At 41.6% G+C, this 57,671-nt stretch carries 42 protein-coding genes (2 of these 42 running past the window's edge); 16 read left to right on the top strand and 26 right to left on the bottom strand.

The window, feature by feature from the left end; genetic code table 11:
* The 7 genes from nuoL to ispG all read right to left on the bottom strand — a co-directional run.
* Positions 1–727, bottom strand: partial view of an NADH-quinone oxidoreductase subunit L gene (nuoL, locus tag ABD930_RS02075; RefSeq protein ID WP_345230026.1) — the 5' end (the start) only. 1,283 nt of this gene lie to the left of the window's left edge; 727 of the gene's 2,010 nt are visible here — the first part of the coding sequence; its start codon is at positions 725–727; its stop codon lies off the left edge, out of view.
* Positions 728–1,033, bottom strand: a complete 306-nt coding sequence (gene nuoK / locus ABD930_RS02070) for an NADH-quinone oxidoreductase subunit NuoK (protein ID WP_345230025.1) — start codon at positions 1,031–1,033, stop codon at positions 728–730. It lies immediately after the preceding gene.
* Entirely contained in the window at positions 1,030–1,581 is a 552-nt protein-coding gene (locus ABD930_RS02065) for an NADH-quinone oxidoreductase subunit J family protein (RefSeq protein ID WP_345230024.1), read from the bottom strand. The genes nuoK and ABD930_RS02065 overlap by 4 nt, the downstream gene beginning before the upstream one ends.
* On the bottom strand, positions 1,578–2,141 hold the full coding sequence (locus ABD930_RS02060; protein ID WP_345230023.1) for a 4Fe-4S binding protein: 564 nt from the start codon (positions 2,139–2,141) through the stop codon (positions 1,578–1,580). The genes ABD930_RS02065 and ABD930_RS02060 overlap by 4 nt, the downstream gene beginning before the upstream one ends.
* A gap of 79 nt (positions 2,142–2,220) precedes the next feature.
* Positions 2,221–3,294 (bottom strand): NADH-quinone oxidoreductase subunit NuoH, encoded by a 1,074-nt coding sequence (nuoH, locus tag ABD930_RS02055; protein ID WP_345230022.1) that lies wholly within the window; start codon positions 3,292–3,294, stop codon positions 2,221–2,223.
* Between the two features lie 201 nt (positions 3,295–3,495).
* A complete protein-coding gene (locus tag ABD930_RS02050) occupies positions 3,496–5,232 on the bottom strand; it encodes a thiamine pyrophosphate-dependent enzyme (protein WP_345230021.1) in 1,737 nt (578 codons plus the stop codon).
* Between the two features lie 674 nt (positions 5,233–5,906).
* On the bottom strand, positions 5,907–7,931 hold the full coding sequence (ispG, locus tag ABD930_RS02045; RefSeq protein WP_345230020.1) for a (E)-4-hydroxy-3-methylbut-2-enyl-diphosphate synthase: 2,025 nt from the start codon (positions 7,929–7,931) through the stop codon (positions 5,907–5,909).
* A gap of 123 nt (positions 7,932–8,054) precedes the next feature.
* Here ispG and ABD930_RS02040 point away from each other — a divergent pair, with 123 nt between their 5' ends.
* Positions 8,055–8,708 carry a YceH family protein gene (locus ABD930_RS02040; protein ID WP_345230019.1) on the top strand — a complete coding sequence of 218 codons (654 nt, stop codon included), beginning with the start codon at positions 8,055–8,057 and terminating at the stop codon, positions 8,706–8,708.
* Here the strand turns inward: ABD930_RS02040 and ABD930_RS02035 are convergent.
* From ABD930_RS02035 to gcvH, 5 genes are all read right to left on the bottom strand, one after another.
* Positions 8,692–9,312: a SprT-like domain-containing protein gene (locus ABD930_RS02035; protein ID WP_345230295.1), complete on the bottom strand. Its 621-nt coding sequence runs from the start codon at positions 9,310–9,312 to the stop codon at positions 8,692–8,694. The genes ABD930_RS02040 and ABD930_RS02035 overlap by 17 nt on opposite strands.
* Positions 9,313–9,377: 65 nt before the next feature.
* A complete protein-coding gene (feoB, locus tag ABD930_RS02030; RefSeq protein ID WP_345230018.1) occupies positions 9,378–11,480 on the bottom strand; it encodes a ferrous iron transport protein B in 2,103 nt (700 codons plus the stop codon).
* A gap of 15 nt (positions 11,481–11,495) precedes the next feature.
* Entirely contained in the window at positions 11,496–11,729 is a 234-nt protein-coding gene (locus tag ABD930_RS02025) for a FeoA family protein (protein WP_345230017.1), read from the bottom strand.
* Positions 11,730–11,812: 83 nt separating this feature from the next.
* Positions 11,813–12,205 (bottom strand): VanZ family protein, encoded by a 393-nt coding sequence (locus ABD930_RS02020; protein WP_345230016.1) that lies wholly within the window; start codon positions 12,203–12,205, stop codon positions 11,813–11,815.
* A 160-nt stretch (positions 12,206–12,365) separates the two neighbouring features.
* Positions 12,366–12,746 (bottom strand): glycine cleavage system protein GcvH, encoded by a 381-nt coding sequence (gene gcvH / locus ABD930_RS02015; protein ID WP_345230015.1) that lies wholly within the window; start codon positions 12,744–12,746, stop codon positions 12,366–12,368.
* Positions 12,747–13,212: 466 nt separating this feature from the next.
* Between gcvH and ABD930_RS02010 the strand changes: the two genes are divergently transcribed.
* On the top strand, positions 13,213–15,756 hold the full coding sequence (locus tag ABD930_RS02010; protein WP_345230014.1) for a hypothetical protein: 2,544 nt from the start codon (positions 13,213–13,215) through the stop codon (positions 15,754–15,756).
* Here the strand turns inward: ABD930_RS02010 and ruvA are convergent.
* The gene (gene ruvA, locus ABD930_RS02005; RefSeq protein ID WP_345230013.1) at positions 15,708–16,292 is read right to left on the bottom strand and encodes a Holliday junction branch migration protein RuvA; all 585 of its coding nucleotides are present in this window, start codon (positions 16,290–16,292) and stop codon (positions 15,708–15,710) included. The genes ABD930_RS02010 and ruvA overlap by 49 nt on opposite strands.
* Positions 16,293–16,301: 9 nt before the next feature.
* The gene (locus ABD930_RS02000; RefSeq protein ID WP_345230012.1) at positions 16,302–18,572 is read right to left on the bottom strand and encodes an NADP-dependent malic enzyme; all 2,271 of its coding nucleotides are present in this window, start codon (positions 18,570–18,572) and stop codon (positions 16,302–16,304) included.
* Positions 18,573–18,825: 253 nt separating this feature from the next.
* Here ABD930_RS02000 and ABD930_RS01995 point away from each other — a divergent pair, with 253 nt between their 5' ends.
* Positions 18,826–20,136, top strand: a complete 1,311-nt coding sequence (locus ABD930_RS01995) for a nicotinamide mononucleotide adenylyltransferase (protein WP_345230011.1) — start codon at positions 18,826–18,828, stop codon at positions 20,134–20,136.
* Between the two features lie 116 nt (positions 20,137–20,252).
* Here ABD930_RS01995 and gcvP read toward each other — a convergent pair whose 3' ends face one another.
* Both gcvP and ABD930_RS01985 read right to left on the bottom strand, forming a co-directional pair.
* Entirely contained in the window at positions 20,253–23,135 is a 2,883-nt protein-coding gene (gene gcvP / locus ABD930_RS01990; RefSeq protein ID WP_345230010.1) for an aminomethyl-transferring glycine dehydrogenase, read from the bottom strand.
* 193 nt (positions 23,136–23,328) lie between these two features.
* Positions 23,329–26,043 carry a carboxypeptidase regulatory-like domain-containing protein gene (locus tag ABD930_RS01985; RefSeq protein WP_345230009.1) on the bottom strand — a complete coding sequence of 905 codons (2,715 nt, stop codon included), beginning with the start codon at positions 26,041–26,043 and terminating at the stop codon, positions 23,329–23,331.
* A gap of 496 nt (positions 26,044–26,539) precedes the next feature.
* On the opposite strand from ABD930_RS01985, the gene ABD930_RS01980 reads away from it, so the two are divergent.
* Positions 26,540–27,082 carry an NUDIX hydrolase gene (locus ABD930_RS01980; protein ID WP_345230008.1) on the top strand — a complete coding sequence of 181 codons (543 nt, stop codon included), beginning with the start codon at positions 26,540–26,542 and terminating at the stop codon, positions 27,080–27,082.
* On the opposite strand, the gene rfbD is transcribed toward ABD930_RS01980, so the two are convergent.
* A complete protein-coding gene (gene rfbD / locus ABD930_RS01975; RefSeq protein ID WP_345230007.1) occupies positions 27,044–27,916 on the bottom strand; it encodes a dTDP-4-dehydrorhamnose reductase in 873 nt (290 codons plus the stop codon). The genes ABD930_RS01980 and rfbD overlap by 39 nt on opposite strands.
* A gap of 5 nt (positions 27,917–27,921) precedes the next feature.
* A complete protein-coding gene (locus tag ABD930_RS01970) occupies positions 27,922–28,902 on the bottom strand; it encodes a glycoside hydrolase family 43 protein (RefSeq protein WP_345230006.1) in 981 nt (326 codons plus the stop codon).
* Between the two features lie 348 nt (positions 28,903–29,250).
* On the opposite strand from ABD930_RS01970, the gene ABD930_RS01965 reads away from it, so the two are divergent.
* Positions 29,251–30,153, top strand: coding sequence for a magnesium transporter CorA family protein (locus ABD930_RS01965; protein WP_345230005.1), 903 nt, complete (start codon positions 29,251–29,253; stop codon positions 30,151–30,153).
* Here the strand turns inward: ABD930_RS01965 and ABD930_RS01960 are convergent.
* Complete coding sequence (locus ABD930_RS01960; protein WP_345230003.1) at positions 30,148–31,161, bottom strand: 3-oxoacyl-ACP synthase III family protein; 1,014 nt, start codon at positions 31,159–31,161, stop codon at positions 30,148–30,150. The genes ABD930_RS01965 and ABD930_RS01960 overlap by 6 nt on opposite strands.
* A gap of 147 nt (positions 31,162–31,308) precedes the next feature.
* A complete protein-coding gene (locus tag ABD930_RS01955) occupies positions 31,309–33,039 on the bottom strand; it encodes a sensor histidine kinase (RefSeq protein WP_345230002.1) in 1,731 nt (576 codons plus the stop codon).
* Between the two features lie 100 nt (positions 33,040–33,139).
* On the opposite strand from ABD930_RS01955, the gene ABD930_RS01950 reads away from it, so the two are divergent.
* The 3 genes from ABD930_RS01950 (at position 33,140) to ABD930_RS01940 (ending at position 35,923) form a co-directional block, all read left to right on the top strand.
* The gene (locus ABD930_RS01950; protein WP_345230001.1) at positions 33,140–33,340 is read left to right on the top strand and encodes a Sec-independent protein translocase subunit TatA/TatB; all 201 of its coding nucleotides are present in this window, start codon (positions 33,140–33,142) and stop codon (positions 33,338–33,340) included.
* Positions 33,341–33,486: 146 nt separating this feature from the next.
* Positions 33,487–34,695, top strand: coding sequence for a polysaccharide pyruvyl transferase family protein (locus ABD930_RS01945; protein WP_345230000.1), 1,209 nt, complete (start codon positions 33,487–33,489; stop codon positions 34,693–34,695).
* Position 34,696: 1 nt separating this feature from the next.
* On the top strand, positions 34,697–35,923 hold the full coding sequence (locus ABD930_RS01940; RefSeq protein WP_345229999.1) for a Coenzyme F420 hydrogenase/dehydrogenase, beta subunit C-terminal domain: 1,227 nt from the start codon (positions 34,697–34,699) through the stop codon (positions 35,921–35,923).
* A gap of 12 nt (positions 35,924–35,935) precedes the next feature.
* Here the strand turns inward: ABD930_RS01940 and ABD930_RS01935 are convergent, their stop codons facing one another.
* The 6 genes from ABD930_RS01935 to ABD930_RS01910 all read right to left on the bottom strand — a co-directional run bounded on the left by ABD930_RS01935 (position 35,936) and on the right by ABD930_RS01910 (position 45,428).
* Entirely contained in the window at positions 35,936–37,027 is a 1,092-nt protein-coding gene (locus ABD930_RS01935; RefSeq protein WP_345229998.1) for a hypothetical protein, read from the bottom strand.
* Between the two features lie 11 nt (positions 37,028–37,038).
* Positions 37,039–38,397 carry an FAD-dependent oxidoreductase gene (locus ABD930_RS01930; protein WP_345229997.1) on the bottom strand — a complete coding sequence of 453 codons (1,359 nt, stop codon included), beginning with the start codon at positions 38,395–38,397 and terminating at the stop codon, positions 37,039–37,041.
* A gap of 19 nt (positions 38,398–38,416) precedes the next feature.
* The gene (locus tag ABD930_RS01925; protein ID WP_345229996.1) at positions 38,417–39,904 is read right to left on the bottom strand and encodes a RagB/SusD family nutrient uptake outer membrane protein; all 1,488 of its coding nucleotides are present in this window, start codon (positions 39,902–39,904) and stop codon (positions 38,417–38,419) included.
* A gap of 19 nt (positions 39,905–39,923) precedes the next feature.
* Positions 39,924–43,157 carry a TonB-dependent receptor gene (locus tag ABD930_RS01920; protein WP_345229995.1) on the bottom strand — a complete coding sequence of 1,078 codons (3,234 nt, stop codon included), beginning with the start codon at positions 43,155–43,157 and terminating at the stop codon, positions 39,924–39,926.
* A 544-nt stretch (positions 43,158–43,701) separates the two neighbouring features.
* Entirely contained in the window at positions 43,702–44,850 is a 1,149-nt protein-coding gene (locus tag ABD930_RS01915) for a FecR family protein (protein ID WP_345229994.1), read from the bottom strand.
* Positions 44,851–44,882: 32 nt separating this feature from the next.
* Entirely contained in the window at positions 44,883–45,428 is a 546-nt protein-coding gene (locus tag ABD930_RS01910; RefSeq protein ID WP_345229993.1) for an RNA polymerase sigma factor, read from the bottom strand.
* A 149-nt stretch (positions 45,429–45,577) separates the two neighbouring features.
* On the opposite strand from ABD930_RS01910, the gene ABD930_RS01905 reads away from it, so the two are divergent.
* From ABD930_RS01905 to ABD930_RS01870, 8 genes are all read left to right on the top strand, one after another.
* Positions 45,578–46,156 carry an RNA polymerase sigma-70 factor gene (locus tag ABD930_RS01905; protein WP_345229992.1) on the top strand — a complete coding sequence of 193 codons (579 nt, stop codon included), beginning with the start codon at positions 45,578–45,580 and terminating at the stop codon, positions 46,154–46,156.
* Positions 46,157–46,324: 168 nt separating this feature from the next.
* The gene (locus ABD930_RS01900) at positions 46,325–47,479 is read left to right on the top strand and encodes a FecR family protein (RefSeq protein WP_345229991.1); all 1,155 of its coding nucleotides are present in this window, start codon (positions 46,325–46,327) and stop codon (positions 47,477–47,479) included.
* Positions 47,480–47,602: 123 nt separating this feature from the next.
* Positions 47,603–50,971: a TonB-dependent receptor gene (locus tag ABD930_RS01895; protein ID WP_345229990.1), complete on the top strand. Its 3,369-nt coding sequence runs from the start codon at positions 47,603–47,605 to the stop codon at positions 50,969–50,971.
* A gap of 39 nt (positions 50,972–51,010) precedes the next feature.
* The gene (locus ABD930_RS01890) at positions 51,011–52,498 is read left to right on the top strand and encodes a RagB/SusD family nutrient uptake outer membrane protein (RefSeq protein WP_345229989.1); all 1,488 of its coding nucleotides are present in this window, start codon (positions 51,011–51,013) and stop codon (positions 52,496–52,498) included.
* Positions 52,485–54,158, top strand: coding sequence for an FAD-dependent oxidoreductase (locus ABD930_RS01885; RefSeq protein ID WP_345229988.1), 1,674 nt, complete (start codon positions 52,485–52,487; stop codon positions 54,156–54,158). Before ABD930_RS01890 ends, ABD930_RS01885 begins: the two co-directional genes overlap by 14 nt.
* A 573-nt stretch (positions 54,159–54,731) precedes the next feature.
* Positions 54,732–55,679: a glycosyltransferase family 2 protein gene (locus ABD930_RS01880; protein ID WP_345229987.1), complete on the top strand. Its 948-nt coding sequence runs from the start codon at positions 54,732–54,734 to the stop codon at positions 55,677–55,679.
* A gap of 65 nt (positions 55,680–55,744) precedes the next feature.
* Complete coding sequence (locus ABD930_RS01875; protein WP_345229986.1) at positions 55,745–56,806, top strand: glycosyltransferase family 4 protein; 1,062 nt, start codon at positions 55,745–55,747, stop codon at positions 56,804–56,806.
* A 142-nt stretch (positions 56,807–56,948) separates the two neighbouring features.
* On the top strand, positions 56,949–57,671 hold the 5' portion of the coding sequence (locus ABD930_RS01870; RefSeq protein WP_345229985.1) for a glycosyltransferase family 4 protein. 465 nt of this gene lie beyond the right edge of the window; the window shows 723 of its 1,188 coding nt (coding positions 1–723); its start codon is at positions 56,949–56,951; the stop codon falls past the right edge of the window.

The following is a 57,671-nucleotide window of genomic DNA, read 5'->3' as shown; positions in this document are numbered from 1 at the left end:
ATACATGAAAAGGAAATTGGGCCGATTTGGCCATTGCACCTAGGAAAAATGCGATGCCTGCCCATGTTAACAAGACTGTTGGTGGTGCCTGTTTAACCAAACCTTGTTCGCCAAATAAAGTAATGATATCTAGTGTCTGGAATTGGGTATACAGGATGGCTATACCGATTAGAAAGCCGAGATCACCAATTCTATTAATTAGAAAAGCCTTTTTATTGGCCTTTATAGCAGCTTCTTTCGTAAACCAAAAACCGATTAATAGATAGGACGCAAATCCTACCAATTCCCAACACATATATAGGAGTAAAAGGCCATCGGCCACTACTAAACCGAGCATAGCAAAACAAAAAAGACTTAAATACATCCAATAACGATGTATTCCGGGATCCCCTTTCATGTATACGCGGGAATAGATAAATACAGGTAATGCGATAGCGCAAACCAAAACCAATAGTACAACCGAAAGATTATTTAGTATTAATCCTACGGCAAAGGGATGATTACCTATCTGGAACCACTGTATTTGTTGATGAATAGGTTCATTGTTCCAAATCTGACTAAAAACAAAAATAGCAGCTATTAAACTAATGACCATGGCTACGGTAGCCAGCCAGCCACTCCTCATACGTTTACCCAAAGCAGCCGAAAGTATAAAAGCAAATAAGGGTGCTAAAAGCACCACTAAGGTTGCCCATACTACAGCTGCTATTTGATTAAGGGAATCCATCTAGTCTCTTAAGTCCGTTACATCATCCGGATCAATGCTTTTATAATGTTTATAGACATTCAATATAATGGCCAATGCCACTGCTACAGCGGCCGCAGCTAATACGATTGCAAATAAAGCAAAAGTTTGTCCGCCATAAAACGCACGATCATACCTTCCGAAGGCCACTAAATTGAGTACGCCGGCATTAATCATAAACTCAATCCCAATCAGCATCAGTATGGCATTTTTCTTAGCCAAAACAGCATATATTCCAACAGCGAACAGGAAGGCACTAACGGTTAGCAAATGGAATAGTCCAATCACGATGATTGTTCCTCCTTTCTGGCTAAATGTGCCGCCCCCATAAGCGCCATCATTAAGAATACTGAAACCACTTCAAATGGCAATACATATCTTGTCATTAAATGAATACCTAGGTGATGTATGGTATTATCTTGAGGGAGAATAAACGTTTGGCGATTTTTAGCTTGTGTGATCCAATCCGGTTCATGATGGGCTATTTGGCTCACCACAGCTATTAAAAGTGCTAGAAATGCGATAGCAATTATTACGGCTTGCCACTTAGGTAAAGCAAAAATACCTTTTGCTCCTAACTGTATGTCGCCCAATAAGGTTCTATTGGAAAGCATGAACGCAAACAACATCAATACCAACACCCCTCCTACATAAACAATGACTTGCGTAACCGCAATAAAATCAGCAAGCGCAAAAACATACAGGCCAGCAATGGCAAATAAGGTTACAAAAAAGAGAAATAAGCTGCGTACTAAATTTTTAATAGATACAATAAGTAAAGCCGAACCAACGGCCGTTATAGCAAGTACATAAAACAACAAGAGGTCAACGGTCATGGTTTACGCTTTGCTGCCTCCTTTTCAGCTTGAAAGCGAGCAAGTTCAGCCCGTTTCTCTTCAATTTCTTTTTCCGTCATTTCCGAAAATTGGTACACCAAATCGGTCAAGGCAGGAAAGCTCCGGTCGTAATTATCGGTCATCGTAATGCATTCCGTCGGACATACCACTGTACATAAGCCGCAATACATACATTTAGCCATATCGATATCAAATTTTGCCGCATATAGGCGCTTTACACTTCCGTCAGACGTCTTTCCGATAGCTTCAGTCGCTTTAATCGCTTCAATATCGATGCAATCAACAGGACAGGCTTTCGCACAAAGGTCGCATACGATACAATCGTCTATGACGACATCCAATTGGTAACGGGCGACCTCCGGAATGGGAATAGCCTGTCTAGGGTATTGGATGGTGGTAACCCCCTCTTGCTTTTCAAAATAGTTTTCTTGTTTAATATCGAGTACTTCACGCGCCTTGCGAGCAGCAAAAAGGTGCCTAAAGGTTAGGTTTAACCCTTTCCAAGCAGTTGCAAAAGCATGTAACGTTTTTTTAAACATTTTTATAGTACTTAGTACCTAATATTAGTAGTAGATATAAGATGTGAGATACGTATAACTCGTAACACACAAACATCGCTTACACCATCACCAAAATTCGCCAGATTCCGGAGAGCACGATACACAGAAATGCCAAAGGTGTTAGTACTTTCCAACACAAACTCATCAGTTGATCTACCCGTAATCTTGGTAAGGTCCATCGAATTAAAATTTGCACACCTACAACAGCAAGCGTTTTCACCAGCACCCAAACAATTCCCCATGCTGTCCCCGTTGTCCACATGGCTAATTTCAATGATCCGATATTTGGTAAAGGTGTATTCCAGCCACCTAAGAACAAGATGACACCAATCATGGCAACCAGAAACATTAAACAATACTCGGCTAAAAAGAAAAACGCAAAGCGCAGTCCACCATATTCCGTATGGTATCCCGATACCAATTCAGATTCGGCCTCTGGGATATCGAAAGGAGCACGATTACATTCGGCAAGTGACGCAATAAAATAAATGATATACGCTAAAATCAAATGTGGAGCCTGAAAAATATTCCAAGCAAACAAGCCACCGACATGTTGTACTTCCCAAAGCCCCAAACACAAAAGACGCTCCTGTGATAAAACGCCCTGATTAATGGTTACCGTTTGCATGTCCAAGGTTTGGGTGATCATCACTGCGGCAATCAGCGACAAACCCGCAGGAATTTCATAAGAAACCAATTGAGCCACTGATCGTAGTGCACCGAGCAGTGCAAATTTATTATTAGATCCCCATCCGGCCATTAAAACACCAATAGCCTCTACGGAAATAATGGCTATCACATAAAAAAGACCTAAATTCAAGGCAGCAGGAGCAAGATTAGGAGCCCAAGGCATAGCTGCAAATCCCAAATACACCGCTACGAATACGATTACCGGTGCTGCGGCAAATAAAATTTTATCAGCACTTGCAGGCGAAATAAATTCCTTCTGCAATAATTTAAGAATATCAGCTATCGTTTGTAACGATCCAAATTTCCCTGTTTCCATTGGCCCCAGACGGTCCTGGACAAAACCAGCAACCTTCCGCTCAGCGTAAACTGCAAAAAGAGTAAATCCAGCTAGAAAAGTAAATAAAACGATTGCTACTAGAATATATATGATGTAAAATACCAAGGCCAATATGCACTTTTATAATTAGTGCAAACTTAACAAATCCACCTGAAAATATTAAACGGAAAACAAACTTATTTTGAATGATTCTAATAACGACTTATTCTATGGTTTTATCAGTTATGCGTTGTCAGTTGTGAGTTGCGAGTTCCTGACAAGCTGTATAGGCACGGACAACACGTAACGCGCAACGCGTAACTTCAATTAAAACACCTCTTTTAAATGCTTATAATTACTTTTCACTGTATCCAGCACTTCATCCATCCGTCCATTTAAGATTAATTTACCCATCGTAACCGCATAACCTTTCATTTGCGAAAACTCAATCTTGGGAGGCATAGCCAAGGAATTGGGATTGGTTTTAGCATGCACCAACACCGGTCCTTCATGGGCCAACGCTTCTTTTAAAACATCCTCCACTTCGCTGGGCTCGCTAACACTTAACCCCTTCATTCCCATAGCCATCGCTACCGTTGCAAAATCAGGATTATACATATCTGTTTGCCAATCTGGTAAACCCGCAACTTCCATCTCTAACTTTACCATCCCTAAAGAACGATTATCAAAAACAATCAATTTTATTGGCAGGTTATATTGTACAATTGTAGCTAAATCACCTAACAGCATCGATAAACCGCCATCACCACACAAGGCAATGATTTGCTGATCTGGGCGTGCCAGGGCTGCCCCAATAGCTTGAGGCATAGCATTAGCCATGGAACCGTGATTGAAAGAACCTAACAACTCCCGCCTACCAGTTGCCTGTATAAAGCGTGCCCCCCATACACAACTCATACCCGTATCAACCGTGAATATGGCATCAGGTGCCGCAAGTCTATCCAGTGTATGAGCCAGGAATTCTGGTGAAATATTTTCTGTACTCCCGCTATCTTTCACATAGGTTTGTTGCACTTCTTTTACCTTTTCATAAACTTTTAACTGGGCCTTTAAAAAACTGTCATCCTTCTTTTGTCTTACCAGTGGTAAAAGTGCTTTTAACGTTTGCTTGACTTCTCCCATAATCCCCTTTTCGAGTTTTGCGCGACGGCCCAAACGCTCTGGTTTTTCATCCAGTTGAACAATGGTGCACTTTTCGGGTATAAAATCTTTATAGGGGAAATCGGTACCTAATAATAATAGCAAATCTGCTTCATGCATAGCATGGTAGGCCGAAGGCAGCCCCAATAAACCGGTCATTCCCACTTCATTTGGATTATCATATTGGATGTACATTTTTCCTCTAAAGGAGTACCCCACAGGGGCGTGAAGTTTTTGTGCTAGGGCTACCACTTCATCATGTGCCTGTTTACAGCCAATACCACAAAAAATAGTGACTCGCTTATGGCTATTTAACAACTCCGCTAAGGCTTGCAACTCCTCTTCACACGGAAGCAGCACCGGATGATAGGTTAATAATCTTGTCTCCGTTAAAATCTCTTCCGCATCGGCCATGGCGACATCTCCAGGTACACCAAGTACAGCCACGCCCTTTTTACTATAGGCGTGCTGAAGCGCTGTTTGCAGCATACGTGGAAACTGTCTGGGCGTAGTGGCGATTTGGTTATAGACGCTACAATCGTCGAATAACTTAATGGTATTGGTTTCTTGAAAATATGCCGTGCCCATTTCATCGGAATGCATTGTTGAGGCTATGGCCAAAACGGATGCCCCTGAACGATTGGCATCATACAAGCCATTAATAAGGTGTACATGCCCAGGACCGCTACTTCCAGCACAACAGGCTAAGCCATTTAGCTCTGCCTCGGCAGCTGCGGCATAAGCCCCAACCTCCTCATGCCGTACATGAATCCATTGCAATTGGCCATTCCTCCGAACAGCATCGTTAATTTCATTTAAGCTATCGCCTGTGACGGCATAAATTCTTTTGATTCCCGCTTCTAGAAGAGTTTCTACAAGCTGATCGGCTACTTTCTTTGCCATGTATTATTTATATCTAAGGGTCAAGGATTAATGATATATACTACCGATAACAAAGGAAAGCGGATTATGTTTGAGGAATGGCTTTTCATACGAAAAGGAACTTTTTTATTATACATTTTTTTAAATTATTTTCCACTTTCTTCCGCAGACCACGAAGTAACTTGAATGCCTTAAAAAGCAAACAAGGCATGAAAAAAGTGAAGCAAAACCGACCGAAGGGAGTTCATGAACACCTTTTAAAATGGATAAGTAGTGAATAAACTCATCGCTTGGAACTTTGCTACAAGGGCAGTGCATCCACCTGCTAACCACAAATTTCCTAGGCGATATTTTGAGCAGAACGGGGATTTTCTACCAAGCACGTGGAAATGTAAATATGCCCGTAATCTATTGAAATAAAACAAGGTAATACGGTAAGATTTACAGCACTTACCATTGGCCTTCGAAAAAACCGCCTCCAAAATTTACATTTTGTAGTGGGAAGCACTGCCGTTCCTGTAAATTTTGAAGCGGGAGCTTTATTCATATTTCGTTTTATTTTCAAAGGCATTCATGAAAACGCTCCGCTAAGTTCTTTGGTTCTTTTCTTTGGCGGACAAAGAAAGAACATAAAAAGTTCTTTAAATACCAACCACCATGTGCTGCATAGTTAATCTGATTGCGCTAGCTTTTCGTCAATTTTGAGGAGCTTCCACCCAATTGCCGTCTGAACGGATAATTTCAATCAACTCATCTAAAGCATGTACCGAGCTTACATTACGTTTTACCACTTCTTTTCCTCGGTACAAGGTAACTTTATCCGGACCAGCACCTACATAACCATAGTCGGCATCAGCCATCTCACCAGGCCCATTAACAATACAACCCATGATCGCGATTTTGAGACCTTTGAGATGATTGGTGCGATTCCGGATCATTTGTGTCGTTTCCTGCAAATCAAAGAGGGTACGTCCGCAGCTTGGACAGGAAATATATTCGGTTTTAGAAATTCGCGATCGCGTAGCCTGCAAAATCGCAAAAGAAGTGGACACTATACGGGCTGTTGGTGTTGCCGGTGCGTCGATCCAGATACCATTACCCATCCCATCAGTTAAAAGAGCACCGATGTCGGTCGCTGCATATAATTGTAATTTTGAAATGGGTTCCTCTGAACTCATCGGGTCGCCTACCGGTCCGTCGAACTCCTTTGGATCATAACTCCGCTTGATAACTACGGGCATATCCAAGCCCCACTCATTCAATTTGAAGAAAAACTGCCGTTGATTGGCCATGCCATGCACCTTATTGGTTTCCAATATAAACACCACTGTTTGATCGATGGGGATACGTTCAAAAAGTTCGTGTTCGAGATCGTCTAAGCAAATGCAGACCAAGTTTAATTGTGCATCCCGTTCTTGTGCCGTTACATATTCGTTTAAGGAATATAAGGGGTGAATATTCGTCTTATGTTGCAGTTTAAGCCAGGTAGGATAATGAAAAATTTGTTTTAGGTTGCCCGGCATCGTAAAGGAAGGTAAATTATCTCCCAGATAAATAAAATCAACAGACTGATCGCCCATATGAAACTTATCCAGCAGCGGATCATAAATATATCCGACATCTTTTAACACCATTGGATCTATGAGGCGTTTCTGCGATAAATCGGCTACTACGCGAGGTACCATATCCCCACCGATAAAAGCATTTACCTCGGCAGTTGGGCGTTTACCGCTTAAAAGATGTGCTAGGTTCGGTTCCTCATTTATACCAGGCTGACTAAAGGCAGGTGCCGAATCTCCGATCATTGCTGCCCGTTGCACATAACGGTTTATCAAGGCTCTTGCCACTGGAGCCTCCAATTCGGGTTCTTCGGTTAGAGACACACGCACGGTATCTCCCAAGCCATCTTCCAATAAAGTGCCTATGCCGACGGCAGATTTTATTCGCCCATCTTCGCCATCACCAGCCTCGGTCACGCCAAGATGTAAAGGATAGTTCATGCCTTCCGCAACCATCTTTTCTACCAACAATCGATACGCTTGTACCATGACCTGCGGATTGCTGGATTTCATGGAGATCACTAAGTTATAATAATGAAGATCTTCACAGATACGAATAAACTCCATGGCAGATTCCACCATACCTTCAGGGGTATCACCGTAATGACTCATAATTCGATCGGACAGCGAACCATGATTTGTCCCGATCCGCATGGCCGTACCGTACTCTTTACAAATTTTAACTAGTGGAGCAAATTTTGTATAAATACGATCTAACTCTGCCTGATATTCGGCAGTTGTATAACTTAACTGATCAAATTTTTTCTTATCGGCATAATTTCCGGGATTAATGCGCACCTTTTCGACAATACGTGCAGCCACTTCCGCCGCATTCGGTGTAAAATGGATATCTGCAACCAAAGGCACGTGATAGCCCCGTTTACGAAGTTCCTGCTTAATTGCTGCTAGATTATTCGCCTCTTTAATACTTGGTGCGGTGATGCGCACATATTCACATCCTGCTTCCACCATCCGGATGGTTTGCTCGACAGAACCTATGGTATCCATGGTATCTACCGTAGTCATGCTTTGAATCCGAATGGGGTGCTTACCGCCCATAGGCACATCACCAATGTTTACTTCACGCGTTAACCATCGCTCATAATGAGTTAAGGAGGGGCAGTATTTCCCGGGCAGCATTAAGGTCTTAGCTAAATCCATAGTATGCTTAATATCTTGCAAATTTACGCATTTTTCGACGGTAAGTGATCCTGTTTTTTTATTGCTATAGGGAATATGCCCATATTTCTGTATTTTGCCACATAAATTAGGACAATCGTTAAAATGGAACAAAAACTAACCTTACCTATTCTTAGCAGTGAAGAACAACGGGTGCTCGGTTCCCTTATGGAAAAAAGTAAAACCACGCCCGAATATTATCCCTTAACCTTGAACGGTCTGGCCGCTGCGTGTAATCAAAAATCGGCACGTAAACCAGTCGTTCAATATGACGACGATACGATTATCGCTGCACTGGATACCCTAAGAAAAAAAGGGCTGATTGCAACAGCTACCGGTGGATCAAGCAGAACCACCAAATACCGGCATACGTTAAGCGTGGCATATCCCATTATTCCAGCAGAAGTTGCAATTCTATGCCTGCTTCTTTTACGCGGCCCTCTCACCGTAGGTGAAATGAACAGCAATTCAGGTAGACTCTATGCTTTTGACTCATTGGCCGAAATACAAGGTTATTTAGATAAGCTCAGTACGGAAGAACCGGCCATGGTGATCCAGATTCCTAAAAGAACGGGACAAAAAGAAGTACGATATATGCATCTTTTTGGCGGTGTACCTGATATTGAACAGTTAGATGTTGATCATGATGTAAATCCATCCACCGATACCGCATCACTTGAAAATCGCTTAGCGGTTGTGGAGCAAGAATTAGCGGACCTGAAAGCGACGGTTGAAAAGCTGGTTAGCGAGCTGTATTAATCAAAACTTCCGCAACCGGACTAAAAAGATAAATTCTACCCGTATTTAGGTCGGTACAGCGAAACCGGGTTCGTATCTTTTCGCCTTTTTTAAATGTTCGGCCATTAGGTAAACTAAAAGAAGCCCCTAACGGCAGTTCTTCCACGCGCAAGTGCCCATTTTTAGGCTTATCGTAACGTTGCAGGGTACGAAATAAAGTTAAGTCACTGCAACTGGAAGCCGCCGGATTATCCAAATAAGCTACAACCGCCCGTTGAACATCATAAGGAAAGATATTCAACTCAAAAAAAGGTTTCATGAGTTGCTTAAAGTTTTTTTTCCACTCCTGACCATGTGGCTTAACCTTCGCCCGATATTCATTCCATGTTTTAAGGTGTGCAAACTCGTGGACAGCGGTAATTAAAAAGGCATATGGGTTTAAATTATGGTTCACCGAAATCCGATGACCTTTATCCTTAAAAGGAGAACGATAATCACCAAACTTAGATGTCCTGCCTTTGCTGATTTTAAACCAGCAGGGAGCTTGATGAATCCACTGCGCGATAATAGGTGCAGCAGGTTGTGGTACGTACTTTTCTAATGCTAAGGTTGTTTTCTCTATCATCATTTACCATGTGGTAACTCCGATGCCGTTAGGCGTATCAGCAACACCCAAAAATGCCTAATACACTATTTCAGCAATTGATATACCAATAAGGATGCAAGATAAGCCATTCCGGTCATATATGCCAACTGAATGAGCGGCCATTTCCAACTCTTTGTTTCCCGGTACACTACCGCAACGGTGCTCATACACTGCATGGCAAAAGCGTAAAAAATCATTAGCGAAAAGGCGGTTGCTACCGTATAAATAGGCGCTCCTGTAACACTATCACGGGCGTTACTCATTTTCTCACGTATACTCGAGGTATCATCTTCGGGTTCGGCAACACTATAAATAGTAGCCATGGTTCCTACAAATACCTCTCTGGCAGCGAAAGACGTGATTAAAGCAATACCTATTTTCCAATCGAAGCCTAAAGGCCTAATAACAGGCTCGATAAATTTGCCTAAAACCCCTACATAAGAATTTTCCAATTTTTCAGACGATTCCATAATCTGCAATTCTTCTTCATCATATTGTTGGGTATACTGTGCGGATTGGTATTTCTCCTCTATTTTTTCCATACGCTCAGGAGGGCCGTACGTTGCTAATACCCACAGTACAATAGACATGGCAATGATCACTTTACCAACTTGCAAAACAAATGTTTTTACTTTTTCGTACATGGTTAGCCCCACATTTTTCCAACGTGGCATGCGGTAAACAGGTAATTCTAAAATAAAATAAGAACGTTCTTTCGTCTTAATGATTTTTTTCATCACCCAAGCCACTACTATAGCGCCCAAGGTACCCACCAAATACATCCCCATTAATGCTAAACCCTGTAAATTAAAAAAGCCCCAAAGTTTATCATTAGGCACCACCAGTGATATCAACAAGGTATATACGGGTAAGCGTGCGGCGCAACTTATTAATGGCGTAACCATAATGGTAATAATCCGGTCTTTCCAACTTTCAATATTACGGGCTGCCATAATCGAAGGGACAGCACACGCCAAGCCACCAATCATCGGCACGACAGATTTACCATTAAGCCCAACTTTACGCATGATCTTATCCATTAGAAAGGTGATTCTGGCCATGTAACCTGTATCCTCCAAGATCGCTATAAAACCAAACAAAATGGCGATCTGTGGAATAAACACGAGCACACCGCCCAATCCCGCCAGAATACCATCAAATAACAAATCAGCTAACAGTCCCGCCGGCACCAATTGCCTACCCACTTCATCCAACCAGGCAAAGAAGTTTTCAATAAGCCCCATGGGGTATTCTGCCCAAGCAAAAATCGCTTGAAAAATCAATAACAAAATCGCCAAAAATGACACGAAACCCCATACTTTATGGGTTAAGATACGATCAATTTTACCGCTTGGTGTATCCGAAATAACTTTCGGTTTTTGTTGGACTGCTTCTTTCAGTAGATTGCTGATAAAATCGTATCGGGCAATGGTTTCCTTTGTTTGCGCCGGCTGTGGCTGAAAAGCATTTGCCTGTTCTAGTGATTCAATATGATTGCTTTCATCAACCGTTAAATAAGCTAAGTTCTCATGTTGATGTGCCAACAATAAGGCGACATAGTCTTCTTTTATCCGAATATCTTGTTTAATCTGGGAAATTAACTGAGGCGCTAAGGTTGATACCGCAATACTTTCCTGCTGTAATGCGATCTTCGGGGCATCAACGATAGCCTGTTTTAATAGTTCGATATTCTCATTTCGCCTAGCACTAATTGGGATAACTTGAACACCTAACTTTTGAGACATTTTATCTATGTCGATTAAAATCTGCTCCTTCCGCGCTGCATCTGTCATATTCAATGCTAATATGACTGGTATCTTTAAATCTGCTACCTGAGTGAATAGCAACAGATTGCGTTTTAGGTTTGTGGCATCAGCGACGACTATAATCAGATCAGGATGAGACGGATTGTTGGAATTGGTAAGCACTTCCAATACAATAGCTTCATCTTTACTTTTGGGGTAAAGGCTATAACATCCAGGCAAATCAATAACTTCGATGAGCGCTCCATCCGGTAGCTTACACGTTCCTGTTTTTTTATCTACGGTAATTCCCGGAAAATTTCCAATTTTCTGATTCAGTCCTGTTAAACTATTGAATAACGTAGACTTTCCGGTATTAGGATTCCCTACTAACGCAACTTTCATGGATTCTTCTCTTCTCTAAAATAACGGTGGTACTTCTTCAACGATAATGGTAGCGGCTTCTGCTTTCCGTATGCTCAGTTGGTATCCCGCAATCGATACGGCAATAGGATCTCCTAGAGGAGCAACCCGTTCATAAGTAATTTGCTCACCTGGTAAACACCCCATCTCCATCAATTTTATGGAAAGATTTAGATCTGTAAAATCTTTTATAATACCCGATTTACCTGGCTTTAACGCTGTTAACTTCATAGCAAGAACAAATAAACCCAAAGGTAAGGTTTTATTTAGAATGATTCAAAAAAGTTTAAGGATATTATCTTCGTCAGGCCGTTTTACTGCTCAACCACCATCCTTTTAGGTTTTATTCCCACCAATACGAGATAAGCAAACAATCCCATTCCCGTTCCTACGCTATCTGCGAAAACATCCCACCAGTCTCCACTCCTATAGGTAAAACAGGTATATTGCAAAAATTCAGTAAATAAAGCAAAGACAAGAGAAATCAAAAGTACCTTAAAAAAGATACTTATCTGAATGCTATTCGCCCCCAGGTTACTTAAGAAACCTCTACAGAGCAAGATTGAAAAGACAAAGAAGAAACCAGTATGTACCAATTTGTCCATCCCCTCAAATTTAGGAACTTTCTCAACCGTACTCTCCATCGGTAAACAGGTTAGTAGCAATACGATTAGCGCCCATAAAATAGCCCAAATAAAATGCTTCATATATGAGACAAATGAAAAAAGACAAATTCTATCTATTGAAATCTGTTATCAAAAAGGCTGTTATACTCATTCAAAGGGTTTCCTTTCAACAGCCCTCACTCCTGATAACTCAGGAGGAGGAGCGTGTAAATATAAGCGCTAATCGATAACGATTTGTACCTTATGCACCAACAAGCTCCTGGTAAGCCTCGGCCGTTAACAAGCCATCCAGTTCAGCAGGATTAGTAATGGTTGCTTTAATGATCCACCCTTCGCCATAGGGATCCGTATTCACCAACTCAGGAGATCCGTCTAATTGCTCATTTACGATCGAGATGGTTGCAGTTACGGGCATAAATAAATCTGAAACTGTTTTCACGGCTTCAATGGTACCAAATACTTCATTAACGGCAATCTCTTCTCCTACTGTAGGAATTTCTACAAATACAATATCCCCCAATTCACTTTGAGCAAATGCGGTGATACCAATGGTTGCTTCATTGCCTTCAACACGAATCCATTCATGGTCTTTCGTATACTTTAAATCAGCTGGAAAATTCATTATTATGTTTTTTTGCTTTTTTTGCCAAACATAGAGAAAATGCTTGGCATTCACGAACACAAAATTGCAATAAATTCCATTGTACATCATTTGCCTTGATATGCGATTTCTGATTTTAGCCGCTCTGGCATGTCTCTTCTTCCCCAATGGCAATTATTAGTTGAGCTGAAATGCTGTTCAGTTTGTTCAGTTTTTTTATGTCTAATTAAGCATTTCCAACCACGTTTAAAAAATCCAATTGCCACCATACATCAATACATTGCGCTTAAAAGCTGGCTTTAACATATCGCCGCCCCCCCTTTTACAGCAAACAGGCATAAGACCTTCAGCCTAATTTCCGACCATAAAATAAAAAATTATTATATTATTTATAGCTAAACTTATATTGTTATTCCATGCCTAAAGTTGCCAACTTTATCTCTAAACCCTATATTTATCCGCAACTAACACCTTAACAAACCAGTATATGCCATTATTTTTACACACACACATCCAAGAATTAAAAATCAAAGTATTAGAATTTGCGCAAATCAACAAGATAATTGCAGCCGATTGTTATAAACTTGCACTAGACATTTCGGACAAGACACAACAAACCATTAGTCAAACGACCATCAAAAGAGTTTATGGTTTTGCCCAAGCACGCTATGCTCCTTCATCATTTACGTTAAATGTACTTTCACAATATTGTGGGTATGAAAGCTGGACAGACTTTGTCGACCAAATAGAAATGCAAAAAAAACAAGGAATTGAGCATTACTATTGGAACAACATTGCTCAAGTTGCGCATAACATTACCCGGTTTACCTTGCAGACAAACAAACGTAAAAGTGGACTGTCTTATCGTTACACCATCGACCGGCAACCCATATCCCAACACATACAACAATTCTTACAGTCTAAAGCAACGACCTGTATCATTAGCGCACTATCCGGAATGGGAAAAACAATAGGTATTACCCGCTGGGTGGATGAACAACTGGCGATTAATCATGCAGAAAAACGAAATGATATATTTCTATTTGTAACCAGCTCTTCCCTTTTCTTTGCGGCATACTTTGGTTTCGATAGTAACAAATGGTTAGCTCAGCTGTTAAATTTTTCGCCACTGCATTTTGCCAAGTTCCTCACCAGTTATGAAAAAAATGCTCCTGGAAAGCTTTATATTATAATTGACGATTTCAACCATAACATGACGAACAACCGCACCTTTAGCATTATTTTTAAACAAATGATCGATATCGTCGTTCATCTGTCCAATTATTCTTGGATAAAATTCATTATTACCATGCGTCCATCCACTTGGCAAAAATATGGAAACTTTATAGAAAACAACAAAGAAATCAGCAAGTTATGGTTTACCAATTTTGTAGGCCATGGCGCTATTAATTTGCCCCCTTTTAGCACGCAAGAAATCCAGCAACTGATGGATAAGGTACCAACTGCTCCACCAAGTAAAACATGCGATAAAGTACCCTATTTTTCGACTATCAGCACGCCATTGTACTTTCAGTATTATTACCAACTAAAAGGCAGTTCTATACGCATGAATATAGATCAATCTGCTGATGAATATGCTATCATTTCAATTTTTCTCCGCAAAAAAATTCTAAAGGGAGCATTAGCTTCAGAAAAACAATTGCTGCTCAACCAACTCAGTTTCTTCATCGATCTTTCTACAGAATTGCCCATCATCAACAAAAAACAAGTTTATCCAATTATTAAAGAAAACCACCCTATCTACGATGAATTGCTTCATGATGGGCTTATATACGAACATCAGGAGGGAAAAGGAACCCGTGCAACTTACCAAATCAGATTCAAATCCCTTGTTATTGCTGCCTATTTTATCGCACAGAGTACATTTGAACTCTATGAAAATAAAGCAGAAAAACCGCTGATCGATTGGCTAACACACAATAATTATCCAGAAAAGGTAAAAATCGCACTACTCAAGTGGTTTATTCTTTTTTCTTTGGAATGCGGTGACTTAACCGTCTTCAATTATATACAGGGAGTGGCCTTTATTACACCTTATCAAGCATCCCTAATTTCCTATACATGCAATAATTTGGATTACGTTATGCAAACTGATCCAAGCATTACATCGGTGCTGAACCAAAGCCTTGCATCATCAGGTTTTATTGACATAGCACTTGATCACCTGTTAACGGAGCCCGCCTATCAACAGGCACTAAAAAAACTTTTACAATACCCTATTTCTGTCCAACAAAAGATTTTGCTGCACACCTCCTTTGCCTTCTCCGCATTACTATGCCTTAATGATCAAGAAGCATTAAAACATATTGAAGCATTGAAAGCTATCCCTTATCCATTTTACGCTAACTTCCCCTTGAATCCACTTTTAATCATGGAGAACATCTATCATTATTATCGATATCATGTACTCAAAGACGAAGCCTTTGATGAAATTCAACTTTTTTGTGCTAATCCCGAACGAGGTGCCAAGTGCTTACATAACCAGTTAATCTATACACTGGGTTATATTATTCTAAAATTAAAGGCTACGAAAACTATTGAGACCAACTATCTACAAATTATATACCGCCATAATTTAAGAGGAGCGCAAAAGATAATGCCTAATTTTAAAGCAAGTATCCTTCTTGCTATGGCGGAAAAATATTTAATCACCGGACAAAAAGACGTAGCGATACTGATCAGAAATAAAGTACAACAGCTATATAGCACACACATCGTCAATAGCATCCAAAGAGGTCTTTTAGATATGGAACTACTGCGACGTGCAGGAAAAGACTATTTGCATTTGGCCGGTCAACTTATTCTGATGGCTAAAAAATACAATTTAAAATATTTTGAAGCCAAAATTCGGATTTATTTAATCCATACCCTCCATCCGCAGGTGCATAGAGACCTCATTCACGAGCAACAAAAAGCTATTCAAACGCTTTTCGCATATTCTGATTACCAACTGGAAAGTTTTTATAATCTTCTCAAAGCTACTTTAATTAGTTCTTCAACGGTGAGCTGAGAGGCATTTGCTTTACTGATTTCCTGTACGACCTTTTCTGCTTGCACCTTGTTAAAGCCCAACATAACTAAAGCAGTAAGCGCCTCTTCGGAAGTAGATTGATGATGCGGAACGGTTATTAGTGTATCCGGTCCTTCTTTCTTTAGCTTATCTTGAAGCTCTAAAATAATGCGTTGGGCGGATTTCGGCCCTATGCCTTTGATCCGTTGGATCTGCTTTACATCGCCCTGTATAATTGCCGCTTGAATCTCTGCGGGCGTAATGGATGATAAAATCATTCGTCCCGTAGTGGCTCCAATACCCGATACAGAAAGCAGATGATGAAACAAGCGGCGTTCACCTTCTTCAGCAAAACCGTATAAGGTATGCGCATCCTCTTTCACCTGAAAACTGATAAAGAGTTTACATTGCTCTTTATCTTTTATTTGGCTAAAAGTATGTAGGGAGATGTGAATGTGGTATCCCACCCCATTCACATCCAACACCACGTAAGTGGGGCATTTATAAGCCAATTTACCGTTAAAATATTCGTACATGTTATTGATTTATCGTTCCCTCGATTGTACATCTACAACGGCAATCGTAACCATATTGACAATTTCCCGGACCGAGCTACCCAATTGTAATACATGTACCGGTTTTTTAAGTCCCAATAATATCGGGCCTACCGCTTCAGCCTCACCCAATTCTTGTAACAATTTATAAGCGATGTTACCTGATTCAAGGTTCGGAAACACCAATACGTTTGCTGGTTTACCATTAAGCTGGCTAAACGGAAAATTTTCAACAAGCATCTGGTTGTTAATGGCAAAGTTACCTTGCATTTCTCCATCAACCACAATATGTGGATATTTTTCGTGTAGTTTTTTTACGGCATTACGCATCTTATTAGGTGTTTCTCCATCATTTGATCCAAAATTAGAATACGAAAGCAATGCTATTTTAGGTTCGATATTCATTTTCCTGACAGCATCGTATAAGGATACCGTAATGTCTACCAACTCTTCTTCTGTAGGATTTTTGTTAACGGTAGTATCGCCCAAAAAAACAGGGCCTTTTTTGGTTAGCATCATATACATTCCCGCAATCCTACATCCGGCATTTGTACCGATTACGTGGAGTGCCGGACGGATAGTCGTTGCGTAATTCTTGGTTAACCCCGAAATCAAGCAATCCGCTTCTCCAAATTCGACCATACTCGCGCCAAAATAATTGCGATCGAACATAAACTTATGGGCCTCATTTAACGTCAGGCCTCTTCGTTGCCTCTTCTTATAAAGCGACTCTTCATATTGCTTAAACCTAGGGGTATCACTCTCTTCAAATGGATCAATAATTGGCACCTGATGCAAATCCAACGCATTTTCGCGGATGATTTGTTGAATTTTCTCTTTATTGCCCAATAAAATTGGTTCTGCAATCCCTTCATCTCGTACAATTTGAGCTGCTTTCAGGATTTTGTAATGATCTGCCTCTGCAAATACTACCCGTTTTGGATGTTGGCGAGCAGCAGCACTTAAATCGCGCATTAATACATCATCTAATCCTAAACGTTTCCTAAGGTTATCTTTATAGGCTTCCCAATCGGCTATTTCTGCACGCGCCACACCAGAAGTTATGGCTGCCTTCGCAACAGCTGGCGCCACTTCTGTAATTAAGCGCGGATCGGTAGGTTTTGGGATAATGTAATCCTTTCCAAATTTTAAGTTATTTATATTATAGGCAAGATTGACCGACTCTGGAACGGGTTCTTTTGCTAATTTGGCAATAGCATATACTGCAGCCAACTTCATTTCTTCATTGATGGCCGTTGCTCGTACATCCAGTGCCCCACGGAAAATATAAGGGAAACCCAAAACATTGTTTACCTGATTGGGATAATCGGAGCGACCAGTAGCCATAACCACATCCTGACGTGTCTGGACAGCTAAATCATAAGCGATTTCCGGATTAGGATTGGCCATGGCAAAAACAATAGGATTTTTACGCATGGTTTTCAACATATCTCCTGAAAGTACATCAGCGGCAGAAAGACCGATAAATACATCGGCATCCCGAATAGCTTCTTCCAGCGTATGGATATCGCGATCAGTTGCAAACTCACCTTTTAGCGCATCCAAATTCTCCCGATCTTTACGTATGACACCGCTCCGGTCAATCATCACAATATTTTCCGGTTTAGCACCTAAAGAAATATAGATCCGCGAACAGGAAATAGCAGCGGCACCGGCACCATTGACAACAATCTTTACTTCTTCCAATTTCTTTTGTTGCAGTTCACAGGCATTAATCAGAGCAGCTCCAGAAATAATGGCGGTGCCATGCTGATCATCATGCATCACCGGTATGCACATTTCTTCTTTTAACCGACGCTCAATTTCAAAACATTCGGGCGCTTTGATATCTTCCAGGTTTATCCCGCCAAAAGTAGGTTCTAGTAATTTGACCGTGCGGACAAAGTCGTCTACATTTTTTGTATTTAACTCTAAATCGAACACATCTATATCGGCAAAAATCTTAAATAACAGTCCTTTGCCTTCCATTACTGGCTTTCCACCTTCTGGGCCAATGTCTCCCAAACCCAATACCGCCGTACCATTACTAATGACAGCCACTAAATTACCTTTAGCTGTATATTTATACGCATCATCTTTATTTTCCGCAATCTTTAAACACGGCTCCGCAACACCAGGAGAATAAGCCAAGGATAAATCACGTTGTGAATTAGTTGGCTTTGTAGGTACAACTGCAATTTTTCCTGGCCTACCGTTAGCATGGTAATCTAACGCATCTTGCTTCCTATTCAATTTACTCATTTTTAATTTCCAATTTTGTGGTTCTTTTATACTTGCTTGTATGTTCGGTCATTCACGTAAATGGTACATGAAGTTACGTTCCAAAGGTAGTAAGATTTGCTAGATTGTGCTCCTTTATCTTAGTTTATCTTGAATTTTATGCAAACAAATACATTAAAAAAGCATGTTTATTTCAACCCATTCTTTTTTAGCTGGTCTATGTTTTCTAAGGCAAAGTCTTACATGAACACAACTAATTTTCTACCTTTGCAGTATGGCAAGAGAGATACTGGAAAACAAAAGAAAAGCCCTTAACATCAACCTAAGCGAGCAAATATATGGCACCTTTGCCGAAATTGGAGCCGGACAGGAAGTTGCACGGAATTTTTTTACCGCAGGTGCGGCTTCTGGAACAATAGCGAAGACCATGAGTGCCTATGACATGGCCTTTAGTGATGCTATTTATGGTGTAGAAGACAATGGACGATATGTCAGCAGCTCAAGACTGGAAAAAATGCTGGATCATGAGTATGGATTATTAACAGATAGATTAAAAGGTCCAAAATACCAAAACCGTAAATTTTTTGCTTTTGCAAATACGGTAACTACCTTAAATTTTAGTAAAACAAACGACCCTCATGGATGGATAGGCCTCCGTTTCCAATCAGAAATTGGTGGTGCACCTAACGATCTTATCTTTCACGTACGCTTATTAGACAGCGACGCTTCGCTCCAACAAACCGTGTTAGGCATTTTAGGGGTTAACCTCGTATTTGCTGCATACTTTTACATTAACGATATCCAAACGATGATTGAAAGTTTAGCCGATAATTTAGCCGCGCGATCTGTAGAGATAGACCTGGTTAAATTAAGCGGACCAGCTTTTCAACATGTTAATGAACGCTTGGTTAACTTATACCTTATTGCCAAAGGATTTTCTAGCGCTGCAATTTTTGATCAGGATGGTCATGCACATCAAGCCAAAGATTTTCTATATAAGAAGGATGTGATTATTTTAAGGACGAAGTATAGACAAAAGTCCAATCCCAATTTCGATTTGTTCAATTTGGCTGTAGATCAGTTTAAGCGAAATGTGGGTGTAAAAGATAAAAATCTGCTGGTCATGATTGAGGTACTTATGTCTAGTGGTTTGGAAGAAAACCCAGTGCTCAGCAATGAGGATTTACAGTACTTTGCAAAGCGAGCAGAAGAATTATGCGCCACCGGAAACCATATTTTGGTGTCTAATTTTACGAGAAGCCATCAATTGGCTAAATTCCTATCGCAATTCAACCCGAATAATGTAGGCATTTCAACTAACGTTTCTAATTTACGGAATATTTTTAATTCCAAAAATTACGGTGAACATTATACCGATGAGCTATTGGCTTATGTTAGTGGCATGTTTAGTAAAAATGTTAAGCTTTATGCTTACCCATATTTGGATAAAAAGAATAATCAAATTATTACCACCGCCAATATGCCCGTGTCTGTCGAAGCTAAACCTTTATTCAATTTCTTAACGCAAAATCATTACATTATCGATATAGAAAATTACGATGAACGTTTTGTAAAAACGGTGTAGAATGCGATAAAGCAAAAAGCAGATAGCTATTGAAAAATTAATCTCAATTAGGGTAACAAATGAGTAGCACGAGCAGTAGCACTTATTAAGACTGCTACAGCTCGTGTTAAGCCACTTTAAACTGCCGCTTCTGCGTATTCACTTAAAGGTGGACACGAGCAGACCAGCGACCGATCGCCATAGGAATCATTCACACGACCAACAGCTGGCCAAAATTTGCGACTAGCAACGTAGGGCAATGGAAATGCCGCTTCCTGACGTGTATATGGTCTATCCCAAGTATCTGCGCTAATTACTGCGAGCGTATGCGGCGCATATTTTAGGACATTTTCTGTTTTATCAGCTCCCCCTTTTTCAATCGCAGCAATTTCTTTCCTGATACTAAGCAAAGCGTCACAAAAACGATCTAATTCCGCTTTAGGTTCAGACTCGGTAGGTTCCACCATTAGCGTTCCAGCAACGGGAAAAGATACCGTGGGTGCATGAAATCCATAATCCATCAACCGTTTTGCAATATCTCCTACTTCTATACCAACTTGTTTGAATTGACGGCAATCTAAAATCATTTCATGGGCACATCGACCATTGGCACCCGCATATAGAATTTTATAATTACCTTCTAAACGGGCTTTAATATAATTCGCATTGAGGATGGCAAATCGGGTAGCATTTGTCAGGCCATCAGCACCCATCATGGCAATATACGCATGTGAAATAATCAGAATAGATGCGGATCCAAATGGCGCCGCAGCGATAGCAGATATGGATTTACCTTCATCAATATCGACAACAGCATGCCCAGGTAAAAATGGTACAAGATGCTCGGCTACGCCAATTGGCCCCATCCCCGGGCCACCACCACCATGCGGAATACAAAATGTTTTATGCAGGTTAAGATGACAAACATCGGCGCCAATAGTAGCTGGGCTGGTTAGACCTACTTGGGCATTCATATTGGCTCCATCCATATATACTTGTCCGCCATTATCATGTATAATTTGGCAAACCGCTATGATGGATTCCTCAAAAACACCATGTGTTGACGGATAGGTGACCATTAGACAGCTTAAATTAGCTGCATGGGCCTCTGCCTTCGCTTGGAGATCAGCTACATCAATATTTCCCCGCTCATCACAATTCACAACAACGACTTTCATACCTGCCATGGATGCGGATGCTGGATTTGTTCCATGTGCGGATGCAGGGATCAGTACTACGTTACGGTGATGGTCTCCGCGGTCTTCATGATAGGCACGTATGACCATCAAACCGGCATATTCCCCTTGAGCTCCGGAGTTCGGCTGAAAACTCATTTTTGCAAAGCCGGTAATTGACGAAAGCCATTGATTGAGCTCGTCTAAGAACTGCATATATCCACCTACCTGATCAATCGGAGCAAATGGATGTAGTTTACTCCATGCATCCCAAGAAAGGGGTACCATTTCTGTCGTTGCATTTAACTTCATGGTACAGGAACCTAGTGGAATCATCGAATGGCAAAGCGATAGATCTTTAGCTTCTAGCGACTTGATATAGCGCAACATTTCGTGTTCGGAATGATAAGCATGGAATATTTCATGGCTTAAATAAGCCGAAGTACGTTGCAATTGATCAGGGATGGGGCTTTGCAACGCCTGTTCTAATGCACCAAAATCAATATCGGCTAGCGTTTTAGCTTTAACTTTTGCAAATACCCTAATGATTTCTTTAACATCCGCTAGCGTGGTCGTTTCATCCAAGGAGATGTTCACGCTATTTCCGTTATAATGAAAGTTCATTTCATGATTTAATGCCTCCGCATGCAAGGGGCCGCAAAGATCACCTAAATCAAACGTAATGGTATCAAAATAAGTGTCATTTTGTAGGGAATAACCGATTGAACGAAGCGCTTCGGCCAATACGATCGTTAATCCATGGATGCGCTCAGCAATAGCACGGATGCCTTGTGGACCATGATATACCGCATAGAAACCGGCCATAATAGCTAGTAAGGCCTGAGCGGTACAAATATTCGACGACGCTTTATCCCGGCGAATATGTTGTTCACGGGTTTGTAAGGCCATGCGTAAGGCATAATTCCCTGCAGCATCAATGGTAACACCGATAATACGGCCTGGGATATTTCGTTTATAAGCATCTTTGGTTGCAAAGAAGGCAGCATGCGGCCCGCCAAACCCCATGGGTACACCAAAACGTTGGGAAGAACCGACTACAATGTCAGCACCCCACTCACCGGGAGGAGTCAGAATAGCTAAACTCATCAAATCCGCTATAACACCTAATGTGCTACCATTTGTATGTAATGCTTCGGCAAAGGCACGATAATCATCGATGCTACCATCGGCAGCGGGATATTGCACTAAGCCTCCAAAAATAGCGTTATCGAGCACCACCGTTTTATAATCGCCGATGAGGAGTTCAATACCATAAGATAGTGCCCGGGTTCTTAATACATCTAAGGTTTGTGGAAACGTATTTCCGGAAACAAAAAATGTATTGGCTTCTTTGTTTTTCCGCAGACTATATTGCATAAACATGGCTTCAGCTGCTGCCGTTGCTTCATCAAGTAGGGAAGCATTGGCGATTTCCATGCCAGTGAGATCAATGATGGCCGTTTGGAAATTTAATAAAGCTTGTAAACGACCTTGGGCAATCTCCGCCTGATAAGGCGTATATTGTGTGTACCAACCCGGATTTTCAAAGACATTTCGCAAAATGACATTGGGTGTAATGACATCGTAATAGCCTTGGCCGATATACGACTTAAAAACCTTATTCTTGGAGGCCATTTGCTTTAATCGTTGGAGATAAGCCGTCTCACTTAAGGCTGGTGGTAGAGCCAGTGGACTTTTTAAACGGATTTTTGAAGGAACGGTTTCCTCAATAAGTTGATCAATACTTTCGACACCAATAGTGCGAAGCATTTCCGGAACGTTTTGCCCGTTTGGTGCAATATGACGTTCCTCAAATTTCTCTTGAAAATTTATATTTAAGTTCATTCACGTGTGAAAATTATAGATGGCATTAATGTGGTGTGGTATAAAGCATAACGCTGCCTAAGAGAATATTAGCGCCCTATTATCTCGTCTAAAATCCCTTTTTATTTTGGCCACAAACTTAGATAAAATGCTTCTCAAATGCAAATTGGAAAACGGTATGATGAATACATAAATCCATCATTCGGAATAATACCTATTCTACTTGATAGCGGTACACCCCCCTACCCATATTCCCGTTTTCATCGATCCCTTCTACTACTGCTTTATACGTGCCAGTGCCGCTGGCATTATAATACTGGAAGCTTGCCTTACCCGTTTTATCGGTAATGACATCCGGATTCCAATATACGGTGGTACGTAAATCTGCTCCAGGCGTACTTGTTGGTGTGTACTTTGGTAAATAAAAACTACGTTCTGCCTGATAGCCAAGTGGAGTAATGGTAACCACATTGGATTTTGGAAGGAGGTTTTCCAGTTCTGCTTTGCTAATACGGGTACCTTCAGGCTTCTTCTTGGTATTGATAACCAGTACCCCATTGCTTTGATAGGTACGATTTACAGTACCTAGATCATCACGTAGAAAAATTTCGACCGATTCTACTTCCGCTGGACTAACCGTGTTAATGCCATTCACATCGATAGCCATTCCGTTCAAAAATACCTGTACAGGTGTTCGGTTCCCCTGATTATAGTCTCGTGTGATATAGAAATTGTTATCCATAAACGTTAGGCCCATAGCCGCTGTTTGCAAACAGTTTATCAGCAAATTACATCCAGTAAAGCGCGACCCATCAATTAAATGATCGGGAATGGGACTAAGTCCGGAGAGCGCCGGGTATTGAGTATGCCGCGGTTTGGGTGGAGCTTTCGCCGTAATAACCACTTCTTCAAGTAACCGCTCTGTCCGGTATTGTTTCTCACTATTTTTTATATAAGGCGTCAAGGTACTATCGATATTTAAGATTTCATCCGGTGCCGTAGATGCGGGTGTAATAGCCGGATAAGATTCGCCATTTAAGGTAATTTTTAAATTTTTGTAGTTGGCGTTATCCCGAGCGCTAATGGTAATTTGTGCCGAATCCGTAAAGAGCACATTGCTAAACTTAAAATTGCCCTGATCATCAGATAAGGTTTCAACGCCATTTTTTTCATTTCCAATCGTAAGCAATAGCTTTCCGTTAGGTACTGCGATACCATTAAGTAAGCGCAGCGTCCCGCTAATATCAATTCCTTGTTCAGGCAAAAAGGTTAGTCCGGCGACCTTGTCACTGATGATATCCTTATAATTAAAACGGCGATAGCCTTGCGTTAGCATTAAGAGATCAAGATTATTTTTTGTTTCGTCATTAACCGATTTAAAGTAATAGTTGGGTTGTTCAACATAGCCCTTAAGATCGGATGTGAGCAATAAACTAGTTAAAATTGTCGTTTCTGCATTTTCATTAAAAGGTACCTTTGATTCATCAATTACTGCAACGGAGAAGGTTCCTACAGCATCCGTACTATCGTTCCGCGCATGCAATTGTAATTGTACTGCTTGCTTAGGTTTATACGCTTTCTTATCCGTGTTTAGCGACAGCTTTAATTCATGAGGTCGCTGAATGAATACCAAGCGTTCGCTTAGTGGAATTCCGGCAGGAGAAAGGAGCGTAAACTGTACAATGCCAGATGGAAATTTGCTCTTAGGCACGGAAGCGCTGATGGAAGAACTGTTTAAAGGTGTTTGAGCCGCGTAATAAATGACACCATCGCTCTGTGCAACCAATGAGAATACTTTGTCTTTATTTTGTTCAAGGTATAAATTATTTGAAACAATATTGATGGCTATATTAGTGCTGTCCGTTGGATCAATAACTAGACTGGTACCGAAAGGGCGTACTTTTGGCAGTGAATAACTAACTTGTGATCCATTAGCGAGGGTAATTTTAGCCGTATAGCTAGCATCTGTTTTTGGTGTTAACGTAAATTTTCCCATGCCTAGATGCTGCGATTGGATCTTTGTAACTTCTTGTCCATTCTGATCCACTATGGAGCCCTTTACCGAGAGGCCTAGACCATCACCGCCGACCGCCTTGAATGCTACAACACTCGGAATATCGGCGATAAGGTATCCCCCTTCTGGAAAGAATTGTACATCAGGTGTTTGAAAGGCAGAACGCAAGGAATAGCTGGTATTTACGGGCCGAACATTCTCTAAACTAATGGTCGTATTCAATATACTTTCTTTCAATCCCTGCTGTTCGCCACTTAGGTTTACCTGTAAATAACCATTCTTATCGGTAGTTCCACGACCTTTTCCTAGACTAGCCGTTCCGCGCATCAGTTCCCAAGACACCCGTTTATCGGTTAAAGGTTTACCCTCTTCATCTGTGTAGCGGATGCGGCCATTGATGGGTGGATTTTTGCTGGCATTAGCAGCGGTAAAAGTGGCATGGGTTTTTACACGCTTATTAAAAACATCACCTAAGGTTATATTCTTATTAAAAAAATAGTCGGGATCAAAATTCATCATATAACGTGTATAAGCTCGAACACGGTAGTTCCCTTGCTTATACAAGAGCGGATCTAAAACAAGCGTTCCCTTTCCTGTACCTTGTTGTACGGGAATCATCGTTGTCTTGATCAACGAATCCAAGCTGTTTAAAACTTCTACGTATACAATTTTACTTAGGCCCGACAGCTGATGGTGACTGGTAAGATACGCTTTAAACCAAATGGTATCGCCAACGGCATAATAAGGTTTATCGAAATGGAGATATACTTTTTCGAAGGGTTGCTGACTGGCTATATTATTGGTTTTTTCGACTATTGTGTTCAGATTGAGCGCTTTTTGTCGAGATTGCGCGAACGACTTCAAAGAAATGAGTGATAAAACAGCTAAGAAAATATATCTATTCAGGTGTACCATAAAGTAAATACTCGATTTAGAATCGCTAATTTATTGAAATATTTATGCAGTTCTGTTATTTAACAGAATTTTAACAAAAAAAGTCTTTTAGATTGATGATATTTAAAGAAGGTTTTCTTTAGACTGTTTTTTTAATTTGTTCTACTTTTTTTCCGCAAAAAAGTAGACAAAAAACTCATCGCTTGGAACTTTGCTACAAGGGTAGTGCATCAACTTGCAACCGCAAATTTCCTAGGTGATATTTAAGCAGAACGGAGGTTTTCTACCGAGCAGGTGGAAAGCATACCTATATAGTGTCCACCATTAAAAAAACGGCCCATACGGCACGTCCGGTTAAAAGCACCTGCTTTAGTCTTCGAAGATGCCGCCTATAAAATTTACAGGGTGCAATGGGATGCACTTCCGTTCCTGTAAATTTTGAAGCGGCGAGTTTTCTTTGATACTTTCTTTTTCGGAAAAAGAAAGTATATAAAGAACCTTCTTTTATCTTTGCGCCATGAAATGGAAAACCTTATCCTCCGAATATCTTGTAAACGCCCCATGGGCAGTGTTAAGAAGAGATCAATGCCAAATGCCCAATGGCCATATCGTACCAGAATATTATGTACTCGAATATCCTAATTGGGTGAATATTGTGGCGCTGACCCGAGACAATGAAGTAATTTTAGTAAAACAGTATCGTCATGGAGCAGGAAAGGAGTTTTTGGAGATACCGGGTGGTGTTATAGATGAGGGAGAAGATGCCCTGACGGCCGCAAAGCGAGAAATGCTGGAAGAGACTGGATACACCTTTGACAGCTTGGAAAAACTGGTTGACCTTTATCCAAACCCCGCTACCAGCACCAATATTACAACGACCTTTTTAGCTAAAGGGGGAGTTAAGGTGAAAGAACAGGACTTAGACGATCAAGAAGAAATTGACGTACTTTTAGTCTCTATAGATGAAGTCAAACAGCTATTAAAAGAAAACAAAATCGGACAAGCGCTACACGCCGCTGCCCTATTCTATGGATTGGCTGAAATTCAAACACCTTTTTAGGCTATCCCGCCAATGAGGAATTTCGATCGCTAATTGCTGTTTAATTTTTGACTTGTCTAACACCGAGTATGCCGGTCTTTTTGCCTTCGTTGGAAAAGCTGACGTTGATATAGGTAAAAGCTTTACCTGGAGTTGATTGATTTCAAAAATAGCATGAGCGAAATCATACCAGCTAGCCGCTCCTTCATTGCTATAATGATAGCGGCCATATGCTCTTTCCGGCTGGCTGATGAACATTAAAATAACGTTTGCCAAGTCGATACCATAAGTAGGCGTTCCTACCTGATCAGCCACCACATTCAATTGTGTTCTTTCTTTCCCTAACCGGATCATGGTTTTAACAAAATTATTTCCAAATGGCGCATACAACCAGCTGGTACGGATAATAAAATGCTTTTCCCAAATTTGCTCAATAGCTTGCTCACCAGCCAATTTTGATTGTCCGTATACCCCAACAGGTTTCGTATCGTCTGTTTCCGATAATAACCCGGTTTTATTCCCCTCAAAAACGAAATCAGTAGAAATGTGGATGAATTCCACATCAAATTGTTTGCACAACTTGGCTATCGTAGCAGGTGCATCCGCATTCAACACGTTTGCTTGCTCCACTTCATCTTCTGCTTGGTCAACAGCCGTGTAAGCGGCGCAATTAACCACAATAGTTGGTTTGTAGTGGTTAAAAAGGGAGACTAGCTGCTCTTCATTAGCGACATTCGCTTGCTGGGAAGAAAGAAACACTAATCTTTCATTAGCAGAGCCAACAACCGCTTGCAAACATTGTCCCAATTGGCCGTATCCGCCGAAAACTAAAACGTTGCCTTTATCCCTATTCATAAATACTATTTTGTCATGACAACAGGCTTAATGAAGCCTTTTTCATCAAACTGCATTTCATCGATACACGTTTCACGATGGTGAGCATTTTGATCGCCTAATGGTCTACGGTGATAAACAATGTACCACTTATCCTGGTCATCTGCATGTATTACGGAATGATGCCCAGCTCCTGTTGCAATGTTAGCGTCTTGCTGCAAAATAGTACCGATTCGTTTAAATGGTCCAAATGGAGAATCCGCTATGGCATAGGCCACTTTATAGTCGGGACCTGTCCATCCTCCTTCAGACCACATAAAGTAATATTTGTTGTCTTTAACAAACATAAAGGGACCCTCAACATAACTTTCAGGTGTGACTTCCTTATATAATGTTCCGTCGTCAAAGGGTACAATACCCGTAAAATCGTCTTTCAGTTTAACCACATTGCAATGCCCCCAACCACCATAATACATATAGTAGGTGCCATCCGTATCCTGAAAAACAAACTGATCGATAGGCTGAGCCCCATTAACGATTTCGTTAATTAAGGGTTTACCCAACAGATCTTTATAGGGCCCTTCAGGTTTATCAGCGACAGCAACACCTATTCCCCCGATTTCTCCCTCATGAACGTCGTTCGCCCCGAAGAAAAGATAATATTTACCCTGCTTTTGTAAAACAGCTGGTGCCCACATCGCTTTTTTAGCCCATTTTACAGCAGTAGTATCAATGATGCGTTCATGTTTTTTCCAATGGATTAAATCTTTGGAAGAAAAGGCATCCATCAGTACCTGCTCTTCATAAGGGGCAGAAAAAGTAGGAAAAATCCAATAGGTATTTCCATATTTTATACCTTCTGGATCAGCATACCAGCCCGGAAAAACAGGATTTCGCTGAGCATAAGCACCTGAAAAACAAGCACACAAACCTAAAACTATACTGGTACGCAAAAAAGAACGCTTAATTGTCTTATCTATTTTCATTAGAATAATTTGTTTATTCATTACTTAAAGTTTTTATAGGCATTCATGCTGCCTTTGGCGGTTTTAATGGTCATGAAGCTTACATAAATTATTCATAGCCTTTTGTTGAGGGTAATTTATGCAGCTTTCATCTCTTTAATTTTCCTTTTAACGGGGGATGGAACGATCATGATTTTTCACATTTGTTGTATATTTCAACGGTGAACTATAAAGAAATGCTCCTTTATGGCTTGCTTTGGATCACTTCATTCCATTTAAATTCTTACCATAGAATTTGGGCAAAAATAACAAATTAATGGTTTTTTTAGCAAACGCCGAAGTTTTCTGCGATTTTTCTACCTTTATACCCATACATAAGTCTGGGCTACTATGAAAAAAACTTTTGCTACCAAAGCTGAACATGGATTTGATTGGATTGATTTAAGTGATCCTACAGTAAAAGAGATTCAGGAAATTGCTCAGCAATTTTCGTTACATGAAGCGTCTATTAAGGATTGCCTACAGCCCGATCATTTACCAAAGTATGAAATTGTTGACACGTATACCTTTATTATTGTACGGGTATTCACCCAACAACCTATCAGTGAGGCAGATACCATACAAGAGCTCACCAATAAAATAGCTATTTTTTTCACTACCGATTACATGATCACCGTTCATCGAACAGCGCAACCACTTATTGAAGAAGTTAAGACTAAAGCCATTGATGCCAAAGGTTGTACCGATACGCTATGTGTACTTAATCGAATTATCCGAGCTTCTTTGTTAACATTCGAACCTCCCAGTGTAAAATTAGCCCAATCATTAGACTATTTTGAGGAAAATGTCTTTTTGAAACAGCGTAAAGCACCTATTTTGCGCGGACTTTATTATGTCAAACGTAAGGTAGATGTTATCCGACGTTTATTAATCTTATCATACGAAATTATCGATAAAATTGACATGCCAAAACAACGGAACATTTATACACGTGATTTACGTGATCAATACATACGTATGCAAAATATTTATGACAATTTATCCGAAAACACCTCCCAATTACTATCTGCATATTTTTCCATCGCTTCTCATCGCACGAATGAAATTATGCGTGTCTTAACCATCTTTTCTGTATTCTTCATGCCTTTAACGTTTATCGTGGGTGTATACGGTATGAATTTTCATTTTATGCCAGAATTAGACTGGCACCTAGGCTATCCGCTTGTTATGTTGCTGATGGCTTTGATTACCTTTGGCATCTATTTATGGTTTAAAAGGAAAGGTTGGCTATAGCTTGTTGGCCAATTCAATTAAACCTGCACACCACGAAAGACCGACACCAAAGCCCGCAATAATCACTTTGGTATCGATTTCATTCATTTCTTGATTGCTGTAGTTTTTCAGGGCAATTGGTATTGTTGAAGAAACGGTATTTCCCCCATCTCTCAGGTTAATATAAAATTTCGGAACCGGTAAAGCCAATCGCTCCCGCATAACCTTAAGCATATGTGCATTGGCCTGATGAAAAACAAATTGACCTACCTCATCCTTACTAATCTCATTAAATGCTAAAACCTCTTCAATAAATGGAGGCACTACCGTACTGGTAAACCTAAAAATCTCCGGTCCATTCATATAGAGATTATTCTCAGTGTAGAGGTTTCCCCGACCATATAGAAGTTCTAGCGGATGGTGATCAACCGGATATTTCGTTCCTCCATTTTTAATGATAAGTTTATTAAAACCTTGGCCGTCTGTCCCGAACTTAAACTTATAAATTCCATTAGATTCATCATCCCGTGAAATGAATGTCGCCGTAGCGGCATCTCCAAAAATGGCTCTGTTGGAGCGATCTTTCCGATTAATATACTTAGAATACGTATCTGTTGTAACTAAAAGGATATGTGTGGCCTGCCCGCTTTCAATAAAAGCTTTTGCCATACTTAACCCATAGGTATAGCCCGAACAGCCTAAATTATAATCGAAAGCACCCACTGTTTTGTTTAGGCCTAACCGATCTTGTAAGATACAAGCCGTTGAAGGCATGATATATTCGGGACTTTGCGTACAATACAACACATAGTCTATTTGTGCTTTATCAATACGTTGGAATAATTTCAGACAAGCTTTTTCTGCTAAATCGAGGGCCGTTTCATTTTTAGCCACGACGTAGCGGCTACTAATACCTATTTTATATTCAAACTTAGAGAAATCATAATCCGGAAACTCTTCACTTAAATCCTCGTTCGTAACTTTTTTTTCCGGAAAATAATACTCTATAGCCTGTATTCTAGACCCCATAAAAGGTTTTCTATTAACGATTTTAAAAATAAAAAGAGTGCAAACCTACTTGTTTTCAATCTAATTTTTATAAAAAATGAAGAGAAATTTACATTAACGTGGCGGAGGCATTTTGTCTCAAAACAAAACACCAAATTGGTTTTTGGTTCAAACATTAGCCGATTTATAAGGAATAGTAAAACGAAAGGTTGATCCTACCCCTTCTTCACTTTCCACTTGAATATTTCCTTCCTGCAATTTGATGAGTTGATAGCAAATATATAAACCTAAACCGGTACCGGGTCTGTTATTATCTTTAGATGCCTGATAATATTTAGTAAACAATTTAGCCTGTTTATCTTGCGCAATCCCCATTCCAGAATCTTTAATGCTCACCTGTAATTCTTCCCGACCTGCATCGCTCTCCATTAAGGTGCAATTGACTGCTACTCCTCCCTCATCGGTGTATTTAATGGCATTTCCCAATAAATTAATAATCACTTGCTTTAAACGGAAGGGATCTCCATAAACCATATGGTCTTGTGGCCCATTAAAATCAAAATCCAGGGAAATATCCTTTTTCACCGCAATAAAGCGCATGGTCTCGACAGTCTCCTTTATTTCATGAAAGGGTGTAAAAGACACCACACGTAATACATCCGACTGTTGATTTTCAACTTTAGTTAGATCCAAAATATCATTTACCGTATCCATTAACAAATCCGATGACGTTTTTATGGAAGCAACCATACGTTCCTGCTCAGCATTAAGCGCTGTATTACGCATGAGATAGACAAAACCAGTAATCGCTGTTAACGGATTTCGGATTTCATGGCTCATGGTGGCTAACATCTCGGATTTCTGTTCTGCCAAGGCGATCGCTCGTGCATTTTCCACTTTATACTGATCTTCTGCCCTTCCCGCCTTTTTTATATAGATTAATAACAGTACCACGAAAAGCAATACCATTAAAATGGCGATAATTGTAAAGCTATCCAAATCACTTACCGCTTCTTCATATTGCCGCAAAGTCTCCTGTTGGTTTCGTTCCCATGTATACAGATAACTATCTTTGATCTGATCAATCAATTGGCGCAATTGAATAATTAAGGAAAGATTGGAGGAGATTAATTGTTGCTGCGATTCGGCTAGCAAATCGTGTTCTTTATTTAACTTTTTCAACAACTGTTGCTGCACCCGCTCATTGGCCCGTTGAAGTTCCCGATTGATAGAATCTCTTCGTGCAGTGGCCTTTGTCACGGTAAGCAACTTGGTACGTAGGGAATCAGAACTAGGAGAGAAAACGTTCTGTAAGCGTTTAAAAAAGCTTTTTTTCTCTACTGCCGATACGACTTCTTGTATCACGGTATCTTGATGTAATTGGCTAAGGGTGTCTCGCTGAACGTCTACCTGTTCTACATGGTCTATATCGACATTATTTTCTTTTGCACTTTGGATCAGCAACGAATCAAAGCTCTTCTTTAAGGCAAAAACTTTTAAAGAAAGATTCAATTTACCGTCTAAAAATTCTTTGAATTGTTTTTCGTCCGCTACATAAGCATTCGAATCGGCCATTGATGGATATTCTTGTAAAATATCTTCTACCTTATTAAAGACATGGAGCAGTTTCTGTTGATATTCGTTTAGCTTACCGCCGTAACCATATAAGCTGGCTTGTTGAAAATCGTTTTCAGCGCTATTTAGTTCCAACAATACATTACTGATTTCGCCTGTTTCTGGCGGAGCTTTTAATTTAACGCTCAAATAGGCTAGTTTTTGGGCAATAGAATGTCGAAGCAATAAGGAACCAGCGGTTATACAAAACACAAATACTAAAAATACAACCAATAATCGGCGTAATATACCTGACGTCTTTTCCTGACCCTGCGACTTATCCATAGGTATTTTATTCTTTGACTAGGAAAGAATTCCTAATTTAATTCTAATGTTTTTCTAATCTATTGCGTGTATCTTTGCAAAGTTACATGAAAAATTAGATATGCTTATTACAATATTATTAGGCCTTATCGGCGGACCGGAATTGGCAGTGATTATAATAGCCCTTTTATTGCTTTTTGGAGGTAAAAAAATACCTGAACTGATGCGTGGTTTGGGTCAGGGCGTAAAGGCGTTTAAAGACGGACAGTTTGAAGAGCCAACAAAAGAACAGCACTCCGCTGATAAGTCAGGCAACAATTGAAAATTGGCACTGCAGGATATCCATTCGAGCTTAAATCAGGTGTTGCACTGCGGAAAAAACACCCGATTGTGGGGAAGATAATAAATTCCATTGCATCAAAAAATAGGCGTTAGAAATTTGGCATTATTCATGCAGGGTGTACTGCCATGAAACCTGACAAAAAAATTCAGATCGGTATCGTTTGGGCAAACCCCTATAATAAAAACCTTGGCGTAGCAGCCTTAGCTTATGCTTCATTGGCGCTCTTGTCCGATATGGCCGAAGCACACGGCATTCAGGCTGATTTCTCCTTTTTTGGCAGCGAACGTTCTGGCTTTGACCAAATAACCATTGGCAACAAATCCATTCGCTTTAGAAATATTCCTGGACTTGACTTTTACGATCTCAAATGGCGTTTAAAGCTATGGCTTTTTCCCAAAAAACATCGGTTAGCGGATATCCGATCGATCGATTATGTTTTTGATATTGCTGAAGGCGATAGTTTTACGGATATTTACGGAGAGAAACGCTTTAAAAAAATAAGAAATAGCAAGATCTATTTCGGTAAAAGGGTGAAAAAGCAGGTACTACTCCCCCAAACGATCGGTCCCTTTAAGGATCCAAAAAATGAGCAGTCGGCTTTTAAAGCAATGCGATATGCCCATTTGGTTATTAGTCGAGACAAACAAAGCTACACCTATACGGCTAATCAGTTACCCGCCAATAGGCTTGCTGAAAGCATAGACGTAGCTTTTTATATGCCCTACACCAAAAAATCATTTGATGAAAGCCGTACACATATCGGTATTAATGTCTCCGGACTTCTTTGGAATGGTGGTTATACGCGTAATAATCAATTTGGTATGCAAACCAACTACACGAAGTTGATTGTTGATACATTAAACTATTTTAGCCAACAGAAGGATGTCCAGATACATCTCGTACCACATGTAATACCTGAATATCAGGCGGTCGAAGATGATTATGAAGCGGCTTTAGTTATTCAAAAGCAATTTCCACAAGTACAGATAGCTCCCCGATTTAAAACGCCTATCGAAGCAAAAAGTTACATAAGCGGTCTAGACTTTTTTACCGGTGCGCGTATGCACGCTTGTATTGCTGCTTTCTCTACCGGAGTGCCCGTATATCCTATGGCATATAGTCGTAAATTTAATGGCTTATTTGCCGATACACTTCAGTATCCATGGCTTGGCGATTGTGTAAATACCAATGAAGAGAACGTCTTACGTGGGTTGGAAGATGCTTATAATCGGCGACAAGAACTTAAAGACAAGATTGCCTATTGCAATGAAACGATTGTTCAACCACGCTTAACTGCACTTAAAGAATTACTGTACACCACCATTATACATTGATATGGCGACAAAATCTTGGACTATTCAGCAATTAGACCAATATGGGCTTTGTCTGGGCTGTGGACTTTGCGAGAGTATTTGTGGACATGAGCAAGTAAGCATGCAGCTTGGAAACGATGGCTTCTTCCATCCAAAGGTAAAGCAGCAGGTCGATCATCAAAAAGAAGCCATTATCAGCCGTATCTGCCCAGGGCTTAATGTAGTCAATGATCTAACCTTTACGAAGGAGGAACGTATTTGGGGTAAAATGCAAGCGCTTTATGCAGGGTACGCTTCCGACACTGAAACCCGCACCAAAGGCTCATCTGGGGGAGTCATCAGTGCTATTGCTATCCATGCGCTGGAAACTAAAGCAGTTGATGCCGTACTGCAAGTTGGAGGAGACCGCAATGATTATGAACGAAACGCGCTGCGTATTTCCAAAACACGTGCCGATGTACTACAATGTGCATCATCAAGGTATGCACCCGCCTTAATTTTTTCCAAAATTTTAGAAATCTTAGCCTCCAATGAAGATACCTATTGTTTTATTGGGAAACCTTGCGATATCTCCGCACTCAAAAACTTCTTAAAAGAGTACCCCCAATATAACCATCGTTTCCAACTAAAGGTAGCCATCTTATGCGCGGGTATGCCTTCTTTTAAAGGCACTCGGGCTATTGTAGAAAATTTTGAAGCAGTACCTCCTGTAACCGATCTTGCCTATCGCGGAAACGGCTGGCCTGGGTATTTCTCCTTTATCGACAGCAGAAAAAAACAATATCAGCTAAGTTATAACGACTCTTGGGGAAAAACACTGAATCAGCATCTACATTTCCGTTGTAAACTCTGCCCGGAAGGGATAGGTATTCAGGCAGACATTGCCGTTGGCGATGCTTGGGAAACCTCGGATGGTTATCCCGATTTTACCGAAAGAGAAGGGCAAAGCTTAGTTATCGTTCGCACGAAAGAAGGAGCCGCCTTTATCCAACAAGCACAAAAACAAAATAGCTTATCTCTTCAAACGCTAGATCCAGAAAAAATAAAGCTTATGCAACCATACCAATATAATCGGAGGTTAAGAGCTGCATCCAGAAAGCTTGCCTTTTTTGTCGGAAGCGGTAAGCAACTAAACTTTAAAAAGTTACAACTTTTCCAAACATTTCTATCCGCAGACAAATGGCTACTCTTAAAGGATTTTAGAGGTACCTTACGCCGGGTGAGGGCTAAAATGAGCTGTAAGGTGTAAGAGGTATAAGGATTAATCACGATCATCCAGATAATCTGAAGCCAAGCTAGCGATATAAGCGTTATCACTGTGTTGCAGTTTTCTTATTTCGGTCAATGTTTCTTTGTTCTTTATACGGAACTTACGAAATAAACGGAATGCCACTGCTAAAGCAGCACCATTGAGGTCTTTCAACTGCGCAGTTAACACCCGTACCGCAGACGGGTATAAGGCATTAGCTTGCATTAGTTTTTCTAAAATGAGTAATCGTAAACTGTAGGTAGATCCTTGAAATTGTTGCAACAGTTCCAGCTGTATCGTATCTGAATTTAAGCTCCTATTCGGTAAAACCCGCAGGACTCTTTCACCCAAGGTATAATCACGATCAGACACCATCCCAACAAGCTGCTGCTCAAGCGCGCCTGTCAGGCTATCCAAACCATCAAGGTTATTTAATAACCAAAAATGATCACTCCTATCCGGACTTTCCAGCATATCGTGTGCCATAGCCGCGGTTAACACCTGTTTGGTCAGACGCTGTACTTCTTGTTGGGTAGATCCATAAACTAATTTCCATAATACATAGGTGGTATATACCGCCCCTTTGACCACATAGGGTAAAACGCTTGTTGCCGTAGGAGCAGTTATGCCGTCTAATTTTTCCGTTTTACGCGCGGCAGTTGGTGTTAAATCAAGGTAATTAAAATTCCCTAAAGGAGATAGTGAATCCGCCAATAGTTTATGGAGCTGATGGTATTCATTCGCCGTAAACGGAACGTGTTCTGTCTTACTTAAAAATTCACCTGATGGAAGCTCGAATCCTAAGTATCTTCCCGTAATATTCCAATATAATTGAAGATTTAGAGGTCTGCATTGACCGTTGAAACATGCTTCCTGTAAAATTTTACGGTAATAAGCAATAGGTTCTCCTTTAGCATTCACTACCTGAAAAAGCGTATCCTTGCCTAGTGCATGATTTTCTCCGGTATCAATCAACACCCGGTGTACTACAGCCGGATGTTGCGGCAGTGTAGGCACCCCGAAATAAGCTAAGCGCTCTTGGCTCCATAGTTTTGAAGGACAAGCCAGTCCGAATATCCCTAAACAAACCATTAATCTAAGCATACGCTTTTCCTTTACGCTTTAGGGACGATAGCTCCATGTTCTTCCAACAGGGCTCTTACGTCTGACATTGGTACTTCGGCAGGACTTGTACCCTGTTTATTTGCCAGAACCGCCGCCGCGGCAGCAGCCTGTCCCATACCCATACAAGAAGCTTGTACACGAAGGGCAGAATTGGCCAATCGATCACTACTCAAGCATCGACCGGCAACCAAAAAATTACGGCTATCTTTAGGAATTAGCGCTCTTAAGGGAACCGTGGCCACCTTTCCTTGCTCCAGATGCTTCGGCGCTACGCCATTAGCATCGTGCAAATCAATGGGATAATACGAATAAGATACCGCATCGTCAAATACCTTTCCGCTCACATAATCTTCACGGGATATTCGGTATAGGCCATCGATACGATAAGTTTCACGAACGGCCGTTTCGTTTTGCATATCCAGCACCTTTAGTTTTTCCAGTCCCGGCAATGTACGTAAGAATCGAACAGTACGTAATAAAGAAGCTCGTCCGGTAATATTAGCCAAGCTATGCGTTTCGGATGTCGTAGCATCTGCCCCGGCAATATGTTGCACATTATCTCCAGCGCTATGCAAAAGTGATTCAACGTTAAGAAATTCCCCTTTCACCAATTCGCCTTGCGCTACGGCTTCGTTAAACTTAGCCTTGATCATCGCCATATCCAGATGAGCATAGTCGTAATCTCCAATTTTAAATTGCAGCGTACCCGGTTGCGTTTCCGCTTCCCGCAACAATTTGAAACCAGCTAACGAAGCAGCATAGGCATTCCCCGTACAGTCGATCAACTGATTACACTGGATATGCGTTTGAGTTCCCTTCCCCACCGTCACTACCTTCCACCCATTCTTTGTAGCTTCAATATGGGTCGGCGTTTCGTAAAACCGTAGTTGCACTCCAGCCTGCACACATTTCTCTTCGGCAAGCAGCGCGTATATCGCAGGATTTACCCGCACCTGATGCCGCCAATGCTGCCGACCATGAGGTACGGAAAAATCGGGTAAGGTGCCGTCAGCTAAGGTAACGGCATCTTGTACCAACTCCCAACCAATGCCACCAATCACCTGTTTTCCCCAAGCAAAGAAAATACCTGGGAAGTTAACACCTCCCGTTGTTGTCGTACCCCCAAGCATACTTCCATTTTCTACCAAAGTTGTCTTTCGGCCCGCACGGCCCGCTTGGATAGCAGCAATGACTCCTGCCGTACCACCTCCTATGACCAATATATCGGTTTCCAGCTGACGCTCTTTTCGTTCATAAGGCTGAGCAAATACTTCTCCCCGTAATAATCGGGGAGAAGCAATACCTAGAGAAACAGCGCCAAGCTTTGCTAATGCAGATCTACGTTTCATATGTAACTAATTTGTTTTCTCAATACCCTGGGTTTTGGTCTACTTTCGGATCCAGGGCCTTATTGTAATTCATCTCTGAAACCGGAATTGGCCAAAGCAAATGCTTTTCAGCTACCGTCTTTCCCTTCCCATAGGAAATCAACTCATCCACTTTACCCGTCCGTTTCAGCTCTAACCAACGTTTACCTTCATAAACAAACTCATATCCCCGCTCCTGTATAATGCGATCAATAAAAGTTTCCGCTGTATAATCGGCTAATTTTAAATCAATATCGGAAGGTATTTTAGGATCAAGACCATAAGCACGACGATGCACTTGATTTAATGCTTCCATAGCCTCCGTTGTAACCGCATGCTGTATCCTACAATTAGCCTCGGCGTAGAGCAATAATACCTCGGCATAACGATAAATCGGTTGATCGTTGCCAGCACCTGTTTGGCTGATGGCTTTTTGATCGACGTATTTTGAACTAACTAAGGTATTTGGCCCCAAGCCAAAATCAATTTTATCCCATAACTGTTTGCGAATATCAGCCTCATCTTGATTGATATAATTGGGGTTAGTCGCATAACCGTGCACCGCATAAGCTCCGTCAAAGCTAAACAACTTCGTACTTGGATGATTTGATATCCATAAGATATAATTTCCCTGATCAGGTAATCTAGCATATTTAAAGGAGAAAATTTCTTCCGACGTGGTTTGGATATCCGGCCCATACAATTGCTGTTGAAAATCTTCCTTATTGGCAATTTTAACCAAAGAAAAATTGCCTGTAGCCATCACTTCGGATGCCTTCGCCTCTGCTTGCTCATATTGGCCCAATTGCAAATAAACGTCGCCCAATAATGTCTTCGCAGCCCATACCGTTGGCCGACCGCCATCTGCCTGAGTAGTTGGCAAATTACTTTCTGCTTCCAATAAATCCGCTAGGATAAACTGATACACGTCTTCAACAGAACTTTTTGGAAGGTTAGGTTCCAGCATATTATTTTCATTCCGCAGAGGCACCCCGCCCCAATTCCGAACGAGTTGAAAATAACAAAAAGCCCTTAAAAACTTTGCCTCGGCAACGAAGCGATTAACATCTTCCACACTAATGCTTGTACCTAAGGGTGCCTTTTGAATAACCAGATTGGCATTCCGGATACTTCGGTAAAACACATCCCAAAAACCAGATACGCGCGTTACATTGGCATCATTTAATCCCTGATATTGACTCAAAGGATCCCAACTACCTCTTCCATATAACCAATCCGATTGGCATTCCAGTGTCGCGATATAATTGGGAAACATAGTAATACGCAATGGCGTATAGATCGCATTTACAGCCGTTTCTACTTCTTCCGCCGTATTATAAAAATCTTCGGCATTGACCGCCTGTGGGTTCTCTTCCAGTTCCTTTTGACAGGAAACCAAGATGAAAGAGAAAACAAGCAGGATTAAGCTATATTGTAAGAGTGGTTTATTGATATGATTCATGACCATAAATTTCGTTAAGTAATGCATATGATTGCCCTGTTAAAAATTAAAACCCTGCTCGTAAACCAAAAGTAAATGACTTGGCTAATGGGTAGCTGTTTTGGTCCAATTGGAAATTGGTTTCAGGATCCCACCAAGAATACTTCGTTCCCGTCCATAGATTTTGACCACTCACATAAACTTGAAGGTTCTGTAACCAAGATAAACCAAAGCGTTGTATGGGTAAGCGATAGCTCAGCATGATATTCTTTAAACGGATATATGACCCGTCTTCTACGAAACGGTCCGATGCCCGTACGGATACGCTTTTACTGATTTTAGGATATTTAGCATCCGTATTTTCAGGAGACCAATGATCATTAAGCACTTCCTTAGGCATATTTAGACCGAAACCATAATCCATGGTATTTGAAATAGAACTGGCATTAAAAATATCGTTCCCATAAGAGCCTTGAAAGAATAAATTCAACTCAAAATCCTTGTATTGCATGATGGAATTAAATCCGAAAATAAATTTGGGATTGGCATTACCGATATAGGTCTTATCCGCAGCAGATATGGTTCCGTCACCATTCAAATCTTTATAGCGAATATTTCCCGTATCATCATAACCATCTTCCACATACCCCCAAAATTGACCTACCGGACGTCCTTCCCTTAATATCCCTGTCGCATCATTAACGACTAGCATATTAATATTATCCCGCAGCAGATCATCTCCTTCGCTCAGTTTAACTACTTTATTCCGATTAAAGGAGATATTCGTATTGATATCCCAATTAAATGGTCCATTGAGTACCTTAGCATCTAATCCCAATTCAAATCCCCGGTTCTGTATTTTTCCAATATTCTGCGTCGTACTGGTGTATCCCATGGAAGATGGTAGCAACACCCGACTAAGCAGATCGCGCGTATTTTTGACATAATAATCAGCAGAAAATGATAAGCGGTTATTCAAAAATCCTACATCTAAACCTACATCAAATTGCTCGGTAGTTTCCCATTTTAAGGGTGCTGGGAGTTCTGTTGACGGAGAAAAGGTGCCCGCATAATCATCGTTAAATATGGTTTTGCCTGGTTCTAGCAAATTCAACGTCGTATAGGGATCAATAGCCTGGCTACCCGTTAATCCCCAACTCGTGCGCAGCTTCAAGTCAGACATAAAGCTAATATCCTTCAAAAAAGGCTCGTTGAAGGCTCGCCAAGCAAAAGCTGCCGAAGGAAAATAACCCCATTTGTCCCCATCGCTATAGCGAGATGATCCATCTCTCCGCAGGCTAGCGGTGAATAGATACTTATCGTTATACGTATAATTTACTCGCCCTAAAAAAGAAACCAATGCCGACTTTGCATACCCAGAACTCGGTATTCCTGGAACATCTGCTGCCGATAAGTTTCCAGTATAAAAATCATCACTCAAAAATCCGGTGCCACTGGCCGAAACAAACGTTGTTTTGAAGTCTTGATACGTAAATCCCAAGACCGCATTAAGCTGGTGTACCTCATGAAACGTCTTACTATAGTTTAGTGTATTTTCATTTAATAAGCTGGTAAACTGAGTGGTTTTAATACTGGCAGAACCTATAGAATTGTAGAATTTAGTCGTGGTATATTCATCTTGGCGATCATCCCGATTTTCGATTCCTCCCGCTACTTTTAGAAATAAATCGGGTGTAATATCATAAATAATTGAAGCGTTCAGCAAAGCTACATTTGCTTTGGTAACGTTCGACTGTTCATTGATGTAATTGATAGGATTGCGCAGATCTGTCGCCATAAACGGATAACTGGTATGCAAAACCCGGTACGTTCCATCATCATTATAGGGAGTCAAAATAGGTGGCGATGAAATAGCGGCAGACATCAAGGAATTCCCCCGATTCCCTCCTTCACTGTCCTTACGATAGGTACCCAATTTAGATAGTGTTCCAGACAATTCTGCACGGAACTTATCGCTAATTTTATGGTTAATGCGTGTTTGAACAGAATAACGTTTATAATCACTGCCTTCGATAATACCATCTTGTGAAAAAATACTACCGCCAAAAGAAAATACGGTCTTCTCATTTCCGCCACTAATATTCAGAGCGGTATTGGATAGGGGAGCTGTTTTAAAAACAAAGTCCTGCCAGTCAAAGCCTTCTCCAAAAGTATTGATCTGCTCATCCGTAAAGTATGGATTAACCCCATCGTTTTTGGCTTGCTCATTATAAAACAGGGCATACTCTCGTGCATTCATCAAATCTAGCTTCCTAACCAATCGTTGTGTAGAAAAACTGGTTTCAAAATCCACCTTGGTTTTACCTGCTTTACCCGATTTAGTCGTAATCAATACTACACCATTTGCTCCTCTGGATCCGTAGATAGCCGTTGCAGAAGCGTCTTTCAGAATTTCTACACTTTCAATTTCTGAATTATTAACTTGGGTTGGACTTCCTTGGATGGGAAAACCATCAATCACATACAAGGGCTCATTGCTTCCCTGAATGGAATTCCCACCTCGAATCCGCACACTCATGCTTGGTCCAGGAGCTCCTGAGGCCTGTCTAATTTGTACCCCTGGAGCTCTTCCTGAAAGTGATTGTAAAACATTCGCATTAGGAAAAGCATTAATTTCTTTGGCTTTCACCTGCGCAACGGAACCGGTGAGATCACTCTTCCTCACCGTGCCGTAACCAATCACCACCACTTCGTCAATTTCTTGGATATTCTCTGTTAACACAACATTAAGCGTTGGCCCAGTTCCTACCGTCTGTTCTTGTACCGTATAGCCTAGCAGACTAAATACCAAGATTTCTCCGGTTGCCGCTTGAATTGTATAACGGCCATTTGCGTCCGTTGCTGTACCGCGATTCGTCCCCTTTACGCGGATAGAAACACCGGTAATCGGCCCGTTTTTATCGCTTACCTGACCACTAATCGACTGTTGTTGGGAAATTAAGGGATTTGCTGGGACTGTAATTTTAGATAACACAATCACCTGATTCCTCCTCAATTCATATTTCAATGGTTTATCCTTCAGTAAAACCGCTAATACTTCCTGCAACTGTTGGTTGTGGAAATCAAAGGAAATGCGTTCCTGATCATTCAATAATTGGTTACCGTAAAATACCGTTAGCCCTGTCTGCTTTTTTAAGAGGCTAAATGCGTCTGCCAGCGTGATGTTGGTTCCCTTCATCGTAACTGCCTGCCGCATGGTTTCCTGTCCTCCAGCAGCGCTACGAAAAATAAAGAAAAGCAAAAGGAGTCCTAGCACCTGTTTCATTTTTTGTTGCATCATACTTTTTGTTCAATGGTTTAAATTAAGCCGTGGTTATCCTCAATTCAGTCTTCTTTTCAAAAAATTAATGAAAGACTATTTATCGTTGGTTTATTATAATACACCCAAGGGTAGTAAATGGGTGAACGGCTTTGACTTTTTTTTCGATTAACTAAAAAGCAATTTCACGATGTAAGCATTTGATAGCTGTGTTGAAGGCTTTGTCTATTGAAAATTTTACCGCCTTAGAATGGCTAATTTTACCCGTAAAGGGAATACACTTTTTCACGTGCGAAAAATGGAGGCATTTTTTTTAAAAACGTCTAACAAAAATAGACAAATGGCCTAAGTCTTTTGATCAAAACGTCTAGACAATTTTCCAAAATCTATTCGATCATTTTTAAAAACGTCTAGATCATTTTTTAAAAACACCTTGATGTATTTTTTTTAAATTAATATTTTTTTTTATATCGTTATGATTAATATTAGTTTTCTACATAAGAAACCTTGATGATCGGTAATGATAGCATGGGTAACCACAAAAAAACGAACAAGCGCGCGGGTATTATTTCAGGTATAGTACGTTTCCTGCAAATTGGTATTGAATACCTGTTGAAGCGGATAAATCGGTTAAAAAATTGCTTATATTATCTTTTTCCATAAGACCGGTAATACGTTGGCGAGCAAGTAATGTGCGATCAAAAGTTACGGAATAACCATACCAATGGGTGATCACCTCGGCTAAATCAACGAGTGACGCATCATGGAAATAATAGATTCCTTCCATCCAGGCTAAGGTTTCAGCGACATCAAATGGAACGGTCTTGAAACCTGTTGATGGATGATAGTTTGCAGCATAACCTGGTTTAAGTTGTATATGTTGGTCGTTTCCAGCAATCACGCGTACACTTCCATCCACTAAAGCGGTTTGTGTAGCCTGTTCTGGATAAGCTTTCAAATTAAAACGGGTGCCTAATACCTGCACCTGGTTCGAAGCAGTTTCCACAATAAATGGATTTTTGGGATCAGTGCGTACTTCAAAGTATCCCTCACCCTCTAAATAAACTTTCCTGTTTTCTCCATTAAAACGCGAGGGAAATCGAAGTTTAGATGCGGCATTGAGCCATACCTTTGAACCGTCGGGTAGAACAATCCGATACGTTTCTTTTATGGGTATACTTAAGGTGCTCATAACAATCGTTGAGTCGCTAGCAACCGTCGAAATTTCATTGGCCGCTGTCTGAAATTGAACACCATTTAATTGAACAGTAGCTGATGTAGCATTTAAATTTACCGATTGCCCATCGTCGCTGATCAGCTGTATCGCTGTTGGTGTCGAAGCTAAGGGGGCAATCGTCATGGTATTCGTCTCTTTCTCCGCTGTATAGTTAAGCTGCTGCCAAATAAAATATACACCAAAAACCGTTATAAAAAGGGCTGCTATAGCCGCATAGCTTCGAAAAGAAATTCTTTTTTTTGATCGCGGTAGGTCAAGTTGTTGTTTTACTTCCGCTAAATCTGCAACCGGTTCTATACGATTCATAAATCCTGTCAATCCCAATTGCTGGCTCTCTTGTTCTAGCTTTTGCCAAAATTGTTGTGCTTCTTCATCTGTAGACAATAAAGTAGCTAATTGTTCCTCATCTACGGTTGAGATGACTCCCGCAGCCTTTTCAATATACCATTGCTTTATCTTTTCCCGATCGAATGCCATATAAGATACTACACACCTAATGCCCTTTCGGGTTAAGCTTCTTGTTTATTTTTTAATCGTTCGCGTAGATTTTTCAAGCCCAATTTAAGGTGCGTCTTTAATGAATTTATACTGATACCCATCTCTTGGGCAACATCACGGTAGCGTTTATCCTGAATATAGACCATTGTCAATGCTTCTCGACGCTGCATGGGCAAATCATGAAGTGCCTGCTCCAATAAATAGTATAAATTTTCTACAACCTCTCGATCTTCCTCTTCTGCAGCTATCGTTTCTGCTCGTACACGTTCAGCCAATTTTTGTTCATTTTCCCATTTGCGCAGCCGATTTAGGCACTTGTGTTTAATTGCTTGATATAAATAACCTTTGATATCTCCCTCAAGATGATGATACATCCCTTTCTCCCAAAATGCTACAAAAAATTGTTGAACCAATTCCTTGGCCTCTTCCTCTTCCGCTAAATAGAAATAGGCATGCACACAAAGCATTTTGTAATATTTTAAAAACAGCGCATCATAAGCTGCGGCTTTTCCTTGCTTTAATTGTGCGAGCAACTGGGCATCTAATGATTGGTTCATAAAATATTGTAATCCCCTGGTTAGTATAAAGGCAAACGGGGGCAAAGTAGTAACAAAAACGGACAATTACAATTTGCCTACACCAATACAGTACAGGATGGTTGTTGTCAAAACCATTGCTACATTTAACTACGCACCGATTATACAATATGCAATACCTTAATGACCTATCAGACGATGAACTGTTCGTACTGCTAAAAGAAGGCAGTGCTCCCGCTTTTGAGATGCTGTATCGCCGGTATTGGAAAGAAATGCTTGTTGTTGCCTCTTATAGAGTACCCCGAATAGCGGATGCGGAAGAGATCGTTCAGGATATTTTTGTCAGTCTGTGGGATCGGCGGCGGGATCTAAGCATCCAATGCAGCATCAGAACCTACCTCGCCTCGGCCATCAAATACCAAGTGATCAAACTCATTGATAAAGAAAACCATAAGCGTCAATACCTGTCGTCCTTAAAAAACCATCCTGCTATGGATGATTCTACCAACGAAAAAATCGCTTTTAGCGAATTACAGTCGCAATTGGCCGCTTATGTGAGCGAACTCCCTGAAAAATGCCGTTTGGTTTATCAACTTAAAAAAGAACAGGGGCTCTCCCAGAAACAGATTGCCATACACCTTCATATTGCAGAAAAAACCGTTGAAGCCCATCTGTTAAAGGCCATGAAAGTACTTCGCAGCAAACTGGCTCATCTCATTAGCCTGATTCTTTTCTTGCTCTTGCGGTAATTGCACAACAGGCAGAATATATTGTTGTACCTCTTCAGTGCGAATTTGCCACATAATCGGATATAACCATAAAATTATTTTTTTTCTGCACTAAGGGATTCCTATCCTCGAACGGACTATAGTGCAAAACCAAGCATGAATTTTTCTTAAGCTGAGGAGAACCATTATATGCACTATTCAAAACGACAACGAGAGCTAGCCAGAAAGTGGCTCAACGGAACCATAACGGATGCCGAAAAAAAGGAATTTTCGGACTGGTATAACGCACAAGAGCATCATTCGGCGGATATTCCGCCCCATCTTGCCCGTAGCGAGGAAGAGCATGAGCAGAAGCTTTTGTCCAACATCAGACAAAGAACGAAAAAAAACACGCCTGTCCGCATGCGTTTCATGAACATGACCGCAGCAGCCTGTTTGTTGCTGGCCATAGGCTTCAGCTGTTTCTTTTTACTTCATTCAAAAAATAACCCTCCGGTAAAATCCTTAGCAGGCAAATCCAACACCCATGATCTGCTCCCTGGAAAAGACCAGGCTTTACTGATCTTGCCCTCCGGGAAAGAAATTGCCTTGAACCCTTCCAATAAACAGCATTTTTCGGTTAACGAAGGCATCGAAACGACGTTAGATGACGACGGACAAGTCACTTTTACCCTATCCGATTTACCTGAAAGCACGAAAGGCACGGGCAAACACACGGTACAGACACCCGCTGGCGGACAATATAAGGTGGTGCTTCCGGATGGCACCAAGGTATGGTTAAATGCAGCTTCAAGCCTCAGCTTTTTCCCTAATGCCCAACAAGAACGTCAGGTATACTTAAAAGGAGAAGCTTTTTTTGAGGTGAGCAGAAAAAAACCAGGCACTCCATTTATCGTACAGACCGAACAGCAGGAAATCCAGGTACTGGGCACGCAATTTAATGTCAATGCCTACGCCAACGAACCGGTTGAAAAAACAACGTTGGTAAGCGGCCGAGTACGGGTCAACGAAAAATCTCATGGAAACGGAAAAGAGCTTCAACCCGGTGAACAAGCTATTTTAAACAGCGCAGCCCAACAGGAAATGAAGACGATCCGCGTTAATCTGGAAGAATTCACCGCCTGGAAAGATGGTTATTTCTATTTCCATAACTCCGATCTCGATGGTATAATGCGGCAACTGGCCCGTTGGTATAACATAGAAATCCGCTATAAACGAGCAGACATCCAAGATAAATTCACCGGAAAAATACCCCGTTCGGTCAAACTATCAGCCGTTTTAAATGCCTTACGAACAACCGGTGTAACTACCCGATTGGAAGGGAATGTATTAATGGTGGAGTAGAGCTATCGGCGGTAAGCTATAGGGTATAAGCTGTAGGCAGACAAACGAATAACCAATAACGAATAACCAATAACGAATAACGAATAACGAATAACAAACAAAAGACTAACCTAATTATATTTTATGAGTACCCATTTAATTCCCTTTGTAAAGCACATTGGACATTTAAAACGTGTTCCGATCAGAAGAATAGCTTTACTATTTTTCGTATTATGCTGGTGTTATAAGGCCCATGCCCTTGCGCAGGAAATCCGGCTACATGCCGTAAACACCAAGCTGGAGCAAATTTTCCGGGAGATTGAGAAACAAAGTGGAAGTGGTTTCTTTTATAAACCATCCGATCTGTCTTCCATTGCCCCTATTTCGGTGGATATCCAAGGGCAAACCCTAGAACAAGCCCTAGCTACGATTTTCAAATCTATCCCCTTGGAGTATACCCTGGAAGATAAAATCATTGCTGTAAAGCCTAAAAAAAGGACACCTACAGCAACAGCTGGGATACAGCAGCAAGATATTACGATAACCGGTTCGGTAAAAGATGCTTCCGGACCATTATCCGGTGTTTCTGTATTATTGGAAAACACCAAACGTGGCACCTCTACCAATGGTAGCGGAACCTTCACCATTCAGGCTCCTGTAAACACGTACCTGATCTTCAGAAGTCTCGGTTATGAAGAACAACGCGTGCTGATAACCGAAAACAGCAACAAAGTAGATATCATCCTAAAGGCCTCGCTGGGGAAACTCGATGAAGCAGTGGTGGTTGGTTATGGCGCCGTTAAAAAAAGGGACATTACCGGTTCGGTAGCCTCCATTAAAGAAGAAGATATCAAATCTGTTCCGATAGCCTCTTTAGACAAAGCGCTTCAGGGAAGGATAGCCGGTGTACAGGTGACCACCAATTCGGCTAAACCGGGAGGCCAAACCACGATCCGCATCCGTGGCACGGGATCGATCAATGCTTCCAACGACCCTTTGTATGTGATTGATGGCTTCCCTACGGGTGATTTGAACTCGATCAATCCTTCAGACATCGCGTCTATTGAAGTTTTGAAAGATGCTTCCGCTACGGCGATTTATGGTTCCAGGGGAAGTAACGGCGTGGTGCTGGTGACCACCAAGAGGGGTTCTGCCGGCCAGTCCAATATCTCGGCAGAAGGTTATTACGGATCGCAGACCATCCGTCACAAAATTCCTTTACTCAATGCGCAGCAATATGCTGATTTTATTAATGAAGCCCGGAGCAATGGTGGCGGAACGGCTTATTTTGACGGCTCTTCCGACGATCGTCCCCTTCCTGATCAATTGGGAACCGGAACAGATTGGCAGGATGTCGTCTTCCACAATGCGCCCATGCAGAACTGGCAGGTGAACTTCAATGGCGGGGATGCCAAAACCCAATATGCCCTCTCGGGCGGATATTTCGATCAGGATGGCATTATTGTGGGTTCTTATTTTAAACGTTATTCCGTTCGGGCCAATGTAGACCGGCAAACGAAATCCTGGTTAAAAGTAGGATTGAGCATGCAGGGCGCCCATACGCTTTCGAACAATTCGCGGACGGAAACAGAAGGGGGTGCTGCAGGAGGAGTAACCAATGCGGCCTTGAACTACGCACCCGTTTTCCCGATATATGATGCAAACGGGGTTTATTACCGGGATTTGAGCTCGCTGAATGGCAATTTGGTAGACAACCCTTTGGGTATTGCCAAGGAAGTGACCGATCAATACCGAACCATCCGTTTTCTTGGCAATGCCTATGCGGAGGTAAAATTTACACCCGACCTGGTATTGCGCTCTACTTTTGGGGCTGATCTATTGAGTACCAAATCTAACTATTATGCCAGTCGACTGATTGCCCTAGGGGCTAGCTCCAACGGAACGGCCAGTGTATCTTCTGCCCAAAATATCAATTGGTTAAATGAAAATACCTTAACCTATAAACATCTATTTGCCGAAAAACATGACCTGACCGCCTTATTAGGCTACACGGCGCAATCCTATCACAACGAAACTGTTGGTGCTTCCGCCTCTAATTTCAATAACGACTTTGCGCTATTCAACAACCTGGGTGGCGGATCAACACTGGTTCCACCGAGCTCCGGCGTGGTAGAATGGTCGCTGATGTCTTTTCTGGCCCGCGTGAATTATAGCTATGACAATAAATATTTGTTAACCCTTACGGCCAGAAGTGATGGTTCATCCCGCTTCGGTCCTAATAATAAATATGGCTTCTTCCCTTCGGGTGCGCTTGCATGGCGCCTTTCCAATGAATCGTTTTTCAAAGATCGTTTCCATTGGATTGATGATGCTAAACTACGCGTGAGCTACGGGCTGACAGGTAATCAGGGTATTGCCGACTATGCCTACTTAGCCACTATTGTACAAAGCACAGCGGTGCTGGGCGGGCCGAATGCGGCCCTTCACATCGGCGGTGTACCGAATATTATCAGTAATCTGGACTTGGGCTGGGAAAGCAACAAGCAACTGGATATGGGACTTGATCTTAGTTTTGTTGGTAATAAGTTAAATCTCACGGCGGATTATTATGTTAAAAATACAGCCGACTTGCTGTTTTCGGTTAACGTACCGCAAACAACAGGGTATAGCACCTCCCTCAGCAATATTGGCGAAGTGCAAAATAAAGGCCTGGAACTCGCCCTATCGGCCAAACTCGGTCGGGATGACGGCTTTAAATGGAGCGGAGATTTTAACGTCTCCTTCAACACCAATAAAATAGTGCGTTTGGATGGACGGGATGAGTTATTAACCGGTTCCGGCGTTGGCCATTTACAGGTGTTTAATACGATACAAATGAAAGTAGGAGAACCACTTGGCAACTTCTATGGAAGGGTATTCGACGGTATTTTCCAGAACCAAGCAGAAATAGACGCTTCTGCCCAACCTACTGCTAAACCGGGCGACATCCGCTATAAGGACCTGGACGATAATGGTGTCATTAACGATAATGACCGTACCGTCATCGGAAATGGCTACCCCAGTTCTTTTGCCGGATCCAACAATACTTTTTCTTACAAAGGGTTTGACCTGAATTTCTTTTTCCAAGGAACTTTCGGCAATGACATCCTCAACTTTGGTCGATTTGATCTGTATAACTTAAACGGCAACAATAACCAATCGACTGACGTGTTGAACCGCTGGACACCCGAAAACCCTTCCAATGAAATACCGCGCGCCAATTCGCTTGGTGGCCAACGGATCCTCTCCAGCTTCCATATTGAAGATGGATCCTTTATCCGCCTCAAGAATATTTCCCTAGGTTATAATCTGCCTAAATCACTGGTAGATCGTATTGGTAGCAGAAACATTAAAGTGTACGTCTCTGCACAAAACATGCTGACGATTACCGATTATAAAGGTTACGATCCGGAAGTAAGCCGTTTTGGAACCACATCCACCAGTCAGGGTATGGACTACGGCGGATATCCGGCATCAAAGTCCTTTATGATGGGTATCAATATCGGATTATAAGGAGGAAAACAAATTATGAACCATCGAAATTTTATACAGATGAAAACCTTAAAAACAATATCAGTCAACTATATGATCTACCTGATATGCATGGTGTTGGTGAGTTCCTGCGTGCCGGATCTTGAATTGGATAGATTAGACCAACAATCGGTCAACGCCTATTATAAAACGGCCAGCGATGCCAATGCTGCTGCTATCGGTTTATACGGACTTGTTCGTGATATGTACCGTGATGAAACCATCAATGTCCCTAATATTGTGGCAGCAGATGATGGTATCCCCTTCTTAACCGGCAATGCCGATCGGGTGGCCCTCTGGAACTATAATATCACCCCCACCAATACGTTTATAGGTGGTATCTGGGCAAGTGCTTATACTGGCATACAGCGATCGAATGTGGTATTAAACCGTGTTCCGCCGATAGCGATGGATGAAACGCTCAAAAATCAATACCTCGGGGAAGCGCTGTTCTTGCGGGCGCTGCACTACTTTAACCTGGTTCGCTTTTACGGCGATGTACCTATCGTGCTGGATGAAGTGACCTCCCTGGAAAATGTCGAGGTTCCACGCTCCAGTTTGGAAGAAGTGTACCAGCAGATCGAGACCGATTTGACACAGGCCATTGCACAATTACCCAGCACGTATACGGGTTCAGACGTCGGTCGCGCCACAAAAGGTGCCGCCACCGGATTGCTGGCTAAAGTGTACCTCACCCGGGCAGGGAATGATGCGAACTCGCCCTATTGGGAAAAAGCCGCCCAACAAGCTAAAGCCGTGATCGATATGGGCATTTATGATCTCTGGGAAAATTATAGTCAGGTCTTTGCACTGGAAAATCGGGGCGGAAAGGAATCGGTATTTGAAGTGGAATATGTTACGGATCTGACCGGAAACAATTTTACTACAGGCTATGCACCAAGAGGTTCTGCCATCGTTCCGGGCAGTGGAAGCGGTATTTTGCGGGTCAGCAAAGACCTGTTCGACACCTTTGAGGATCAGGATAGCCGGAAAGCCGTTACTTTTTTAACTTCTTATACCAATCCATCTAATGGTGCATTGGTTCAGTTATCGGTTGATAACACCGATCCGGCATTGGCAGTTTCCTTTTGGAAACTGGCCGACCTCACTTCTACTATTGGTGGCGCCGGGGGAAAAAGTTTCCCCTTGCTCCGTTACTCGGACATCCTGCTGATCTATGCCGAAGCGTTAAACGAAGCGAATGGCGGTCCCACAGCAGCGGCTTACGAGGCCATCAATAAAGTGCGCAACAGGGCTAAGCTGAAGCCTTTGTCGGGTTTGGACAAAGCAGCGTTTAAAACGGCGGTCTTGGCCGAAAGAAGAAAAGAATTTTGTTTTGAAGGTAACCGTTGGTTTGATCTGGCCAGAACTGGCCAATTAGTAGAAGCAGTAAAAAATGAAAACAGCTTCGGCAGAAATGCCGTCATTCAAGATTTTAATACACGCTTTCCCATACCGCAAAGGGAAATGGACGTCAATTCATCTTTAGTGCAAAATGAAGGTTATTAAACATATCTTACTGATCGTTCTGCTGGCTTTATGCACCCAGCAGAACAGTATGGCCAATGTACGCACCTACGATATTATCGTCTACAGCGGCAGCTCAGCTGGTTTCACCGCAGCCATAGCCGCCGCTAAATTGGGTAAAAAGGTTGCCCTTTTGGAGCCCGGTCGGCATATCGGTGGCATGAATGTAGAAGGACTGGGAGGTACCGATATCGATAACCATGCAGAATTTCAGAATAGCGGGGCCGTTGGTGGCCTCGCACTGGAATTTTACCGGCGCATTGCCCGATACTATCATCGGGAAGAGGCCTTTGAAGCGCTATTGGCTAGACATGATAAGCAGTCCGGACTTTGGCGCTTTGAACCACATGTTGCCCAACAGGTTATCGACCAATGGCTTTCGGAATACCCAATTGATATTTTTTATGGAGCGATCATCCGCGAACAGGAAGGCGTGATCAAGAAGAAAGGAATTATCCAAGAAATACGACTGACCAACGGACAAGCTTTTCAAGCTAAAATGTTCATCGATGCCAGTCTGGAAGGTGATCTGCTTGCTCATGCAGGGGTCAGTACCGCCATCGGCAGGGAAGCGAATCGCCAATATGGAGAAGAACATAATGGTATTCGGGCGGAAACGACACATGCCCAGTTTTTGGTCCAGGTAGATCCTTACCGGATGATGGGCGACAGCACCAGTGGATTGATTGCCACCATACAGCCTGAACCGCTCGGAACGCCCGGGGAAGCAGACAAGCACCTTCAGGCTTACTGTTTTCGGATGTGTCTTTCGAAAGACAAAAACAATCAGCTTCCTTTCACCAAACCGGCTGATTACCGCCGATCGGATTATGAGATATACCTCCGCTACCTAAAGGCCGGAGGTAAACTTTATGTACCGGTGGTTTCCATACCGAATAATAAAACGGATCTGGGAGCCTGGCATGACCTATCCCATAACCTATATGGCATGAACCTGGGCTATCCAGAAGGTGATCAGCAGGTCCGGGATTCCATTCTTCACCAGCACCGCAACTTCACGCAGGGCTTATTTTATTTTCTGGCACATGACCCGGAAGTTGGACAGCTGGACAGTGCCTTACAACGGGAATGGGCAAGCTGGGGACTGGCTAAAGATGAGTTTACGGATAACGAGGGTTGGCCCAGACAGTTCTATGTGCGCGACGGTCGACGACTGGTATCCGATATGGTCATTACGGAAAATCACATCCGCAAAAAAAATCCTTTGCCCTTGATCCATCCGGTTGCCATAGCCTTCTGGCCTCCTGATCTGCACAGTGTAAGGCGCATCGTCCGAAAAGGTTATGCCTATAATGAAGGGTTCGTTTTCGGAGGCGACTGGTGGCGACCGTTCGGTATTCCCTATGAAGCTTTGGTTCCCAAAGCCGGGGAGTGCAGAAACCTCCTCGCTCCAGCCTGTCCTTCGTCCAGCCATGTTGCCTATGGTGCTATCCGCATCGAATTTACCTTCATGGAACTCGGGCAGGCAAGTGGAGCTGCGGCAAGTCTGGCCATTGACGGCAAGCATACGGTCCAGCAGGTTCCTTATGAACAACTTCAAGCGCTATTGCTGAAAGAAAAAGCAATATTGGCATTGGATACGGCTACTAAGGTACATCGGGGCATAATGGCACTCCCGTAAATATTGAAGTATTGATATTCTGTTTCTTTTTGTAGGGAAAAGAAAAACAAATTATTTAAAATTTGTACATATGAATGTGCAGTATCTAAGTAATAACAAAGGAGAAAAACCGCTGTATTAGTTCCTCTAAAAGAATGGGATATCCTAGAAAGGGAGCGTGATCTTTTGAGAAGGAAACTGGAAAAAGCAGAATTTAGTCTTCGGTTTAAAAAAATATAGACGCTTATAAAAGGGGTACGCTCAAAACAAGGCCTATTAATGATCTATTAGATGAGCTTTGAAATGGAATATAGCCAACATTTTAAAAAATCTGCAAAAGCCTTATCAAAAAAGTATCCCTCTTTTAAACAGGACTTAACAGGAAATAATCTTTATAAAATCCGCTTGTCTATACTCTCTCTATAAAGACCACAAAATACTTCTAGCTAATATTTATGATAAAAGCGATTATACTTCTGTTGATGAAAGACAATTTATTAGAAACTTATTGACGGAGGGATTTAACCTATAAATCTGCATACACAATCTATCGGAATAGCAAGGAATTGGACTGAAAATTGTTATATTGAAGCTATGATCAAATTTTCCATCTGCATTCCGGCTTATAAAAGTCTGTACCTCTCTAAGTGTATAGCCAGTATTTTGCAGCAAACGGTAAATGATTTCGAATTGATTATACTAAATGATTGCTCTCCGGAACCAGTTGAAGCCATCGTGCAACAATTTGAGGACAACAGGATACACTATTATAAAAACGAGCAAAATACCGGAGCGGTTCAACTGGTGAAAAATTGGAATAAATGTTTGGCCTTAGCTAAAGGGGAGTATATCATGATTATGGGCGATGATGATGAATTGGAACCGGATTACCTACAGGAATTTTCACGTCTTACGGAGCAATATCCGCAAATCGACGTATACCATTGCCGAAGCAAAATCATCAATGAACAGGGCGAAACGGTTATGCTGACGCCCGCTTGCCCTGAATTTGAGTACGTTTACGACAGCATTTGGCACCGACTCGAACAATACCGATCGAATTATATTTCTGATTTCGTGTATCGGACAGCAGCCTTACGCCTTCAAGGGGGGTTTTACGAACTGCCATTGGCATGGGGTTCGGATGATATCACTGCTTTCTTAGCAACAGGTACGAAAGGTATTGCACATACCAATAAACCCGTTTTCCGGTACCGATCGAATGCCTTATCGATTACTTCAAGTGGTAGCGATGGCTTTAAAATGGAAGCGAATCAAGCGTATGCGCGATGGTTGCATGACTATTTACAAAAAGTTCCGAATAATGAAGAACAAGCCATTGTACGAGCCTACCTTCAAAGAACTCAGCAAAAATTAATGTCCAAGAGAAAGCGGTTTACCTTAACGCTTTCTATGCGGCAGCATCGGTTTAAAAAAGCTTGGTTTTGGCTTAAACACCGAAGCAAGTATCAACTCAGCCTATCGGATATTTTAATATCGGCACTGAAAAGCGTAAATTTAAAAAATAGTTCAAAGTTTTAAGTTGTACGTTATAAGTTACGCACAACTGGCAACGCACAACTGGATTACTTTTTTACTACTCTCGAATGAATATTATCTTCAATCCACCTGAAAACAGCGAAAATCAATACATACATTTGATGATCAGTCCTTTGCAAAAGGCTGGATTCAACATTTACCCTTTAGATAACTTTCTTTCCTCTTATCGACATATTCAACAGATCCAATTGGTACATCTCAATTGGTTTGAAAATATTGATGATAGCAGTTTTTTCGTGGCTTTAAAAAGTTTTTTCCGGAAATTGGTTGCCCTCATCGCCATTAAACTTAGTCGCAAACCCTTAGTATGGACCATGCATAACCGAGCCTCACACGAGAAAGGGTTAAGTTTCTTTAGTCGATCCATAACCTATCTATTGATGCGTTGGGCGAATAAAATCATTGTCCATAGCCATATATCCATTGAGCTATTGAAAAAGCGCAGTATGCGTATCGCTGCTAAAGCAGTTTATCTGCCCCACCCCAATTTTATTCAAGTGTATGGTCCGGCCTTAGCGCCAACGGCCACCAAAGGTAAACGGCTCCGTCTGCTTTTTATAGGTGCCGTTAAGCCCTATAAAAACATTGAACTCCTATTAACCCTAGCACAGGCCTACGAGAAAGAGGTGCAGCTGACCGTTGCTGGTAAACCTGTAACGTCAGGCTACCAACAAACGTTAGAACAAATGGCCGCCCAGTCAACAAACATCAACCTGCAATTACGGTTTATTCATGATCAAGAACTTCCTTTATTGTTAAGCGAGGCCGATGCGTTAGTATTGCCTTATGATCTAGCAAGCAGCTTAAATTCAGGCACGGTATTTCTTGCTTTTTCTTATAAAAAAACAGTGATCTGTCCAAATATTGGCACTATAATGGATTTAAAGGAGGAAAAGGCTTACGTACTCGCTTATGACTATGAAACTCCAACGCAACATGCATTTCAGCTGAGTGAACAAATCGAAACAGCTATTCGTTTAAAAGCAGAACAACCGGCTATTTTTGAACAATGGGGAGAACACCTTTTTCAGTATGTAGCCAAAACGCATGCACCGGAGCAAATCGAACAACAGTTAATTGAAATTTATAAACAACTTATAAAACAGTAGGCCGGGGCACATAACAGATTTCCGTTCCGAAATTTGTCGTCAGGGCAGGGAAGCGTTTACCCTTCGTCATGGCACATTTTTCTAAAATGAATTTTTATTATAATGTACCCATAGACACCAAAAACAGATCAATAATTAATGAATGAAAATCCTTTATATCAATGCGCTTTATAGTCCGTTTATACAGGGTGGTGCTGAAATCTCCTTAAAAACCTTAGTAGAGGGAATACAAGCGGCGGGGCATGAAGTAGTCGTATTAAGCCTTAAGCCGGATGGTTCGATGACGGTGGATCAGGAAGACGGTGTAAAGGTTTACCGTGCACCACTAAAAAATAGTTATTGGCCTTTCGTTAAAACACAGCATCCCAAATGGGACCGCCTGTTATGGCATGTGCGCGATCAACATAACTCCAGCATGCAAAAGGCTGTACGCGAGGTGCTGGCACAGGAGAAACCAGATGTGGTCTCCTGCCATAATCTGGTGGGTTGGAGTATAGCCGTATGGGAAGAAATTAAACGAGCACATCTGCCTATCGTGCAGGTACTGCATGATCTATACCTCTTATGTCCCAATAGTGATATGTTTAAAGATGATCACTCGTGCACCAAGCAATGCCTTCGTTGCTCGCTATTGCGGCATAAGCATCGAAAAGCTTCTGCACAGGTAGATGCCATGATTGGGATCAGCCAGTTCATTCTTCAACGTTTTACCCAGCATGGCTATTTTGAACAAGCGCAAAAACAGGTCATCTACAACACCCGCGAAATTCCCGCTTCTCCTTTACCTCCAGAGAGACAAGCCAATGATGTATTTAGGATTGGCTATATCGGCACATTGGCCCAGAAAAAGGGCGTAGAATGGTTG

It is taken from the genome of Olivibacter ginsenosidimutans (assembly GCF_039542865.1).
Classification (GTDB): Bacteria; Bacteroidota; Bacteroidia; order Sphingobacteriales; family Sphingobacteriaceae; genus Olivibacter; species Olivibacter ginsenosidimutans.
The sequence above is the reverse complement of the archived record's forward strand: the minus strand, read 5'-3'. Positions and strand labels throughout refer to the sequence as shown.

What these genes read in the sequence shown, in the direction of transcription:
- ABD930_RS02065 (WP_345230024.1), bottom strand. Translation starts at nt 1,581, where the DNA reads ATGACCGTTGACCTCTTGTTGTTTTATGTACTTGCTATAACGGCCGTT.
- ABD930_RS02060 (WP_345230023.1), bottom strand. Translation starts at nt 2,141, where the DNA reads ATGTTTAAAAAAACGTTACATGCTTTTGCAACTGCTTGGAAAGGGTTA.
- ABD930_RS02050 (WP_345230021.1), bottom strand. Translation starts at nt 5,232, where the DNA reads ATGGCAAAGAAAGTAGCCGATCAGCTTGTAGAAACTCTTCTAGAAGCG.
- ispG (WP_345230020.1), bottom strand. Translation starts at nt 7,931, where the DNA reads ATGGATTTAGCTAAGACCTTAATGCTGCCCGGGAAATACTGCCCCTCC.
- ABD930_RS02040 (WP_345230019.1), top strand. Translation starts at nt 8,055, where the DNA reads ATGGAACAAAAACTAACCTTACCTATTCTTAGCAGTGAAGAACAACGG.
- ABD930_RS02035 (WP_345230295.1), bottom strand. Translation starts at nt 9,312, where the DNA reads ATGATAGAGAAAACAACCTTAGCATTAGAAAAGTACGTACCACAACCT.
- feoB (WP_345230018.1), bottom strand. Translation starts at nt 11,480, where the DNA reads ATGAAAGTTGCGTTAGTAGGGAATCCTAATACCGGAAAGTCTACGTTA.
- ABD930_RS02025 (WP_345230017.1), bottom strand. Translation starts at nt 11,729, where the DNA reads ATGAAGTTAACAGCGTTAAAGCCAGGTAAATCGGGTATTATAAAAGAT.
- ABD930_RS02020 (WP_345230016.1), bottom strand. Translation starts at nt 12,205, where the DNA reads ATGAAGCATTTTATTTGGGCTATTTTATGGGCGCTAATCGTATTGCTA.
- gcvH (WP_345230015.1), bottom strand. Translation starts at nt 12,746, where the DNA reads ATGAATTTTCCAGCTGATTTAAAGTATACGAAAGACCATGAATGGATT.
- ABD930_RS02010 (WP_345230014.1), top strand. Translation starts at nt 13,213, where the DNA reads ATGCCATTATTTTTACACACACACATCCAAGAATTAAAAATCAAAGTA.
- ruvA (WP_345230013.1), bottom strand. Translation starts at nt 16,292, where the DNA reads ATGTACGAATATTTTAACGGTAAATTGGCTTATAAATGCCCCACTTAC.
- ABD930_RS02000 (WP_345230012.1), bottom strand. Translation starts at nt 18,572, where the DNA reads ATGAGTAAATTGAATAGGAAGCAAGATGCGTTAGATTACCATGCTAAC.
- ABD930_RS01995 (WP_345230011.1), top strand. Translation starts at nt 18,826, where the DNA reads ATGGCAAGAGAGATACTGGAAAACAAAAGAAAAGCCCTTAACATCAAC.
- gcvP (WP_345230010.1), bottom strand. Translation starts at nt 23,135, where the DNA reads ATGAACTTAAATATAAATTTTCAAGAGAAATTTGAGGAACGTCATATT.
- ABD930_RS01985 (WP_345230009.1), bottom strand. Translation starts at nt 26,043, where the DNA reads ATGGTACACCTGAATAGATATATTTTCTTAGCTGTTTTATCACTCATT.
- ABD930_RS01980 (WP_345230008.1), top strand. Translation starts at nt 26,540, where the DNA reads ATGAAATGGAAAACCTTATCCTCCGAATATCTTGTAAACGCCCCATGG.
- rfbD (WP_345230007.1), bottom strand. Translation starts at nt 27,916, where the DNA reads ATGAATAGGGATAAAGGCAACGTTTTAGTTTTCGGCGGATACGGCCAA.
- ABD930_RS01970 (WP_345230006.1), bottom strand. Translation starts at nt 28,902, where the DNA reads ATGAATAAACAAATTATTCTAATGAAAATAGATAAGACAATTAAGCGT.
- ABD930_RS01965 (WP_345230005.1), top strand. Translation starts at nt 29,251, where the DNA reads ATGAAAAAAACTTTTGCTACCAAAGCTGAACATGGATTTGATTGGATT.
- ABD930_RS01960 (WP_345230003.1), bottom strand. Translation starts at nt 31,161, where the DNA reads ATGGGGTCTAGAATACAGGCTATAGAGTATTATTTTCCGGAAAAAAAA.
- ABD930_RS01955 (WP_345230002.1), bottom strand. Translation starts at nt 33,039, where the DNA reads ATGGATAAGTCGCAGGGTCAGGAAAAGACGTCAGGTATATTACGCCGA.
- ABD930_RS01950 (WP_345230001.1), top strand. Translation starts at nt 33,140, where the DNA reads ATGCTTATTACAATATTATTAGGCCTTATCGGCGGACCGGAATTGGCA.
- ABD930_RS01945 (WP_345230000.1), top strand. Translation starts at nt 33,487, where the DNA reads ATGAAACCTGACAAAAAAATTCAGATCGGTATCGTTTGGGCAAACCCC.
- ABD930_RS01940 (WP_345229999.1), top strand. Translation starts at nt 34,697, where the DNA reads ATGGCGACAAAATCTTGGACTATTCAGCAATTAGACCAATATGGGCTT.
- ABD930_RS01935 (WP_345229998.1), bottom strand. Translation starts at nt 37,027, where the DNA reads ATGCTTAGATTAATGGTTTGTTTAGGGATATTCGGACTGGCTTGTCCT.
- ABD930_RS01930 (WP_345229997.1), bottom strand. Translation starts at nt 38,397, where the DNA reads ATGAAACGTAGATCTGCATTAGCAAAGCTTGGCGCTGTTTCTCTAGGT.
- ABD930_RS01925 (WP_345229996.1), bottom strand. Translation starts at nt 39,904, where the DNA reads ATGCATTACTTAACGAAATTTATGGTCATGAATCATATCAATAAACCA.
- ABD930_RS01920 (WP_345229995.1), bottom strand. Translation starts at nt 43,157, where the DNA reads ATGATGCAACAAAAAATGAAACAGGTGCTAGGACTCCTTTTGCTTTTC.
- ABD930_RS01915 (WP_345229994.1), bottom strand. Translation starts at nt 44,850, where the DNA reads ATGGCATTCGATCGGGAAAAGATAAAGCAATGGTATATTGAAAAGGCT.
- ABD930_RS01910 (WP_345229993.1), bottom strand. Translation starts at nt 45,428, where the DNA reads ATGAACCAATCATTAGATGCCCAGTTGCTCGCACAATTAAAGCAAGGA.
- ABD930_RS01905 (WP_345229992.1), top strand. Translation starts at nt 45,578, where the DNA reads ATGCAATACCTTAATGACCTATCAGACGATGAACTGTTCGTACTGCTA.
- ABD930_RS01900 (WP_345229991.1), top strand. Translation starts at nt 46,325, where the DNA reads ATGCACTATTCAAAACGACAACGAGAGCTAGCCAGAAAGTGGCTCAAC.
- ABD930_RS01895 (WP_345229990.1), top strand. Translation starts at nt 47,603, where the DNA reads ATGAGTACCCATTTAATTCCCTTTGTAAAGCACATTGGACATTTAAAA.
- ABD930_RS01890 (WP_345229989.1), top strand. Translation starts at nt 51,011, where the DNA reads ATGAAAACCTTAAAAACAATATCAGTCAACTATATGATCTACCTGATA.
- ABD930_RS01885 (WP_345229988.1), top strand. Translation starts at nt 52,485, where the DNA reads ATGAAGGTTATTAAACATATCTTACTGATCGTTCTGCTGGCTTTATGC.
- ABD930_RS01880 (WP_345229987.1), top strand. Translation starts at nt 54,732, where the DNA reads ATGATCAAATTTTCCATCTGCATTCCGGCTTATAAAAGTCTGTACCTC.
- ABD930_RS01875 (WP_345229986.1), top strand. Translation starts at nt 55,745, where the DNA reads ATGAATATTATCTTCAATCCACCTGAAAACAGCGAAAATCAATACATA.